The sequence below is a fragment of the Methanosphaerula palustris E1-9c genome (assembly GCF_000021965.1).
GTDB classification, from domain to species: Archaea; Halobacteriota; Methanomicrobia; order Methanomicrobiales; family Methanospirillaceae; genus Methanosphaerula; species Methanosphaerula palustris.
Window position 1 is genome coordinate 1,312,540 of record NC_011832.1, and the last position, 57,671, is coordinate 1,370,210.

The following is a 57,671-nucleotide window of genomic DNA, read 5'->3' on the forward strand; positions in this document are numbered from 1 at the left end:
TGATCGTCCATGTTTCAGCAGTGATTGGGGCATCGCTTCGCCCGAGATAACTCTCTCCTACCATCGTTCGTTCCTCCTAAATCTTCAGGGATCCTATGGTCTTCGGCTGTACTGGTGCGGGGGCTGGTGTTCCGGCAGGTACCGGTGGTGCTACCGCCGGGGCCGAAACAACGCCAGGAGTCCCGGCTGCCATCGCGTCGACCTCCGCTGCCCCGCGTGCCATATAGGTGTCCTCATCTCCCGCCAACAGCTGGATCAGATGGGAGAGTTCACCGACATGCACCCGTTCCTCGTTCGCGATATCGAGCAATACTTTCTTGGCAAGTGGATTATCGGTGGCCTCTGCATGGGCCATGTACAGGAAGGTGGCCTCCTCCTCTGCGGCGAGGTCCAGACGGAGAGCCCGTATCAGTTCCTCTGGAGTCAACATTCGATTCGGAATATTTCCACTGAATGGTTTTGAAAAATCTGGCATGATGTACCTCAAATTTTACTTCGGTCGTGAGATCCTGCAGAGCATCGGGATGGAATCATATCGGTGCAGGCCGGTGTCTTACCGGTCATCATCAGGTTCATACTCGATGCGGCTGCATGATCCCGGCGAACAGGAGAAAGGTAGGGATGATGCTATATAAACCTGGTGACCGGATACCTGGGTCCTTCCAGGAACTGTTCATCGATCCGGGTGTAATCTGATAAAAATGAGAGTGATCTGGTCACTGGACAATGAACGCTCCGTTCATGTTGGGGTGGATATCACATCTGAAGTAGTAGGTACCCGGTGTGGTCGGGGCATCGAAGGTGTACGTAATCTTCTTCGGCCCGGTGATAACCTCTCCTTTAAAGATCACGGTGCTGGCCGCCGCTGAGGTGTAGACTGCAACATTATGCGGGATCCCGGTGTCCTGGTTATCAAGGGTCAACTGTACATGTGACCCTGCTGGAACCGTAATACTCGTCTTATCAAACGCGTAATTCACCGAAACCAGGGTCACCTGCGTGGTCTGCCCGACAGCAGACGGCTGGGAGGTGGGTCCTGTCGTCGATCCAGTGATGGTGGTTTCACTCACTGGAACTCCACTCACTGGAGCACTGGTTGTCATGTTCAATGATGAGGACGTCGTGCTGGTACAGCCGGCTGTCATCAGCAGCACGATGCAGAGGATCACCAGCGTTGAAATCAAAAAGATTGGTCGCATGGTTCCCTGTTAGGGAACTTCATACATAAAAAAGTCTTCTCTTCTGGATAGGATGTTCTGACCAAAAAAAAGAGGAGGGTCGGTTCAGGGGGTTGTTGGGGTCTTCACAGCGGTCGGGGCTGTGATCTGGTAGATCTTACCGGTGGTCCCGGAAGGCCCGCTGGCCTGACTGGTCAGGAGATAGAGCTCGTGCTGGTCGTCCTCACCAAACCCTCGGACAAAACCGTTCACCCGTCCATTCTGGGAGGTCGAGATGTTCACGAGGCCAACCGACCACATCCCGTTCTGGGTGCCGGTCCCATTGATCGCGGGTGGGGTTCCAAGCAGCAGCGTCCCGTTTCCAATCGTAAAACTTTCACTCCAGTCACCAAAGAGATATTTCCCGGTGAGACCTGGGATCGCAGTCCCCCGGTACACATATCCACCGACGACCACCAGGCCGAGGTCATGGCCGAGTTCGATGATCGGATCGGTCAGTGATTCACCCCGGGAACCAACCGTGGGTACCGTGCTGTTCGGGGTTCCGGGTTGGCTGGGATTGAAGGAGTGGGTTCCCTCCTTGAGGTTCCAGCCATAGTTGCCGCCTTTCTTGATCTGATACACGGATTCAAAGAGTTGCTGTCCGGCATCTCCGATGAACAGAGTATGCCCGTCCCCACTGTCGAACGTGGCATAGGCCGGGTTGCGGAGGCCGTAGGCATAGATCTCCGGGAGTGCCCACCCCTTGTTGACGAAGGGGTTGTCCTTTGGAATTGCATACATCAATCCCTCGTCTCTCTGGTTTACGTCGATCCTGAGGACCTTCCCGAGCAAACTTTTCAGATCCTGAGCGTTCCCGGTTCCTGTCGTGTGACCGAGTCCGACATCATTGGCACCGCCGCCGTCCCCGGTCGTCAGGTACAGGTAGCCGTCGTCAGGGCCGAAGAGGATCGGACCGCCGTTGTGGTTCATCGACGGCTTATCGATCGTCAGCAGGATCCGCTCTGAACTCATATCCACCTGGTTTGGATCGGTTGAACTGACCTTGAACTCAGAGAGACGGTTGGTACAGTTCCAGCCGTCCGGACCCCCGTCACGAAGTGGGGCGCTATAGAATACGAAGATCCTGCCATTGTTCTTGTAATCTGGATGAAAAGCAATGCCCAGCAGTCCCCGCTCGTCATAGGTTTGGGAGAGCGTGACCATTCGGTCCCGAAGGTCGAGGAAAGGGGTCGGCAGCGTGACACCGTTCTTGTCGATGATCCGAACAACGCCTGTCTGGTCGACAGCGAAGAGTCGGCCGGTGTCATCATGGGATGAGACCAGCGCAATCGGGGCTGTAAGCCCGTCTGCAACCTGTTTCAGACCGACCGTTCCACTTGCGTTTCCTGAACTGAGCACCGAGTACGAAGACTGATCCTTCATATAGGCCGGTTGCCCGCCAGACTCCCCTGGCGTTACCGTGGTCTGGATATCCGTTCCATTTCCAGATCCTGGTGTGATAGTCTGTGTTCCTGTGGAGCTTCCAGTCTTCGAACAGCCCGCAGCAGCCATAAAAAGCAGAAGTACCACCAGTAGTGAGATCAGAAGGTAATGGGATCGTTGCATGATTGTATCACCATCATTGTAAACAAGTCAGTTCCAGCCATGTTTTTCACAGGGACGAACTGCTGTGTACTATGCTCCGATAGCGATGCAACGCTAGATATACTTTTCCTCAACTGCTTGGGAATATGCAGAAATCCTGCGGTGGAATGAAAGGATTCATAGAAAATATTCGTAAAATGACCGTGAATTGGAATAACTGCGGTGCGCTCTGGACCGATAAAAAAATCAGGCGCCGAGGGAGGCCAGGATCAGTTTCTTGCCAGCCTGCAGAGCAGGCTCGAGTTGAGACCGGTCCTCGCTGATCCCATGAGCCATCGTGGCGTTGCCACCGCCTTTTCCATCGATGAGCAGCGCGATCTGACCGAGGATCTTGCCTGCATCCACGGATCTACTCCCTGATGAGAGGACCAGGTGGAGCGTATCCGTGCTGGAGGCGAGCAGAGCAACTCCGTCGTTTTTGGACAGTTTCCGTGCCAGTGATGCCAGTTGTGATGGATCCACATCGATCTCTTTGATCACAAGGTTCACCCCTCTGACCGATTCGTACCTGACGTTCTGCAGTTCGAGGTCTACCAGCCGTGCCCTGAGCCGTTCGACCTCTTTCCCCCGCTCTTTCCATTCGGTGAAGAACCGCTGCACGCTGCTCGGCAGGTTCTCTGGCTGGATGCGGAGCGTCTGAGCTGACTCATCCAGCAACTGTTCGACATGCTGCATCGCCGTGATCGCTGCTCTGCCGGCTGAGAATTCGATCCGCTCGATCCCGTCCTGGATGTGCTCGACCCGGAGGATCTTGATCGCACCGACTTCGCCCGTAGACTTGCAGTGCGTCCCTGCACAGGCCTCGATATCGCCGTCGACCTTCACAATCCGAATCTCTTTACCCGGGGGAACCCCACCCTGGTACAGCCCGAAACCATACTTCTGTTCGGCTTTGGTCCGTTCCTCGATCTTGATCGAGATCGGCCTGTTCTTCATCACGATCTGGTTCGCCTTCACCTCGATCCTGCGCAGTTCTTCAGGCGTGATATGCTTGAAGTGCCTGATATCGATACGCGAGCTCTCACTTCCCTTCTGAGCGCCGGACTGATGAATATGGGCGCCGAGCACCTCTTTGCTGGCATGGAGCAGGATGTGCGTGGCCGTATGATGGCGCATCAGCGACCATCTCCGGTCTTCATCGACCATCCCTTTCACCCGTTCGCCGCGTTTCAGGCTCCCACCACTGATCTTATGCAGGATCACGCCGCCCATCTTGATGGTGTCCTCGACCCGGACCATAGACTCGGCCGTGACAAGGGTTCCGGTATCTGCAGGCTGGCCACCTCCTTCTGGATAGAAGAGGGTCTGGTCCAGGATTACATACCCGTCGAAGAAGTCCAGAACCATCCCCTCGAACTCCACCTCGGTGGGAAGTTCATAATAGAGGGGATGCGTGTCCGGCAACCCGCTGACCCGTTCTCGGTACGATTCAAGGGGATCGTCCACCTGCTCTTTCTGGCTCTCAGAATGCATATCGGCGATCAGGGAGTAGAAGTTATCCGGCAGGTCGACCACGGCTCCCTCTTTTGAGGCGACTTCCTTGATCAACTCGGGTGGCAGGCCATGCGAATCGTAGAGAGTGACCACCTCTTGGAGTGGTACCTTCTCACTCTTCTTCTTGTAGGTGGTGGCGACCTTCTGAATGATCCGGGTACCCCGTTCGATGGTTGCCGCATACTTCTCGACCTCGCGGTCCACGATCTCGTGGATGACATCCAGGTTCTGCTCGAACTGGCTGTTTCCGATCTTGTTGATCTGCATCTCTATCAGATCCCCGAGGTCGATGTCCATCTTGAGGTCGTTCATGACCCGCAGTGTCCGCCGTAGCACGAGCCGGGCCAGATACCCTTCCCTGACATTGGACGGGACGATCAAATCCCCAAGCATGTATGCCAGACATCGGGTGTGGTCGGCGATCGTGTAGACCTGTTCGATCGGGACGATCATCTTCTGGAGTTTCTCGATCGGAACATCGATTGTGGCGGCTACCTTCTTTCTGAGCTGGAAGAGGTTGGCACCGGAGATGTCCATAAGCCCGGCGAACTTGGCGTTCAGGGCCAGCATCTTCGTGCTTTCCGGGTTATCCAGGTGATGGTCGAGCCCGGCAGAGTGCATGATGGTGCTGACCATATCCGGGAAGACGGCATCATAGATGGTCGGCGAACCGGTCGAGGCCCAGACCATCCGTTCGAGCCCGTATCCGGTGTCGACGACCCTGGTCGACATCGGGTAATACTGGTTCCCTTCCAGTTCGACAGGGGGGTGATCGGTCTTCTGCCGCCCAAGGCTCATAAAGACCAGTGTGGCGATCTCAAGCCCACCGATCATCACTTCAACTGATGGACCGGCATTTCCTCCGCCGATCCAGGGGTGCTCCTTGTAGGTGATCGCATTCAGGTCGCCGCCGATGGAGTGTACAAACTCGTCGCAGAGTTCGACGGTGTGGTCCTTCCAGTAGATCTCTTCTTTGGGCGAATTGAAGGCATGATGAGCCATCATCTCAAAGAGGGTCAGGTGCCGGCCGGATCGTCCGACCGAGTCCAGATCGTTCAGACGGATGCAGGGCTGGGAGATCGTCAGCGGGTTTGCCGGCGGAGGTACGACACCGCTCGTCACATAGGGCTGAAAATCAGCAATCGAGGCGATCGTCAGGTAGATATCGTCCCGCCATCGAGCTGCGACGGGGTACCGGTCGATCCGGGTATGCCCGTGGCGCTCAAAGAATGAGAGATAAGCTTCCCGCATCTCATCGAGGGTATGCGGTCGAAAGACAGGATTTCCGATGAAATTGTAGGGCTCACAGGGTGCATCCCCGCAGACCTGACGCTCAGGATCGCGTGTCCAGAATGATGCCCCACAGGACGTGCAGGTCTTCCGAACCAGCCCCTCGGATTTGAAATAATCGAGCTCGTAATCTTCTTCGCTCATGGAAAACCACGTGTTATAACGATCTTCGTCTGGTGATCATAAATACTGTTGGTTGTTCATGCAGAATGGTCGCTCATCGAGGTACCAACGGGCGTATTCCTGAAAAATTCCAGTGAGTTGCGCGATTTTGACTGCCAGAATATGACAGCAACTGCCGCCACGATAGATGAAGTCGTTGCACGTACAGAAGTCCTCGTCAACAATATATCTGTCATTGGTACCGACCACGACCCAGAAGTCCAGGTACTTCTGTACCCTCTCCTCATCCAGAGCCTCCAGGGCCTTGATCCCCCGATTTTTATACTGCTCAATCACGGCAGCCCGAAGCGGTTCAGTCAGGGCTCCGGCCTCCTCGATATCAGCCCAGAGGTCACTCATAGCGAGGGAAAGATCGAGAGTTCTGGCTGGTCGGGTATATAGGTCCAGTTCATCCGTTCTGCCAGCGCCTGCATCCCGGGGGCTTCGAGCGCATAATGTGTGGATTCGATGCACGGCAGCGGTGCCGCTCTGGCCACAGAATGCTTCATCTCTGAGGAGAGGAACACATCGGCGCCCATCTTCTTTGCCTCAGCGAGCAGGCAGGGATCAAATCCGCCTCCACCGACCACGGCGAGCCGTTCGAGTCTGTCCAGAGTTCCATAGATCCTGACCGGTCCGGCGTTCAGGCGATCGACCATCTCGGAGAGGGAGAGCGTCACCGTGCCGACCAGACCCAGCGACATCGGTTCCGGGTCGGTCAGGGAGAGGAGTGATGCCAGTCCGGTGTTGATTCCATCCGGGGCGTGATCAAAGTTGGTATGCATCACATAGATATTCAATTCGGCAGAGAGCACCGCTCTGAGCAGTGATGCGGTAGGACCGTCGACGGTGGTGATCGGATTCCAGAGCGGCGTGTGATGAACGACCAACAGATCTGCCCCTGCCTGGACGGTTTCATCGATCACTTTTGGGGTCGCATCCAGGGCACAGCAGATCCTCCCGATCTCTTCCCTGCCTTCGATGATCAGGCCGATCCGCCCGGCGTCATACGGTTCGGCACCGTCTGGTGGGGCGATCTCTTCGAGTTGACCGATCAGGGCTTCCCGTTGCATACCTACAATTTGACATCCAGCTAATTAAAGGATATATTACCTGAGGGAATATCCCCAGATATAAATATTCTCAAGGGTAGTACTTTCTATGGAAAAGTCCATTGGCCTGATCAACCAGCGGATCGCTGACGGCAATGCCACTGTTGTTACAGCAGAGGAGATGCCTGCCCTGGTTGATGAACTCGGTGAAGAAGGGGCCCTTGAAACAGTGGATGTGGTCACGACCGGAACATTTGGAGCGATGTGCTCGACGGGAGCATTCCTGAACTTCGGTCACGCCGACCCGCCGATCCGAATGGAACGGGTCTGGCTGAACGATGTCGAGGCGTATGCCGGCCTCGCTGCGGTGGATGCTTATATCGGCGCCACCCAGCAGTCCACAACGCGTGGGGACCAGTACGGCGGCGCCCATGTGCTCGAGGACCTGGTATCCGGGAAGCAGATCGACCTCCGGGCCATCTCCCGCGGTACCGATTGCTATCCCCGGCGGACGATCAACACCGAGCTGATCCTTGAGGATCTGAACCAGGCCACCATGTGTAACCCCCGGAATGCATACCAGCGCTACAATGCCGCAACCAACACCACCGACCGGACCCTCCACACCTACATGGGGATGCTCCTCCCGAACAGTGGAAACATCACCTATTCTGGGGCAGGGCTGTTGAACCCGATCACCAACGACCCGAAGTTCCGGGTGATCGGAAGCGGGACGCCGATCCTGCTCGGTGGCGGTCAGGGGATGATCGTTGGGGAAGGGACGCAGCACTCGTCCGGTGCCGGATTCGGGACCCTGATGGTCACCGGGGACCTCAAGCAGATGTCACCGGAGTACCTGCGTGCAGCCACCATGCAGGGGTATGGGGTCACGATGTACATCGGGGTAGGGGTGCCGATCCCGGTGGTTGACCTCGAGGTTGTCCGGTCCACGGCAGTCAGAGACGAGGATATCCTGGTCGATCTGGTCGACTACGGGGTGCCGAGCAGGTCACGTCCGGTTCTACGGCAGGTCAGTTATGCCGACCTGAAGAGCGGAACGATCGATCTGAATGGGGAGGAGGTGACCGCCTCGTCGCTCTCGAGCTTCCGGATGGCCAGGCGGGTCGCGGCGGACCTGAAAGAGCGGATCCTTGCCGGAACGATGTCGATGACCCTGCCGACCCGGCAGATCGATCCGAACAAGCTCGCCCACCCGATGCATGAGACGGTGCATGCCCCGCGGGTCTGTGATATCATGGACCGGCACCAGGTGAGCATCACCGAGGACGAGGAGATCCGGACGGCGGCAAAGAAACTGTTGAAGGGTGAGACCAACCACCTGACGGTGCTGAATCTGGAGGGACGACTGGTCGGGATGGTCACCACCTATGACCTCTCCAAGGCCGTCGCCAACCCGGGGAAGGTCTCGCTGGTCAGGGAGATCATGACGAGAAAAGTGATCACGACCACACCCGATGAGGTGGTCGACGTTGCAGCCCAGAAACTGGAACAGTATAATATCAGTGCCCTGCCGGTGATCGATAAGGCCGGCCGGGTGCTCGGCATGCTGACGGCACTTGACTTAGGAAAACTGTTCGGCAGGAGGTGGACACGATGAAACTGGTGGTGACCTTCTCGCGGAAGAAGGGGAACGAGCCGATCATTGCAACGGTGGTCAAGGAGACCGGCGTGCTGATCAATGTCGAACGGGCTCGGATCGACTCCTCTGAAGGGGAGGTGCTGATCGATGTGCCGGAGGAGAGTTGTGCGCTGATCCGGGACCGGATGGAAGCGCTCGGGGCCTCGGCCCGACCGCTGGAGCGGACGATCCTCTTCGATGAGCACGAGTGTGTGGACTGCGGGGCCTGTATTGGGATCTGCTCGCAGAACGTCTTTTCCTTCGACCCGGATTGGCGTCTCATCGTGAAGGAGGAACGATGTGTGCTCTGCGGAAGGTGCCAGCAGGCCTGCCCGCACCATGCTCTTTCATTGCTGGTATGATCCGGGCTCATTTTCAGTTTAAGGAGACGATCACCACGATCCTGGCCGAGGAGCAGGCCTGGATCGAGGTGGCGAAGGAAGCGATGATCACCGCCCGGCAGGACCTGGAGCGGTACATCGCCAGGGATCCGTTCTTTCAGATGACGCTTGAGCCGTATACTCCGGATCATGGACCTTCGATCGCGGAACGGATGGCTGGTGCAGCCGGAGGTGCCGGGGTCGGACCGATGGCCGCGGTCGCCGGCACGATCGCCGCCATTGGGGTGGGTGCGATGGCCCGGGCAGGGGCCGCATTCGGGGTGATCGATAACGGCGGCGACATCGCCCTGATCACCGACCGGCCGCTCAGGATCGGGATCTATGCCGGCACGTCACCAATATCCGGAAAGGTCGCGTTTGTTCTCCCGCCGCAGCCGGCGGTCTATGGGGTCTGTACCTCATCGGCGACGGTCGGGCCGTCCCTCTCGTTCGGGGTCGCCGATGCGGTGACGGTCTTTGCATCCGACCCGTCGGTCGCCGACGCCTGGGCGACGGCGCTCTGCAACCAGGTTCGGCCTGGGGTGAGCACTGCCTTTGACAGCCTCGCAGGGAGTGGTGTCGACGGGGCTGTGGCAATCCTTGGTGGCGAGGTGCAGCGCTGGGGCTCGGTTCCGCCGATGGTCAGTGCAACGGTCGACGAGAATCTGATCACTGCCGGCGAACTATATTAAGTCGACAACCAGGTCATCGATATTTTTACCACTCTGGGGTGGTGACGGTGAACCCGGTTTAAATAATATCGGAAGGATTGTCCGGGATGAGTCCGCCGGAAGCAATGATTATTTATTGGCAATAGACGTTATCAGTCAACATACCCCATGTCGCAGCTGTATCACATTCTCTATGTCGATGACGAGCCCGCCCTGCTCGATATAACCAGGATATTTCTGGAGAACGGAGGGGTTTTTTCTGTCGACTGCGCCATGTCCGGAAGTGAAGCTCTCTCCCGGATCGCTGCCGGGAATTACGATGCAGTAGTCTCGGATTACCAGATGCCGGGGATGGACGGGATCACGCTCTTGAAGAAGGTGCGTGAAACCGATAAAACCCTCCCGTTCATCCTTTTTACCGGCAAGGGCAGGGAAGAGGTGGTGATCGAGGCCATCAACAGCGGTGTGGATTTTTACCTCCAGAAAGGGGGTGAACCGAAGTCACAGTATGCCGAACTTTCCCATAAGATCTGTACCGCGATAGCACGGCACACCTATGAGAATGCACTGAAAGAGAGCGAAGAGCAGTACCGGAACCTGGTTGAGACCACAGGAACCGGTTATGTTATCGTTGATAAAGACGGACGGGTCACGACGGCAAATGATGAATATCTCCGGTTGACCGGCCGGTCAAGCTTTGCTGAAATCGAAGGAAGGCCGGTTACCGACTGGACTGCCCCCTATGACCTTGAGAGGAATGCACGGGAAATTGAGCATATCTTCGGGACAGGACAGGTACGGGGTCTTGAGATCGATTACCAGAGACCGGACGGGACCTTTCAACCAGTAGAGATCAACGCCTCGGTAGTTCAGTCGGGTTCGGGGCAGATCGTTCTGACCCTGTGCCGGGATATTGCAGAACGCAAACGGACTGAACGGGAACTGGAAAAGAAAAGTGAGGAGTTGAATGCCTCCTACGATCAGCTGACCGCTTCCCATGCACTGCTCCGACAGACCATCGACGAATTAAGCAGGAGCGAAGAGGCCCTGAAGTCGAGCGAGGAACGGGTCCGGCAGAAACTCGAAAGGCTCCTCTCCCCCACGGCAGAAAGTGGGAACCTGGACCTCGAAGAGATCATCGATACGCAGGAGATCCAGTCGATGATGGATGACTTCTATGCTATCACGCATATCGGTATTGGGATTATTGATCGCAGGGGAAAGGTCCTGATCGGGACCGGGTGGCAGACTATCTGTACACACTTTCACCGGTCAAATCCGGAAACCTGTGAAAATTGTCTTGAAAGCGATATCTATCTCACGGAAGGGGTAGCACCAGGGACGATCCGGAGATACAAATGCAAAAATAATATGTGGGATCTTGTCACCCCGATCATCGTCGGTGGAAACCACGTGGGCAATCTCTTTCTTGGCCAGTTCCTGTATGATGATGAATCCCCTGATATTAAGCTCTTCCGTGCACAGGCAGTACGGTATGGATTTGATGAAGATGCCTACCTTGCCGCTCTCGATCTGGTTCCCCGGTGGAACAGGAAGACCGTCGACACGGTCATGGCATTTTATGCCAGGTTCGCCCGGATGATCTCCACGCTCAGTTTCAGCAACATCGCGCTGGCCCGGACAGTGAGCGAGCGGGACAGACTGCTTTATTCCCTGCAGGAGAGCGAGCGGAAGTACCGCAACCTGTACCGGTTTGCGCAGGTAGGATTGTTCGAGACAAGCCTCAAAGACGGTACAGTTGTTGCATGCAACGAGGTGTATGCCACCCTTGCAGGGTATTTATCGGTTGAAGATGCAATCGGAAAGGACATTGTCCACCTGTATGAGAATCCCGACGACCGCAAAGAGGTGATCCGTCTTCTCCGTGAGCAGGGATCTATCGACGATCATATCGTTCAGTTCAAAAACCATCTGACCGGGCGTCCGTTCTGGGCGCAGTTCTCCGCCCGGATCAACCGGGAAAAGGATGAAGCGGAAGGCACCATCGTCGACATCACTGAACAGAAAAGGATTGAATCGGAGCTGGAACGAAAGAACCAGGAACTGATGGAATCCTATGAACACCTGACCGTGTCAGAGGAGGAACTTAAAAGCCAGTTCGACGCCCTTGTTGATACTGAACGGACGCTCCGGATAAACGAAGAACGGTTGCTGATGGCGCAGGATATCAGTCACTCAGGCAGCTGGGAATATCACGTCGTGACCGATATAATCTGGGGGTCAGCTGAAGGGCTCCGCCTCTTTGGTTTCCCCCCGATAGCCGGCGATTTCCCCCTCGATGAGATCGAAGGATGCATTCCGGAGCGTGAACGGGTCCATCAGGCCCTCGTAGACCTGATCGATGCAGGGAGAGAGTATAATCTTGAATACGCCATCAACCCCGCAGACGGTTCCCCCCAAAGGTTCATTCATTCGATCGCCCGGCTCGAAAAGGATGCGCAGGGCAGGCCGCATCGGGTGATGGGTGTATTACAGGATATCACCGAACGCAAGCAGACCGAGCTCAAACTGAGAGATGCGCTCATCGAATCAGAGCGCTTTCGCGAGGCGCTGGATCATGTTTCCGCCTATATCTACATGAAGGACCTGCAGTCCCGATACGTGTATGCCAACCGGCCAACGCTGGAACTGTTTGGTTGTTCTGCCGGGGAACTGGCGGGGTGCGACGATACTTGCTATTTCCCGCCCGACACCGTCAAGCATCTGCAGGAAGTAGATTCCCACGTCTTCGCGGGTGAACCTGTGTCTGAAGAGATTGAGGTTGCCGATACCGGGTCCGGCCGGTGCGTCGTCTATTGGGAAGTCAAGACTCCTATCTTTGTGGACACCGAGCATACAATGGTTTCAGGTTTGCTGGGCATTTCAACAGACATCACCGAACGGAAGCGAGCCGAGGAGGCGTTTCGGGAGAGTGAAGAGCGGTTCAGGGCGATCTTCAACGCTTCGTTTCAGTTCATCGGATTGATGAAGACGGATGGCACCCTGATAGAAGCAAATCAGTCAGCATTGGACTTTACCGGGATAACATCCGATCAGATAATCAATAAACCGCTCTGGGAGTCTCACTGGTGGCAGGGAGATGAAGAGCAGGTACGTCACCTGAAGGATGCAATTGCCCGGGCTGCGGCAGGGCAGTTTGTGCGGTACGAGGTGGAATTACAGGGAGCCGGGGAGACCCGGGGGCTCTTTGACTTCTCGATCAAGCCGGTTTTTGCCCCGAATGGCACTGTTGTGCTGCTCGTCGCCGAAGGACGCGACATCTCTTCCCGCAAACAGGCGGAAGATGCTCTCGTGAAGGTGAACCGGAAACTGAACATTCTCAACGATCTGACAAGGAAGGATCTGACGAGTCGAATCTTTGTCATGAAGAGTTTTCTTGAACTTGCAGAACATTCTGCAGTCGGGCAGACTGGTGTTCTTCAGTACCTGCAAAAAATTGAACCGGTCATGCAGTCGATCAACGAGATAACGGAATTTACCAGGGATTACCAGAATATGGGGGAAACCCCCCCGACCTGGCAGAATGTCAAGCTGACGATGCTGTATGGGATCTCCCACATCTTCCTTGGTGATATAAGCCACAGCCTCGAAACTGAGAACCTTGAGATCTTTGCTGATCCCCTGCTTGAAAAAGCGTTCCAGGGCCTCTTCGAAAACACGATCGAACATGGGGGTCAGGTAGGCCATATCCGGGTCTGGTATAAGGAAACCAACAGAGGAGCGGTCATCTTCTTTGAAAACGATGGAGCCGGTATTCCGGAGGACCAAAAAGAGCGGATCTTTTTACGCGGTGAAGGAACACGTTCGCCGGTCCGGGGACTCTTCTTTGTCCGGGAGATCCTCGACCTCACCGGCATCACGATACAGGAGACAGGGGATCCGGTTGGAGGGGTTCGGTTTGAGATCACCGTGCCACAAGGGGCGTACCGGCTTGCCGGTATTTAATAACTGTTCGTCAGTCTCAAAATGGGAACTGGAATGATATGGACCTGGCAAAGAGATGGGGAGGCTGATGGGATCAGATCAGATCTTCCGCGTAGGCCCTTGCTCTGGTGTAGGCGTGGGGCCCCTCGAAGGTCTCAAGGAGGGCCTCCCCGTCGCTGACCGCCATCAGCGGCCCCCTCTGGTGCACGGTGAAGACCAGTTCATAGAGATCGATCTCCTCGACCAGCACCCCCTCACCCAGGGCAGAGGCCGGCTGCAGGATCAACCGTTCCTGGATCAATTCTTCAGGGATCTGTCGGAAGTAGTAGTAGAAGGTCTGATAGGCGTTCAGGTGATCTGATACGAGCAACTCGTCCCGCATCGCAGGGTCCAGGTCTTCAAGGGCCTCTGCAATACAGACCACGTCATCCTCGCAGTCTGCGAATATATCGTCAGCCGTCATCTCAAGCAGGGTCTCGTGGTCCACCATCTTTTCTTCTTCCGGTTGATCTTCATCCGTGTCTGGTTCGTTTGGGTTCATCAGCACCATCCATTCACACCTGGTAGTGGTAAGGATTAACTCTTCCTCCTGATCTGTATCCGCCTGGTTCTGGATTGTCCCCTTTTATCAGGTTGGATGTTCCACGTACCTCTGGGATTTGGATGACAGCAATCGATGTGAAGGGCTGGGTTGAAAAGGATGGTAACCGCCTCTCGATCAATGAGATAGAGGAACTGATCCGCACTGGCCCGGAACAGTTCTCAGAGTGCGGCGGAGAGTTTTTGGTTCGCTGGGACGACTGCGCCGCACGGGATCACTGGGGGATCATGCCGGGGGAGATCGATGCCGGGACGGTCACCTGCAAGGGGAATATCATGTGCAGGGTCGACCCCCCTGCCGACGCTTCTTCCCTGGAAGAGGCGATCGTCACCGCCGTCCGTCTCCGGAGCGATGAAGGAGTGACGGCCCTCTCCGGTGGCGTCGACTCGACCCTGGTTGCGGCCATCGCAGAGCGGCCGTGCGTCGCGGTTGGGGTCGAGGATTCGCATGACCTTGTCCGGGCCAGGCATGCAGCCGAGGCTCTGCACCTCTCCTGTGATTATGTTACGATCAAACCGGATGCGGTTGAAGAAGCGCTGGCAGCGGTGATCCCGGTGATCCCTGCCCGCGATCCGGTGAACATCTCGATCGCGGCCACGATGTACTTTGTCGCCTCCTATGCCCGGGAGAACGGGTATACCCGGATCCTGGCCGGGCAGGGGGCCGACGAACTCTTCGGCGGGTACTCCCGGTACCTGGTGAGCACCGACCTTGCGGCCACTTTCGCCGAGGATTTTAAGGGACTTGCCCTGCAGGGAGCCCGGGACCAGGCCGTTGCAGGCCTCTTCGGCGCCTACCTCTCGATGCCGTACCTGGATGTCCGGGTTGTGCGCGCTGCCGAGGCGATCAGTCCCTCTGACCGGGTCTCCGGCGGGATCCGGAAAAAACCGCTCAGAGAGGTTGCAGCACGGTATATTCCGGCAGAGATCGCAGATTACGATAAGAAGGCGATGCAGTATGGAACCGGGGTCTGGAAGGTGATCCAGCACCTCGCCCGTCACAATGGTTATAACAAGTCGGTACAAGGGTACTTAAATCACGTGGGGAGACTACACGATGGTGCTTGAAAGTGACGTAGAACAGATCGCTGCGCTGGCTGATCTGAGGATACCGGAGGACCGAATGGGCACTTTTACCACCCAGTTCAACAGGATCCTCGAATATTTCGATATACTGGACCAGGTCGACGGTGAGGGTGGATCGATGGACCGTGGGGTGAATGTGATGCGTGAGGATCTGATCGTGCCGTCCCTGACCTCAGAGGAGGTCCTCTCCAATGCAGGTGGACAGGAGGATGGATTCATCAGAGGACCGCGGGTGATGTGATGGCGGGTGAACAGGAGGACCAGTTCAACGCGTTCATCACCCGATGCACGACCGATAGGGATAAATCGGATCGGCAGAGGACCGGCCGGCTGGCCGGTCAGTACATCGCAGTCAAGGATAACATCACCACATCCGGGATCATGACCACCTGCGGTTCTGCGATCCTGAACGGATATATTCCCCCCTATGATGCGCATGTGATCACCAAAATAGTGAATGAAGGGGCGATCATCGCAGGGAAGACCAATATGGATGAGTTCGGGATGGGGACCACGACAGAGAACAGTGCTTTTGGGCCGACCAGGAATCCGGTGAACCCGGAACGGGTGCCCGGCGGTTCTTCCGGCGGCTCGGCAGCTGCGGTGGCGGCCGGTCTGGTGCCGATGGCGCTCGGGACCGATACCGGCGGCTCGATTCGATGTCCTGCTTCGTTCTGTGGAATCGTGGGGCTCAAACCCACCTATAGTCGGGTCTCCCGGTACGGGCTGATCGCCTATGCCAATTCGCTCGAACAGATCGGACCGATGGCACGGACCGTGACCGGGGTATCGGACCTGATGCAGGTGATCGCCGGGTATGATTCCCGGGACGCCACCTCCACCGATCATCCCTACCATCATACGCCCAGTGCAGATATCTCCGGAAAACGGATCGGGGTGCCGGAGGAGTTCTTCGGTACAGGGGTCGACGCCCACGTCGCCGAAACGGTCAGAAAGGCAATCGACCGGCTGGAGGCCGGCGGGGCTGAGATCGTCCCCTGCTCGATGAAGAGTATGGCCTATGCCCTGGCCGCCTATTATGTGATCTGTACCTCTGAGGCGAGTTCGAACCTGGCCAGGTATGACGGCGTCAGGTACGGCGTTCCGGTCGATACCACACCTCAGTGGCACGACGCCTTTCGGGCGGTGCGTGGCGAAAGGTTCGGTCCGGAAGTGCAGCGCCGGATCCTGCTCGGCACCTTCGCCCTCTCTGCAGGCTATTATGGAAAGTACTATGCCAAGGCGCAGATCGCCAGGCAGCAGGTCCGGGCAGACTTCGACCGGCTCTTTCAGGAGGTCGATCTCCTTGCCGGGCCGACGATGCCGACCGTGGCCTTCAGGCTCGGGGAGATGGCAGATCCGCTCTCGATGTACCTTGCGGACATCCTGACGGTGCCGGCGAACCTGGCCGGGGTGCCGGCGATCTCGGTGCCCTGCGGCACGGTCGACGGGATGCCGGTCGGTCTGCAGGTGATGGGGAGGCCGTTCGATGACGAAGGGGTCGTGGACGCTGCCTATGCCTACGAACAGGGGGCGATCTGATGGAGCAGGATACTCCGACCGGACAGGCCGTTTCGGCCTCTGAACGGGCGAAAGGGATGGTGATCATCGGGCTCGAGATCCACTGCCAGTTGAATACCGCCACCAAATTATTCTGCGGCTGTTCGACCGACTACCGTGACGACGGTCCGAACACGCACGTCTGCCCGGTCTGCCTCGGCCTTCCGGGGACGATGCCGGTGATCAATAAGAAAGCCGTGGAGTTCTCTCTGAAGGTTGCCAAGGCGTTCAACTGTGAGATCCCAGAAATCTGCGAGTTCTCACGGAAGAACTACTTCTATCCGGATCTCCCGAAGGGGTACCAGATCACCCAGTACGACAAACCTCTCGCCAACGGGGGATATGTCGAGATCGAGGGGGAAGACGGAGAGAAACGGGTCAGGCTGACCAGGATCCATATGGAAGAGGATCCAGGCCGGCTGGTCCACAAGGGCGGTGGCGATCGGGCCCGGTACACGCAGATCGACTACAATCGGTCCGGTGTACCGCTCATCGAGATCGTCACCGAACCGGATCTCCGCTCCCCCAAGGAGGCGCGGAGGCTGTTGAACAAACTCCGGGCCACCCTTGAATACCTGAACGTCTTCGACAGTGAGAAGGAGGGATCGCTCCGGGTGGATGCGAACATCTCGATCAAAGGGAGCGAGCGGGTCGAGGTGAAGAATATCACCTCATATAAGGGCGTCGAAAAGGCACTCACCTTTGAGATCACCAGGCAGCGGAATATCATCCGGCGCGGACAGCAGGTGGAGCGGGAGACCCGCCACTTTGTCGAGACCCGCGGGATCACCACGGCCGGCCGGACCAAGGTGCAGGAGAACGACTATCGTTACTTCCCAGAGCCCGACCTGACGCCGCTTGCGGTGCGGGGCTGGCTCAAGGAGATCGAACTCCCTGAGCTTCCCGATGCACGGCGTGAACGGTTCGTCCAGCAGTATGGGGTCTCGCTGAATCATGCACGGACCCTGACCGGCGACCTGAAACTCGCCGAATTCTATGAGCAGGTCGCCGGCCTTGATCCGGTCCTCTCCGCGACCTGGGTGGCCGACACGCTTCTTGGAGAACTGAACTATCGGAATGCTCTGATCGGGATCGTCGATCCGGGTCAGTTCATCGAACTGATCACACTGCTCAAGCAGGAGACGATCACCGAGAAGTCGTGTGTCGAGGTGCTCAGGACCATGCTCGACCAGCTGGTGGAGACGAAACAGTCCGAGTCTCCGAAGCAGATCGTCGAACGGCTGAACCTCGCCAAATCTGGCGGGGACGTCCTCTCGATCGCGATCAGCGAGGTGCTGGTCGAATGCCCGCAGGCGGTCCTCGACTATCAGAACGGGAAGAAAGGGGCCGGCAACTTCCTTGCCGGACAGGTGATGAAGAAGACACGGGGACGAGCAGATCCCAGGGAATTGAACAGGCTGCTTGCAGAAGCGATCGCTCTGCAGGAAGGGGTGACCGTTGCATCTGATAATCACTGAAAAGAACATTGCGGCTGACAGAATAGCCCATATCCTCGCAGGAAAGACCTACGTCGAGGTGAAGAAGGACGGGGGGGTCAGTACCTACTCGTTCAACGACACGGTCGTGGTCGGTCTTCGGGGGCACGTGGTGGAGGTGGACTTCGAGCCAGGATACACCAACTGGCGGAGCGAGGTGAACACTCCGAGATCCCTGATCTCGGCCAGGACCATCAAAGCGCCGACCGACAAGAAGATCGTCACGCTGATCCAGAAACTGACCAAAAAAGCCGACCATGTCACGATCGCGACTGATTTTGATACCGAGGGGGAACTGATCGGGAAGGAGACCTATGACCTCGTCAAGGCTGTCAAGCCGGATGTCAGGGTCGACCGGTCCCGGTTCAGTGCGATCACCGAGGAGGAGATCCAGACTGCGTTCGCTGCACCGGCCGAGCTTGATTTTGCTCTGGCTGCAGCCGGCGAGGCACGGCAACTGATCGATCTGATCTGGGGAGCCTCGCTCACCCGGTTCATCAGCCTGGCCGCCCACCGCGGCGGCAAGAACATCCTCTCTGTCGGCAGGGTTCAGAGCCCGACCCTTGCGATGATGGTCGACCGTGAGAAGGAGATCGAGGCGTTCGTGCCTGAACCCTACTGGGTGCTCACCGTCGATTCAAACAAGGACGGGGAGCCGGTGCTCGCCCGTCATACCACAGCACGGTTCACTGATGTGGCGATAGCAGAGGAGGCGAAAGAAGCCACCCGCGCCCCACTGATGGTGACCGAGGTGAAGGAGGGATCCAAGGTCGACCGTGCTCCGACTCCGTTCGATACCACAGGTTTCATCGTGGCCGCCGGCCGGCTCGGTTTCTCTGCCGCGAACGCGATGCGGATCGCAGAGGATCTGTACATGCACGGGTACATTTCGTATCCCCGTACAGACAACACCATCTATCCCAGGTCGCTCGATCTGAATGGCGTCCTCAAGACGCTGCAGAAGACCGAACTCTCGTCTGCTGTCATATGGGTTATGGCCAATCGGAGACCAGTGCCGACCCAGGGTAAGAAGTCCACCACCGACCACCCGCCAATCCACCCAAGTGGAGCGGCGACCAGGGCCGAACTCGGCGACGAGCGGTGGAAGATCTATGAACTGGTAGTCCGCCGGTTCCTCGCGACTCTCTCCCCTGATGCCCGCTGGATGACGATGAAGGTCCTCTTTACGGCTGGAAATGAGCCGTACACCACCACCGGAGCGACTCTGCTCGAGGCTGGATGGCGGACTGTCTACCCCTACAGCGATGCGACCGAACACCCGCTCCCGCGCTTTGCGGTCGGCGATAGCCTGCCGATCGAGCAGGTGAACCTCGACCGGAAGGAGACCCAGCCGCCGCCCCGGTACACCCAGAGCAGGCTGATCCAGCAGATGGAAGAACTCGGGCTCGGAACCAAGAGTACCCGGCACGAGGTGATCGGGAAACTGGTCGGCCGGAAATATATCGAAGGGAATCCGCTCAGGCCGACGCTGGTCGGACGGGCCGTGATCGAGTCGCTCGAAGACCATGCGGCTGCCATCACCCGACCGGACATGACCCAGACGATCGATGCACATATGCAGCAGATCAAAGAGCGGAAGCGGACACGCGATGATGTGGTGACCGAATCGCGGGCCATGCTGAACCGTGCGTTCGACGAACTGGAGGAGCACCAGAGTCAGATCGGTGAGGATATCATGGGGAGGACCGTCGAGGAGATGATCCTCGGCCCCTGTCCTGTCTGTGGGAGCGATCTCCGGATCCATCATATCCGGAACAGCAGCCAGTTCATCGGATGCACCCGGTATCCGGACTGCCGGTTCAACATCGGACTGCCCCTGACCCAGTGGGGATGGGCGATCAGGACCGATACGGTCTGCCCAACCCATCACCTGAACCATGTCAGGTTGATCGCCAAAGGGTCCAGGCCCTGGGATATCGGCTGCCCGCTCTGTCACCATATCGAATCCAATCAGGAGACGATGGTGCTGATCCCCTCGATGACCGAGGAGATACTCGGACGGTTGCAGCAGCATCACATCTATACCGTTCATGAAGTCGCCGATGCACCCCCTGAGGCGCTCGCCTCCGCGGCAGAGATTTCATCAACAGCGGCGGAACACCTGAAGTCTGAAGGAGAAGCGGTCCTTGGACTCCTCCGGCTCCGCTCAGAACTGCGAAAATTTGTCAGAAAGCAGGTTCCACCCCGGCGCGGCAGGAGTCATGCCAAGATCATGAAGCATCTCCATGCGAACGGTATCAATACGATCGCCGACCTCGCAAAGGCGGACCCGACCCTGCTTCGGACAGCAGGGGTCGGGGAGAAGGAGGTGACATCCCTCCTTATGCAGGCGAAGGAGTACTGCAACGACAAGACGTTGCGTGCCATCGGAGTGCCGGCGATCAGCCTCAAAAAGTACTATGCCGCAGGAATCCAGAGTCCCGAGGATTTCTGCAGGTATCATCCGGTCTATCTGAGTGTCAAGACCGGAATCAGTCCGGACACCACGTTCCGGCATGCAGAGATGGTCTGCATCGCCCAGAACAGACCGGTGCCCCGCAAAGTGACCAGGGCAATGCTCGAACGGGGGCGTGCCGAACTATTGACGATTCCCGGGCTTGGGGAGACGACGATCGAGAAGCTGTACAGCGGCGGCGTGATCGACGGCATGACCCTTGCCTCTGCAGATCCTGCGGCGCTGGCCAGCCATTCCGGGATCCCGCTCAAGAAGGTACAGGAATTTCAATCGCGGCTCCCTGGTTCCTCTCAGGCCAGTTGATCTGACAGGGTTTTGCCCACCCAGGACCGATCATTGAAAGTGGAAGTGGATCGAAGTATACAGTACCAGTGTGGATATCATGCAGAATCGATGGAAAGACTGGGTCCATGTGACCAAACTGGACCCTGACAAGTCCCTTCCCCCGGCGGTGATCGACGAGATCGCGACCAGCGGGACCGATGCGCTGATGCTATCGGGGACACTGAATGTGACGATAGAGAATCTCGGCCATCTCTTCAAACAGGTGGCCCAGTACGGCCTTCCGCTGGTCGTGGAGCCGGCGGGGCCTGAAGCGGTTCTCTGCGAAGGGATCGACCTGCTCTTCGTGCCGAGTGTGATGAACTCAAACAGTGTCCAGTGGATCGTTGGAAAACACCAGCAGTGGGCTCAACAAAGTTCGATCCGCTGGGATAAGGTCATACCTGAAGCGTATATCGTCCTGAATTCGTCCTCCTCGGTCGGAAAGGTGACCGGTGCCGACTGTGGACTGACTCCTGCAGAGGCGGCAGCGTACGCGTCGGTCGCCGACCATTACTTCCGCTTCCCGATTGTGTACGTCGAGTACAGCGGCATGTACGGCGACCCGAAGATGGTGAGGTCGATCGCCGAGGTCGTCGACCGCGCGATCCTGTATTATGGCGGCGGGATCTCGTCGGCAGATAAGGCCGCTGAGATGGGCAGATGGGCCGACACGATCGTGGTTGGAAATGCGGTCTATGACCTCGGTCCCGACGTGCTCCGGGCGACCGTCAAGGCAGTTCAGTAACCCATGCCAGAGGTACAGATCGTTCTGGTCGAGCCCCTGTATGAGGGGAATGTCGGTTCGGTCGCCAGGGTCATGAAGAACTTCGGGTTCTCGCGGCTGGTGCTGATCAACCCGTGCCCGCTCGGCAACGAGGCGAGGGCGAGGGCTTCCCATGCACAGGACCTGCTGGATTCGGCCAGGGTCTGTTCCCTTGAGGAGGTGTACGCAGAGAGTGCGCTCACCATCGCGACCACCGGAGAGTTGAGCAAGACCATCTGCAACCCGATGCGGATGCCGTACTATGAACCATCCGAGATCAGGTCAATGATCGCAGAGATCGACGGGACGATCTCGATCCTCTTCGGTCGCGAGAACTGGGGGCTGAACAACGGTGAGGTGGCGGCCAGCGACCTGATCTGCACCATCCCGACCTCGCCGGAGTACCCGATTCTGAACCTATCGCATGCGGTGGGGCTCGTCTGTTATGAACTCGCGCATCTCCCGCGCGGCATTTACCTGCTGGCGGATCGGTTCGAGATGACCTGCCTGTACGATCACATCTCGTCGTTCCTCGATCAGATCGATCATCCTCCCTATAAGCGCGAGGTGACGATGCTGACGATCCGGCGGCTGCTGGCCAGGACACAGATGACCCCCCGCGAGGTCTCGACCCTGCACGGGCTTCTTCGTAGGACCGAATGGTACCTGAACGGGGGCCAGCAGGTTTTTTCTGAAGAGGCACCGGCGGACTTCACCGACCCGGGAACAGAATAACTCTTCTACTCTTCTTCACCAATAACTAATTGAATGATTCTCGTCGACTGGCAGATTATGGACCGGATCAGCCGCGGGCAGATCAAGGTCGAACCGTTTGAACCCGGCCTTATCCAGCCGAATTCGCTCGATATCAGGCTTGGCGATCACTTTGTCTGGTATGTTCCGGGCGACCGCGTCATCGATCCGTATGATAAAGAGAGCGTGACCGCTGAGGTGGAGGAGATGAACGCGAACGAGGTGATCCTCTATCCGGGTCAGTTCATGCTCGCCGAGACCAAGGAGGTGCTCTCCCTCCCCGACAATGTCGTCGCAAGTATCGAAGGAAAGAGCAGCATCGCCCGGCTCGGGATTGAACTTCACCAGACCGGCGGCTGGATCGATGCAGGGTTCATCGGTTCGATCACCCTGGAGATGTGCAATGTCAATCAGCGGCCGGTGAAGATGTATGCCGGGATGCCGATCGGGCAGCTGGTCTTCTATACCACAGAGCGGGCAGAGCAGCCGTATAACCTGAAGCAGGATGCGAAGTACCAGGGGCAGCGACAGGCCACCCTCTCGCGGTACCATGAAAACCAGCGGTTCATTCAGTGAATATATACCGCATGAGTTCCCATATTATAACGATTATTTTTCCTGGTGAGAGTGAAATATGCGACTTCTCCTGATACATTCTGATTATATCGAATACGAGGCGCAGAAGAAGACCAAGATGGCAGAGGCCGACCCGGTTCCTAAGGACGGGATGACCGAGGCCCTGACTGTCTTCACTGCTGTCGAGGCGGTGGACGAGGAGGATATCGATGACGTGGTGGCACAGTCGGTGGCAGAGATCGAGAAGACTGCAACCCAGCTTGCGGTGAAGAATCTGCTGATCTATCCGTATGCTCATCTCTCTTCAGATCTCTCATCCCCGGAGGCGGCGGTGGCCGCGCTCAGCGCGATCGAGAGGAGACTGAATGAGACCGGTCGATATGAGGTGAAGAGGGCTCCATTCGGCTGGTACAAGAAGTTCAAACTCTCATGCAAGGGGCACCCGCTCTCCGAGCTCTCCAAGACGATCGTTCCGGGCGCCGGGGCTGCGGTCAAGGAGAAGAAGGAGGTCACCCACGAGTTCTTTGTGATGACCCCCGACGGCGAACGCCACGAGACCGGCGAGTTCCTCGAAGGCAGATTCGGTGCGCTGGTGAAGAAGGAGATCGGAATCGCCGAGCCTGTCGGCGGCGAACCGATCCATGTCGACCTGATGCGGTCAAAGGAACTGGTCGACTATGAGCCGGCCAGCGATGTCGGAAACCTCCGCTGGTTGCCCCGCGGGAAGATCGTCCGGGACCTGCTGGCAGATTATGTGCTGCATATGGTCCTCGAGTATGGTGGTTCTCCGGTGGAGACGCCGGTGATGTACGATCTCGGCGACAAGGCGATCTATGAGCATGCCGACAAGTTCGGGGAACGGCAGTACCGGTTCAAGAGCGGAAACCGGAACATGATGCTCCGGTTTGCAGCCTGTTTCGGGATGTTCTCGATCATGCGGGACATGCACATCTCCCCGAACACCCTTCCGATCAAGATGTACGAACTCTCCACCTACTCGTTCCGGCATGAACAGCGTGGCGAGGTGATCGGACTCAAACGGCTCCGTGCGTTTACGATGCCCGACATGCACAGCCTCTGCCTCGATATGGAGGGGGCGCTGCATTGCTTTGAGGAGCAGCTCCGGCTCGGCTGGAAGTCGGGAGAGGACTTCGAGACAGAACTGGTCGGGGTCTTCCGGTGTACCAGGGGGTTCTATGAGAAGTATGAAAACTGGGTGAAGAGTATCGTCGCCGAGTCACGGGTGCCGATGTTGATCGAGATCCTCAGCGACCGGGTCCATTACTGGATCGCCAAGGTCGACCTGGCTGCGATCGACGGGCAGGGACGGCCGATCGAGAACCCGACGGTTCAGATCGATGTCGAGTCCTCGACCCGGTTCGACATCAAGTATCACCTGGATGGAGAGGTCGTCCACCCTCCAATCCTCCACTGTTCGCCGACCGGTTCGATCGAGCGGGTGATTTGCGCCCTCCTTGAGAACACCGCCAACCAGTCGGTCCCTCAGCTTCCGGCCTGGCTTGCACCGACGCAGGTACGGCTGATCCCGGTTGCCGAGCGGCACACGTCATTCGCTGACGAACTCTGCACTCGTCTGAACAAGGCACAGATCCGGACAGACCTTGACGACCGCGAAGAGAGCGTCGGCAAGAAGGTCCGGGAGGCCGGCATGGACTGGGTCCCCTATGTGATCGTGATCGGGGATGCTGAGATGGAGACGGGAAAACTGACGGTCACCATCCGGAAGCTCTCTGAGCCGAGGGTTCCGCACAAGGAACAGCTGGACGTTGAGGAACTGATCACGCTGGTCAGGACCAGCACCGATGGGATGCCGTTCCGCCCGCTCTATACGACGCGCAACCTCTCCAAGAAGCCCCGGTATATCTGAATAAATCGGATATCATCCTTTTTTTACCACAGATATATTCCAGGAAGTGTACTGTTTAAGGCCAGGTTAAGTATGCAGTCGCCTCACTGGATATTTTGTGGAGTGGATCTTTTATTTCCGATGTATCAGGCGCATACTCTGGAAAAAATGAAGAGTCCTTTGATTTTTGGTGAGTTTTTACCCCTGGACTGTGCCGTTGACGAGTATAATCTTTCTGACTTGGTGGGTTCACGATTCCATCCTATGTCGATTCTTTTTAGTTTGGACAATGTATGCAAATTTTTGGACATTGGATTACTTTTGAAGAATGGATGTAAAAATTAAATAGCATTGGATAATAGTCGGGTATACCTGGATGAGTTCAGATTTCATTCATGATAAGATCTGAAACCATCTGGAAAAAAGATCGAATGAAAACGAAAAAATGGATGTAAGGATATGCGTGATCCGTCTGTGAATCTTCTTGTTGAATACCTGATTGAAGGAGACAGGAAGAGAAGTCTCAGTGAAGCAAAAAGACTCCTTGATGCCCATGTAGAACGGGAAAAAATCATCATAGACGGGGTAGAAATGGCGATGAAGCGGCTGGAGACCAAGTGTACCATCGAACAGTTCAATCTGCTTGAGATTATGATCGCCGGTCGCGCTGCCATGGAGGTGGTAAATTACCTGTACCCACCGGACAGTCCCCGGCACAATACAGAGGGAACAGTCGTCATCGGGACCCCGGAAGGTGATGTACATGACCTTGGGAAAAATATCCTCAAAATGGTTTTGACCGCAGAGGGATACCAGGTTGTCGATTGTGGCAAAGATTGTCCTCTCGATCTGATGGCTGATGCCGTTAAGCGAGAGGGCGCTCTTGCGATCTGTATAAGCGGCCTGATAACCCCTATGATTCCGCTTGTGAGGCAGATGAAAACCAAACTGGCCGAGCGGGGAATGATGAATGTCAAAGTTATTGCGGGGGGTGCAGCGTTACGGCAAGCCACTGCAAAAAGTTTAAATGTCGATTTTGTCGCCGATACGGCCTTCGATGTATCGGGGTATCTCAAAGAGACGGCTGGGGAGAATGATGAACAGCATTGAACGCATCGTGTCAACGCTGAATTTTGAAAAACCAGACCGGGTGCCGGTGATCGCACAGGTCTTCGGTCATGCGGCAACAGTAGCCGGCATGAATCTTGGTGAGTATATCAGGGATGGCGAACTGCTTGCACGGGGTCAGATCAGGGCCCTGGATCGGTACGGCTATGATGCAGTCTTTGCCCTGATGGACACGTCCGTGGAGACCGAAGCAGCTGGATCTGTCCTGACTTATTTTAAAAATAAATATCCTATCGTCAAATCGTATGCTCTCTCGCAGGACACTGATCCGGACAACCTATCAGTACCGGATCCGCACCAGGCCGGGCGTATGCCGGCTCTCTTAAACGCCGCAGGGATCCTGCGGGAGGAGATCGGTGACGAGGTGCTGGTTGTCGGCTGTGTGCTGGGGCCTCTAACCCTGGCAACCCAGCTGCTCGGTATTGAACAGGCTCTCTATCTGGCAATCGATGATCCTGAACAGTTTGGCCGTGTGCTGGATTTCGCGACAGACGTCGTTATCCGATTTGGTACAGCGCAGATCGAAGCGGGAGTGCATCTACCAGTGGTTTTTGATCCATCAGCTTCACCAGCTGTGATCCCCCCCATGTTCTTTTACGAGTTTGAGGTGCCACGGCTTACACGGTTATTCTCATCCTTAAAAGAACATGGCGCGGTAGCAAACTGGCTGCATATCGCCGGGTCTGTCGGCTCTATCCTTCCGTTTTACCCGGAAGCCGGCGTTGATATTGCAAATTTCGATTACTCTGTCAACCCGCTGGATGCTCAGGAAGCACTTCCCAGAACCGTTCTTGATGGTAACATCAGGCCATGGTCCTTTGTGGAGGCACCACCTGAAGAGATCACACGTGAATCGTCCCGACTCATGGACAGGTTCGCGCACCGTGGGGGTTTTATCCTGTCGTCAGGGTGTGAGATTCCCCTGGAGTCCCGACAGGAGAATGTGATGGCCCTGGTCATGGCTGCCCGCACGAGGGGCTAGTCGTGCCAGTGCTGACGGTTCGTCTCGAAGATCGGGTAGTAGATACCCATTTTGTCGCTGGCCAGTCTCTACGAGAAATTCTGGATTCAACTGATATACGGGTACGTGCCGGGTGTAATGGGAGCGGGGCATGCGGTTTATGCCGCATTCGGATCGAATCGGGAAACGTCCATAAGCCGACAGAAATAGAACGTTCTATCCTTGACAGTTCCCTGCGTGCACAGGGGGTTCGTCTCGCCTGCCAGGTAAAACCGGAAAAAAATCTACAGATCAGGATCCTTGATCGGGCCCCTCGATCAAATTGGAGAAATCTACCGGAGACGAAAGGGTGTTGTATCGCACAACAACCTTTCTTCCCCTTAAGAGATTTTTCCCGCAGAGAAACAACTCTGTATGGCGTGGCAGTGGACCTCGGCACCACGCACATCAACATCTCACTCTATAACCTTGTAGCAGGCAAACGGTTGGCAGGACGAGTTGGCCAAAATCCGCAGATGGATTCCGGTTCTGATATAATGACACGTCTCGTTGTCGCGTCCGGGTCGATCGAACAGGCTAACAGGTTGAGCAGGCAGGTAAGAGAGGCAATTGGTGAAGCACTGCAGGATATTGCATCCCGCGATGGAATCAATCTTTTACAGGTGGTCCGGTTTTCCCTCGTAGGAAATACAGCCATGCTGGCGTTACTCTCCGGACGAAATTATGATCTCCTCATTACGCCCGGCCACTGGGCAGGAGATATTGAGTGCTTGCCACAAGATCCCGGGGCCTGGGCGGCCGAATGGGAGATTGACCCTGATGCAGCGATAGAGATCCTGCCACCACTTGCCGGTTTTGTGGGTTCTGATCTGCTGGCAGGCGTGCTTGCAACGCACCTGACCGACAGCAGAGAGAAGAGCCTCTTCATTGATTTCGGTACCAATTCTGAAATGGGTGTTTGGGATGGAGAGGTGCTGTGGGTTACATCGGCTGCCGGAGGACCTGCATTTGAGAGCAATGGTTTTACGTGCGGGATGCCGGCTGAACCCGGGGCGGTCTACCGGGTACGCTTCAGGGATGAAACACTGTCTCTCTCTATTATTGCCGGGGATGATCTCCGGGGGCTGTGCGGTTCGGGAATCATCGATCTCATAGCAGGTCTTGTTGAACGGGGGATAGTAACAGAAAAAGGTCAGTTTGCACCTGAATATTCAGATGAGGGGTTTGTTGTTTCAAAACATGATCCACGGATCGTCCTGAAAAAATCAGATGTCGATCTATTTCAGCGTGCCAAGGCCGCAATAGGGACCGGTATCCAGGTTCTGCTGGAAAAAGGAGGTATGGATCCTTCAGATATAGAGCACATTTATATCGGCGGAATTTTTGGTCACTTTCTGGATATAAAAAATGCTCAGAAGATCGGGCTGTTGCCCATGATAGCTCCCGATAGGATCCATCTATGCGGAAACACCGCATTGAAAGGATGCGAGATGGCTCTCCTTTCATCTCAGGCTGTCGACAAACTGAAACATATACGCAGAATCGCACGTTTTATCAACCTTTCAGAGTGTCGTAATTTTGATGATATCTATTTAGAGAATCTCTACCTCCAGCCATTTTGGGGGATGAACCATGACTAAAAAACCATTTCGTAATACCCAGGAATATTTTCATGCCTTTATCAGGACTGCGCAATACATCCCTAACCTGACAACACGACAGGATATTCTGAGTGAAACCGGCAGTGTCTTAGTCAACTTCTTCGGTGCAGATCTTATTGGATTCTTTGAACCGGGAAAAGACGGCGAGATTGAAGGCCATCACTGGGTTTTACCGGAAGGTATGCCGGGTACTGCACTCCTGACCAGGGAAACAGAAATGATCGTTACTGGAGTCCTGGAAACAGGATTTCTTGCTGCACAACAGATAGATATAACGGAACCATATGCAACTGTTTTTTTACCGATCCTATGGGAGAATCAGACTGCAGCAGTCATGCTGATAGGCCACCGGACATCCGATCCCATTCCAAAAGAATTGCTCAATATCTATCTTGCAGTTGCAGGCCTCGTGACCAATGCACTTGCCGGTGCCTACAAGGGATTTAAAAATATCAAAGCGAGAAAACGTGCGGAGGAGAGTCTGGAGTATGAGAGAAAGCAACTGCTTTCGCTTTTTAACAGTATTGATGAGATCATCTATGTCTCCGACCTGTATACCTATGAAGTACTGTACATGAACGATGCATTCCTGCGATTACTCAAAAAGGATGCAGTTGGTGGACTCTGTTATCAGGAACTTCAGGGACTGGATCATCCCTGTGAATTCTGCACAAATGAGATCCTTTTAAAAAACAGGGATAAACCCTATCGGTGGGAATACCATAACCCCTTCATCAATAGGGATTTTGAGATCGTCGATCGGGTTATTACCTGGCCGGATGGGCGGGATGTACGATTTGAATTTGCCAAGGATATCACCGAGCGGAAAGTGGCGGAGGACGCACTCCTTGTTAAGAACCAGATCTTCGAGACCACTGTAGAAGGTGTATCTCTGATCCGGACCTGCGACGAGGTGATCGTTTATACCAATTCAAAATTTGAAAAGATGTTTGGTTATGAAAAAGGAGAGTTAATCGGGAACCATGTATCAGTGGTCAATGCTCCTAACGATGAAATGAGTCCCAGGAGTTCTGCAGAAGAGATCATGAAAGCCCTCGATGAAATGGGTAAATGGAGAGGGGAAGTAAAAAACATCAGAAAAGATGACACCATAGTCTGGTGTTCTGTCGTCGTCTCCACGTTTGAACATCCTGATTTTGGAAGTGTCTGGATTTCTGCTCATACTGACATCACCGAGCGTAAGCAGGCTGAAGAGGCTGTTCAGACTGCTGTAAAATTAAACCAGTTGATCGATACGATGTCGGTCAGTGAATGCATGAGTTTTACTCTCGATGAAGCAGAACGACTGACCTCAAGCAGGATCGGCTTTTTTCATTTCGTCGATCCGGATGAACAGATGCTCCACCTGGTCACCTGGTCGACAGAAACCCGAAAACACTGCTCTATCCCTGAGGAACACGAGCAGAACTATCCGGTTTCCAAAGCCGGCGTCTGGGTAGATTGTCTCCGTGAGCGTAAACCGGTTATCCACAATGATTACATCAGCCTCCCCCACAAAAAAGGCCTGTCTAAAGCCCATATTCCCGTGACCCGGGAACTGGTTGTTCCGATTTTCGATGAGGATACCATTGTCGCAATCATCGGTGTGGGCAACAAAACGACAGATTATGATGAGATGGACATCGACGTGCTGACCCTTCTTGCAAGCAACGTATGGACGTTGATCCAGCGCAAGCGGGCGGAAGAGGCCCTCAAAGAGAGCGAGCAGAAATTCCGCGAGATCTTCAATAATGTCAATGATGGAATTGAACTTTACGAGTTCAGGAGTGACGATCTTCCCGGGAACTACCTGGAAGTGAACGACGTCACCTGCCGGATGCTCCAGTATTCCCGGGAAGAACTCCTTCATCATAGCCCACTCGATTTTATTACAGATTCACACAAATCCTCTTTGAGCGATATCAGGAAAGAATTAGTCACCCTCGGACTTTCACAGTTTGAAACGGAATATCGGAGAAGAGACGGAACGATAGTTCCCGTTGAAATAAACGCTCATATCGTTGTCCTCCACGAAAAAAATATGCTCCTCTCCGTTGTCCGGGATATCACCGAACGGAAGAAAATCGAGGAAGAAGAACGGTTGACACGCGAGCGGTTCGAGATGCTATTGAAGGTTTCCGAGATGCAGGATGCCAGCGAAACGGACTTATCCGAATATGTCATGGAAGTTGCCTGCCGAATGACTGGCAGCACGTTCGCATTCATTGGGATTATGACATCTGACGAATCGGTGATGGATCTCATTTCGTGGTCGAGGTCAACCATGCTGGACTGCAAGGTTGCCGTATCGCCGATTCATTTCCCGGTACAAAGAGCCGGCATATGGGCGGATGCAATACGGACGCACAAGCCGAAGATCGTCAATCATTATTCTGCACCTCATCCGGGCAAAAAAGGGTTACCCGTGGGACATGTCAGGATCACGCGGTTCCTCTCGCTCCCGATACTTGTCAATGGGAAGGTCGTTTTGGTTGTAGCGGTTGCCAACAAACTGTCAGATTACGATGAAGCCGATGTCACCCGATTGACACTCATGATGCAGGGTGTGTGGGGCAATCTCCAAAAAAGGAGATCAGATGAAGCACTCAAGATGAGCGAGGAGAAGTTTCGTGACATATTCAACAATACCTCTGATGCGATGCATCTTCATCTGATCGGGGACGCCGGGTCACCCGGCAGATTCACCGATATCAACGATGTTGCCTGCCGGATGATTGGATATACCCGGGAAGAGATGCTTGCAAAAACCCCGCTCGAAATCGCAGTTGACTATTACAACCCTTCCCTGGAAAAAAATATTGAAGAACAACGAACCATTGAAAGTGCAAGATTTGAAACGGAGTATCGGACAAAGGATGGAATGCTCATCCCTGTCGAAGTCAACACCCATGTTGTCACCATTCTGGGAAAAAAATTGATGCTCGGGACTGCCCGGGATATCTCTGAGCGGAAACGGGTTGAAGAGGCCCTGCAACTGGTCAATAAGAAGCTGAACCTGCTCTCAAGCATCACCCGTCATGATATCAACAACCAGATCTTCGCCTTGAAGGCATTCCTTGAACTCTCAAAAGAATCTCTTGATGATTTCACCATGACTTCGGAGTGTCTCTGCAAGGCGGAGCGAGCTGCAAATGCCATTGAACGTCAGATAGCCTTCACGAAGGAGTATCAGGATCTGGGGGTACATGCACCGGTCTGGCAGAGTGTGGATGCAAGTATTACTAAAGCGCTGACTGTGTTGCCCATGCGGGACGTCCGGATTGCTTCGGAGGTCAACGATCTCGAAGTGTTTGCTGATCCGCTTTTTGAGAAGGTGTTTTATAATCTGATCGATAATGCCCTGAAATACGGCGGGCAGAGGATGACTGTGATTCGGGTCTCCTCACAAAAATCCAAAAGAGGACTGGTTATTTCTGTTGAGAATGATGGGGTAGGTATTTCAGCAGAGGATAAAAAACGCCTCTTCGAGCGGGGCTTCGGGCACAATACCGGCCTGGGTCTCTTCCTCTCCCGCGAGATCCTTGCAATTACTGGCATCACGATTACTGAAGCCGGTGAATCCGGTCAGTGTGCGAGGTTTGAGATGATCGTGCCGAAAGGAGGGTATCGATTTGTGTCCGAGGCATAAATATACCGACACCAGTGGAAGGTTGGTATTCCCCATTCCTTCATCATCGGCCAGGGGCTCATGCCGGTTCCGCCGGGCGCTCCGTCGATGGTGAGCAGGTCGATCTTCGCCTCAGAACCATACCGGAGGACCATCGCCAGTTCTCTGACAGAGTAGGCCCCGGTCTTGAGGGTGACCCGTTATCTGGACAAGGATCTCGCCGAGGCCCTTGTGGAACTTCCTGTAGATCTCGATCCGGCGGTCCATCTCCGGGGATCTCTGGACCTTGCCGTTGTTATCCCGGACCAGGCCGGGGTCGATACCGCAGACGTTCTCTCCACAGACGAGGGTGATGACGGAGATGGCAGCCCCGATGGCACCGTGCTCCCAGTTGGCCCGTGCGATCTCGGTCGATCCGAGGGCGCCGGTCGACCTGCTTTTGCATTTCTGATGATCCCCTCTAAGGAATCCTTTAATCATTCAGTTCATTGAAGGCAAAAATGGGTGAATTGGATTAAACTGGTCGTTCCCCATCGTTCTCTCTTCTCTTGATGATGAACCGCTGGATCAGCCAGACTATGACCCCGGCGAGGAAACCGATCGTCACTGACGTGGCCGCCGATACGATTCCGGTGACAAGGGTCGTCGGGAGGGCATTGGTCTTCAGACCGGATCGACCGAGATCGATCGCAACGAAGAAGAGGAGCGAGCCGAGGAGGCCGACCGGGAAGAGGGTGACGACTCCATGATCGGCAGAGAAGATCGCGATGACGATCAATACCCCCCCGGCAATGTAGTTGGCGATGGAGGTACTGGCCCCGAACCGGTACAGGGCCGCGACCCCTCCTGCCCCGTGGCAGACCGGGATCCCACCGAGCGGGGCTGATATCAGGTTCATGATCCCAAGAGAGGTGGAGACCCGGGCGGGGGAGACCCTGGTCTTGAAGAGATCCCCGGTGATGAGGACGACGGCTGCTATCGAGTTGGTCAGGGTCTGGATCATCTGGGGGACCACCATGGATCCGGCTGCAGCGGGCCAGTCCCCAATTCCGGGTATCGTCAACCCCTGGGGGAACGGAAATCCCCAGGCCGGCAGCCCGTGCAGGCTGATTCCCAGCGCTACCCCGATGACGAGGACTGCAATCGCTGACAGGTCAGGGAGGCGGCTGAACCGGTGTGCCATGATGAAGAAGAGGATGATCCCCACTCCGATGATCGCAAGGTAGGGGTCCGGGATTGCGTACTGGAATCCGGAACGGACGAGCAGGAGTGCAAGTCCGAGCTGGATCCCCCGGGTTACCGGTTCTGGAATGCGTTCGACGATGACAGAGATCCAGCCGGATATACCGAGTGAGAGGAAGAGGAACCCGAGGATCAGGCCGGCAGCGGCCATCGTTCCCCTGTCGGCCTGGCCGGCGATGACGAGCACGGCGATGACCTTCATCGGTTCGACCGGGATGGGGGTCTTGTAGACGACGCCGGCGAAGAGATGCCAGAGGCCGAGGAGGAGGAGAACCGGACCGGCAGGTGCTCCGGTGGCGAGAATCATGCCGAACGTGAGCGGAAGGATGGTCCCGAAGTCGCCGAGGGATCCTGAGATCTCGGAGAGGGCATGATGAAAGGTGATGGAACGAGTCATGTTTATCGCGGCGACCCGGAGGTCACTCCATACAGGCGATCGCCGCCCCCAGCGCTCCGGTTATCTGGGGTTCCGGCGGCACCACCAGGTCAAGCCTGAGTTCCTTCTCCAGCGCTGCCTTCACTCCGCTGTTCTTCGCCACCCCTCCGACGAAGACCACCCGGCCGTTCAGGTGTACCTGCCGTGCCATCACCGCCACTCGTTCTGCTATCCCCCTGATCAGGCCGGCAGCGATATCCTCCCGGGTACTGCCCTGGGCCCGGAGCGAGATCACTTCGGACTCGGCAAAGACGGTGCAAGTACTGCTGATCGCGACAGGGCTGGTGGACGCCCGGGCCAGGTCACCCAGGTCCTGGAGCGGTACCTCGAGCGCCCGGGCCGTATATTCGAGGAACTTTCCAGTCCCTGCAGCACATCGGTCGTTCATCAGAAAGTCCAGGACCTTGCCGGCCCTCACCTGGATCACCTTGCTGTCCTGGCCGCCGATATCGATGATCCCGTCTGCATCCGGCATCAGGGCCGCGACCCCCCGCGCATGTGCAGTGATCTCGCTGACGGTCCTATCAGCACAGGTCACGGTCTTTCTGCCGTACCCGGTGGCACAGATCCGCTCCACCGCCCTTTCCTGCAGATTTACCTCAGCAAGGATGCCGCCGAGGACTGCCCGGATCGCTTCCCGAAAATCAAATCCTGTCGGTCCAACCCGATAGGCCAGCAGGTCGCCGTCATCCAAAAGTACCACCTTGGTGGTCGCGGCCCCGGCGTCGATGCCGGCGACGATCACTGGATCATCTCCAGAAATGCTTCCACTCTGACCCCGATCTGCTCCTTATCTGCGTCTCCATAGTCTGTCTCGATGGCGAGCATCGGCACTCCCACCTCTTTGAGGGCCTGCTGCACCCGGTGCCGTTCGGTGTTGTACCCCTGGCAGTTCTGGAGCGTGGCATAGACCACCCCGTCAACCGAGTACTGCCGGACGAGGTCGAGGATATGCTCGATCCGTCTGTCATTGGGGGTCATGCAGGCGCAGGGGATCTGCAGGTAGCGTTCGGCCAGCGCCACCAGTGGATCTCGCTCCTCGTTCTCATCGACCAGGTGCCAGAACGCCCGGGTCCCGGTACAGCTCTCCTCAACGACGATCACCCCGCCCCGTTCCTCAACGATCTCAGGTACTTTCTGGTTCCCTGCGGTCACCGGACAGCCCGAGAAGAGGATCCTGGGTCGTTTCACCGTCCTCTCCTGATTGGTCCCCTGCAGCGCCTCCAGCCTGGTGACGAGGGTTTCAAGCCGGCGTCTGAACTCCGTAGGATGGAGTTGAAACTGTCGCTGCATCATCCGGATCACTGCCACTCCCCCTATCGGTGGGGGATTCTGCTGGCGGAGGGTAAAGAGGCGCATCAGCAGGCGTCGTGTTCGGTTGGCATTCCGGATCTCCCTCCACAATGCTTCATCCGTCACCTGGTTGCCGGTCAGTTCCTCCATCACCCTGCGGAATTTCTGCAGTTCGCTGGTGAAGTAGAGGAGGGCCCCCGGGGTGTCGGGCTTCTGGGGCAGGTCGATCATATGAGTTGGTACCAGGTCGGCCAGCAGTTCGAACATCTTCTTCTTGCCGTCGCAGGTCGTCTCTCCGATCACCAGATCGATGAGGGCGACGTGCGGGCAGGCCGCTGTTTGGGGGTCATCCCTGGTGATGATGGATCCGAACGAGGACCTGATCAGCGGGCAGAGGGAGCGAGGGAGAAATTCATCTGCCGCTGGGATGAGGGCATTGCTGCCGCCACAGAGGATCATCCGATCGGCGCCTGCAGCATAGATGATCTCGTCGGGGACATACAGGCAGAACGTTCCGACGATCTTCGTCCCGGCCTTCCTCTCCCTGGTGAGGGCGGTGATGCGGGCCGGATACGCATCAGTGAAGCGATCCGGATCTGATGCTGACGAAAGCATGGTGCCAGTATTTCTACACCTGTGGTTTTATTCCCTTGCTTCCATCAGTTCCAACCCTGAGGAAAAAAGATCGGAATGCTGAAATAATTACGCGCTGCAACCAAGAGCGTATGAACTGGAAGATAATCGCAATCCTGCTCCTTTCACTGGCTGTCATGATGATGGGTGCCGGATGTACAACGACCCCAACGGTAAATAATACGACAACAACGACGACCGTCCCGGCCACAACCGCCGGGCTGGCTTCTGCCACCGGGTTATCTGCAGCGGCCACCACGGTGGCGGCAGCCACCGGTGGCGACAACTCACTGACTCCAGGGCCAACCCAGGCGATGCCGAAGGGGAATGATGTCTTTGTGCAGGTGAATCAGAAAGATCCGATCGATCACTCGATCACGGTGATCTATAACGGTGGTGCCGGCATGAACTCGGTCACCGGATGTACCGTCCATCTGATCCGCTCGGACGGGACTGACGAGACCAAATCGCTGACCACGCAGACTGGCTCTGAATTGACCTTCAAGGGGACTAAAAACCCTGACAGGATTGTCGTCACGGTCACTACCAACTCCGGGCAGACCTATACGATCATCGATCAGATGTCTGCCCTGGCTCCCCGATAATCTTCTTTTTTGTGATACTCATCATTCTTGACGAGTGGTTTGGAATCATTCGGTTTTTCCCAATAATCTCTTCTTGCAGATCAGAACAGGAAGAGATCAGAGAATCGAACGCTGCTGATGGCGGACCTTCCAGGTGAGGAGGATTCCCTCCTCCATCCTGAGGACATCTGCCAGATCGAGTCCGACAAAGTCCTGGGCCGCGAGAAAACCCTCGCCGTCTGCGAGAGTCGGGGCATCCTTTCCGCCGATCACCATATTCCCAATGAAGGTCTGGATCTCGTCGACCAGGTCTTCTTTGATGAGTGACCAGATCAGGGTGCCTCCTCCTTCAACCATCAGCCGGCGCACACCCCTGGCATGCAGCGCATCGAGGAGGGCGGGGAGATCGACCGATTCAGTACCGGTCGTGATCACATCGGCCTTTTCACGAAGCAGTTCCCGGTTCTTCTCATCTGCCTCTCCTGCGACCGCGACGATCCGCTGTCCAGACCCTTTATTCAGGATCGCAGCCTCTATAGGGGTTCTCCCCCGGCTGTCGACGACCACCCTGATCGGATTCTCGTCTTCACCCCGCGCGGCCCGGCCGGCCTTCAACTCAGGATCCTTGACGGTCAGGGAGGGATCATCGGCGAGGACTGTGCCGATGCCGACCATGATTGCATCGCTCCCTGCTTTGATCTGGTCGACCCGCCGAAAGTCGATGGATCCTGAGATCTTCACCTGTCGACGTTCACGGGTGGAGAGTTTGCCATCTGCACTCATCGCCACATTCACAAAGACATAGGGGCGCATAAAGTAGTGTTGGAAGTGGGTGGTTATCAGATCTCTGGCTATCCAGTGGTGATAAAAAAAGTATCTGGGCAATTATTGCCGAAACCCTGTCCTTTTTTTCTCATTAGTGAATACAGGATACCATATCAGATATTCACAATTGTGATTAATACGTGCCCGGGTGGCAGAGAGGCTATGCGTCTGACCGCAGATCGGAGAAGGTGAGTTCAATTCTCATCCCGGGCTTTCTTTCACTTTATGTTATATCCTCCCTTTGGAAGACGATAAGGAGCAAGTATATGGATATAGCAGTATTCACTACAATTATGGGGAAGCAGCAGTGACGCTCAGCACAGATGAACGATCCCGATATGGTCGGCAGATGCTGATCTTCGATGAAGACGGGCAGGAGCGACTGAAGCAGGCGACGATCGTAATCGCAGGCGCTGGAGGTCTCGGTTCACCGGTGGCAGTGTACTGTGCGGCTGCAGGTATTGGCAGGATCGTGTTGATCGATAAGGATACTGTCGACCTCTCCAATCTGAACCGGCAGATTCTCCATTCGACTCCGGATATCGGGAGGAGGAAGGTCATCTCTGCAGAGGAGAAACTGCAGGCCCTGAATCCGGATATTGAGGTTGTGGCGATCCACGAGACGATCGATGCCGGGAACATCGGGGATCTGGTCGGGGATGCCGATGGGATCGTCGACGCGATGGATAACTACCCGATCCGGTTCCTGCTGAATCAGACCGCCCTGAGCAAAGGGATCCCCCTTTTTCATGGTGCGATCAGAGGATTCCATGGCCAGGCAACCACGATCGTTCCCGGGGAGACCCCCTGCCTCTCCTGTATCTTTCCCCATGCCCCTCCAAAGGAGGTCTTTCCGGTGGTCGGCGTGACTCCCGGGATCATCGGAATGATCCAGGCAGGCGAGGTGATCAAGTACCTGACCGGGACCGGAACTCTGCTCGCCGGAAGGTTGCTGCTCTGGGACGGTCTCAATAGCCGGACCGAGGAGATCACCGTCGCGGCAAACCCACACTGCGAGGTCTGCGGTTCACCGCAGAAGGAGTAACCAGGATGACAGCGATAACTATCAGATTCTTCGCCCAGTTCCGTGAACTGCTCGGCGAGCGGATTCAACTCGTGGTACCTGAGGGGACCACGATCACAGAGGCGGTACAGATCGTCTGCAGAGAGCGGAATGAAGCAGCAACGGCACTCTTTGGTGAGGACGGGACCTTTCGGGAGTATGTGATCCTCATGCAGAACGGCATCCGGGTGAACCGGACAGAGGCAGCGACAACGGTCGTTGCAGACGAAGACGAAGTGGCGGTTTTTCCCCCGGTTGCAGGAGGATGAATACCATGGCTGAAGAGGACAGGATCCGGATTGCAATCCAGCATGAGGATTTTGACATCGGTGTATTGATCGGAGAGGCCAGGGAGCAGAGCAGTGGTGCGATCGTTACGTTTGTTGGAATCGTCAGGGATGATGGTATCGAGACACTGGAGCTGGAGGCCTATGAGGAGGTTGCTGTCAGGGAATTGCGAAAGATCGTGGAAAAGGCTGTCAGCCAGCACAACCTTCATTCCGTGACCGTCGTCCACCGGGTTGGACCCCTGAAGGTCGGCGAGAACATTGTGGCTATCGTCGTCAGCGCCGGCCACCGGCGTGAGGCATTTCTCGGGTGCGAAGTTATCATCGATTGGCTCAAGACGGAGGTGCCGATCTGGAAGAAGGAACACCGGAACGATGGTGCAACCTGGGTGAAGGGAGAATCCCCTGAGGCAGAGCACCTCTGATAGTATAATTCCGTCTTTTTTTGCCGGTAACCTGTGGTGAGGGATACCAGTATTTCAGATTAGTGCCGGCAGGGTTTTATCCAGTTGTACTTCTCCCGGGGTCAGATTGTAATGACTGAAATGTGTTTTTTGGTTTTTAGTGTAAATCCGGTCAGTATTGGGGGTAGATTTGGTAAAGTGCGGTAGTACCGGACTCGTTTGAAAATATTTCCAGGACTTCGGCCATCTCATATTTTAATATGCATCATTATCCTAACAGTACCAGACGATACATGGGGAACTGTTTGTATGACCCAGGGAGACTGAGACCTCACTATGCACAGGTTATCATCTGTGCAGTGCTCTGTCTTCTCCTCTCAATGGCAATCCCTTCTCTGGCATCAGCTGCTGACCCGCTGCTGCCCAATGAGACAACTCCAACGGTGGTACCGGTAACGCCCACCACAGTCCCGACGGTGAGCACAACGACTACCACCGCCACACCGTCGCCGACCCTGACCACAATTCCAACGACAACAATAACAACAACTATTCCGACATCGACCATTCCCACCACGACCCAGATCCCGACGGTGACGACGACAGTCTCAACACCGATGACGACGGTCTCAACACCGACAACCACGATCCCAACGCTCACCACGATAACGACCACACCGATCACGACCCTGACGACGATCTGGACTCAATCGACCGCCACGACCACATCCACCTCACATACCCCGCCGGCCCTCCTGATCAATCCGCCGAGCATCGACCAGTTGAAGGTTACTGTCGACGGGACCTCGACGCCTGGGGAGTATGGTCAGACGATCAGCAGGATCTCATGGAACTGGGGTGATGGTAGGATTGAGGACCAGCCCTTCCCTGCCTCGCACACCTATGCACGGGCAGGTAAATATGTGGTTGCGGTCACCAGTTACCAGAGTGACGGAACCTACAACACCCGCACCCTTGATGTGGAGTTGACGACCCCAACAATCACCACGACAGCAGTCACGACGACCATGCCTCCGCCGGGCGCGCCCCGTCTGATCCTGAACGCCCCCGAGATCAACAACAGCACGGTCATGGTGAATGGTATTCCGCAGGCGGGAAGCCCGTCGATGTCCATCCAGAAGTTAATGGTAGATTGGGGAGACCAGAAGAAGGACGAATATGTGGCTTTCCCATTTCAGCATACCTACGATAGTCCCGGGCAGTACCAGATCTGGATCACTGGTGTCCAGAGCGATGGACAGTCAACCCTCCAGAACCTGACCGTTGAGATCAGTTCCCAGGTTCCCAGCACCCTCCCAACCTCCGGTTCACCCACGGCCGTCCCCTTCTGGGCCAAGCCCGGAATCATCCCCGGGTTGCTGGTCGTGCTGATCGCAGCAATAGTTGGTGGTGGGGCGATGCTCTGGCGGCGGCGCGAGCTGGGGTCCGTGGTGATCCCGACCTCAGAACCACTCGAAGAGGCCGTGGCCGCTTATACCCGGGCCCGTGAGCATGGTGATCTGGTGCAGGCCCGGAAGAGCGCCCTTGAATGTGCCCAGTTGCTGGTGATCCTTGCTGAGGCAGAACCTCAGTACAGCTCGGCGTACCTTGAGAAGGCGGACGACTGGAAGGCGATCGCTCGTTCACTGACCCAGCATCTGGAGGACGAGCCAGAACAGGCAGACCCAGGCCCGACGCTCTCCCTCGAAAAGAACGGAGCATGGGGGGACGCCGAGAAGGGGGAGGATGTAACCCTCGATGAGATGTCGACCGAGGTTCTTGAGGGAACCGACATCGATCCGGTGGTCTTTGAAGCAGTGCTGACGATTGCCCTTGAGATCGCTCGGGAAGGCAGAGAAGGGCAGTCTGTCGGGACCGCGTTCATCGTTGGTGATGCCGAACAGGTGATGAACGCCTCGACCCAGTTCATCCTGAACCCGTTCAAGGGACATCTGGTCGAGGAACGGTTGATCACGGATCCGAATCTGCATGAGAACATCAAGGAGTTCTCACTCCTCGATGGTGCTTTTGTCATCGCGAGCAACGGTGTGGTCGAGGCGGCAGGTCGGTACATCACGGTTGACACCAGTGGTGTCTCCCTGCCGGCAGGTCTCGGTTCGCGCCATGCTTCGGCAGCAGGGATCACCAGGGTCACCAACTCGGTTGGTGTTGTTGTCTCACAGAGCGGAGGATTGATCAAGGTGATCAAGGGTGGAAAGATCCTCTGGACGATCACGCCATAATCTTTTTTTTTTATTAAAAAAGTTTCAAAATTGTGTTTTTAAGCGCTTCACTCTTTCTGTCGATCTCCGGTCGGGAGTGGATCGGTCAATTTATGATACAGTTCCTCGCCGACGCATTCCCTGGCATATTTGCACCAGTGGACGCAGGATTCGATATCGTTATACACCGGGGTGCCGCAGACTGAGCAGTGAACGACACGATCATTTGAGAAGACCTCGACCTCGACCCCGCACTGGGGGCAGTGCTTGATCGTCAGGGTCGGTGTTCGAAGGTTGGCAGTTCCGGGGCAGTGGTCGAACATAGCAGGGCTCATCTGATGCTAACTGAATTTCATCTGGAAATATTTCTCCTTTTCTGAGAGGCTCTGCAGATTGTGAGGTCATCATCAATCGGATCCTTCTGGGGACCTGTGTACAACATCACCCTACCATCATCTTTTTTTTCGGAGAGATTGTCGACAACTGCCGAAGACCACCACATTAAATATATATGATCATTATTAATAATGTAGAATAAGATGCCTGAAGACTTTGATGTGAAACTGGACAACAAGTACCACCTGCCTGATCCGGCGTTTATCCAGAACTCGTCGATAATGGACTACGAGAAGGTCTATCAGGAGTCACTCTCTGACCCGGAGGGCTTCTGGGAGAAGATTGCAGAGGATCTCCACTGGTATCGGCGCTGGGACAAGGTGCTCGAGTGGGAACACCCCTATGCCCGCTGGTTCGTCAACGGCAAGACCAATATCACCTACAACTGCCTGGACCGTCATGTGTTCGGTGGCAGGAGGAACAAGGTCGCCCTGATCTGGAAAGGGGAGGGGGATGACGATGAACGGATCTTCACGTACCGCCACCTGTACCATGCGGTGAACCGGTTCGCCAATGGACTTCGGAAACTCGGGGTTTTGAAGGGCGATCGTGTCTGCATCTACATGCCGATGGTTCCAGAACAGATCATCGCGATGCTCGGATGCGCACGGATCGGTGCGGTCCATACCGTGGTCTTCGGTGGGTTCGGATCGGCCGCCCTGAATGCGAGGATCGTCGGGGCAGAAGCCAAGATCGTTGTCACTGCAGATTATGCTGTCAGGCGTGGGAAGTCGATCCCGCTCAAGCACCTGATCGAGGAGGCGATCATCAATGCTCCGTCGGTCGAGCATGTGATCGTCCTTCGGCGGAAGCAGGACCAGCCGATAGAGATCCATTCTGAGATGGAGATCGATTATGATGAACTGATGGCCAGTGTGGATCGAAAGTGTGAGATCGAAGTGATGGATGCTGAAGACCCGCTCTTTATCCTGTACACCTCAGGCACCACCGGGGCACCGAAAGGGATCGTGCACACCTGTGGGGGGTACATGGTTGGCACCTACTACACGACCAAACATGTCTTTGATGTCAAGGAGAACGACGTCTACTGGTGCACGGCCGATCCCGGCTGGATCACCGGCCACTCGTACGTGGTCTACGGACCCCTGATGCAGGGGACCACCGTCGTGATTGCAGAGTGTACGCCTGACTATCCCGACCCGGGTTCCTGGTGGTCGATCATGGAGGAGTACGGGGTTAACATCCTCTATACAGCCCCGACTGCCATCCGGATGTTCATGAAGATGGGCGAACTGTGGCCCGATAGGTATGATCTCTCGTACCTCCGGGTGCTCGGATCGGTCGGGGAACCCCTGAATCCTGAGGCGTTCGAGTGGTTCTATAAAACGATCGGAAAGGAGAAGTGTCCGATCGTCGACACCTGGTGGCAGACCGAGACCGGGATGCACATGCTGACCACGATGGTCGGTCAACCGATGCGACCCGGGTTTACCGGGAAGTCCATTCCCGGCGTGGTTGTGGATGTGGTCGATAAGGACGGCGAATCGGTCCCCCCCGGAACCGGCGGGTTCCTGGTCGTGAAGAAACCCTGGCCGGCGATGATGCGGACGGTGGTGAACAACGACCCGATCTACAGGAAGTACTGGTCCACCATCAAGGATTACTACACCGCCGGGGACCTGGCCGTGAAGGGCGATGACGGGTATATCATGGTGATCGGTCGGTCGGATGACCTGATCATCGTATCAGGTCACAACATCGGGACAGCCGAGGTGGAGAGCGCCCTGGTCTCCCATAAAGCAGTGGCTGAGGCTGCAGTGATCGGTAAACCAGACCCGATGAAGGGGAATATCATCAAAGCCTTCGTTACGCTTCGGGTCGGTCACCAGCCGACCGATCGGCTCAGGAACGAACTGATCTACCATGTTCGGATCACGCTCGGCCCGATTGCGATGCCTTCAGAGATCGAGTTCGTCGACTCGCTGCCTAAGACGCGATCAGGAAAGATCATGCGCAGGGTCTTAAAGGCTCAGGAGATGGGACTCGATCCCGGGGATACCTCAACCCTGGACGAGTAATACCACATTTTTTATATACTGCTCTGTGGCATTTAATTAACCATGGACAAGAGGCCAGAGGATTCACTCAAGATTGAGAACATTGTTGCTTCTGCAAAGGTGACCGATCATCTGGACCTCCCGGCCATCGCCTCTCAGTTGGAGGGTGCAGAGTACGACAAGAAGCGTTTCCCTGGAGTCGTGATCCGAATCAAGGATCCAAAGATTGCAGCTCTGGTTTTCAACTCAGGCAAGGTGGTGCTGACGGGGGCTAAGAGTATCGACATTCTTGACCGGGGGATTGCTCTCCTCTCAGATATGCTCAGGGCAATCGGGGTTGAGATCGATGGAACGCCAACCTACACGGTCCAGAACATCGTGACCTCTGCAGACCTGGGTTCGACGATCAACCTGAATAAGATCGCAGTTGGATTCAACCTCAACAAGATCGAGTACGAGCCAGAACAATTCCCTGGCCTGGTCTATCGGCTCGACGATCCCAAGGTCGTGCTCCTCCTCTTCGGTTCGGGAAAAATGATCATCACCGGCGGGAAACATACGGTGGACGCAGAGCGAGCCGTGCAGAGGATTATGAGCGACCTGACCGGTCTTGGGCTGATCTGAACCTTTCACCGTAGGTACGATCGATAGTCATCAAAAAAAACGAGTAGTTATCGGCCATAGACGACCGATGTCGTGCCGAACTGGATCACATGCCCCTGCATCGCTTTGACCAGGTCTTCCTGTTCTGAACCGGGCGCCAGTTCAAGTCTGGTGTCGAGCCCATAGACCTTGATCTCATACCGGTGTGCCTGCCCGTTCGGTGGACAGGGTCCGCTGTATCCGATCTCACCTTTTGCGTTCTTTCCCTGCACAGCACTGATTGGGAACGAGACGGTCAGATCCTTTGGGATGTTCTCTGGGACGATCGAGACCACGTCCATATTCCAGATCAGCCAGTGGGGAAATGTGCCGCCACCCGGGGCATCGGCGTCAGTCATCATGAGGGCAAGGGACGCAATGCCGTTCTCTTCGATTCCATCGACCTCAAGCGCTGGTGAGACATTGTTACCATCGCAGGTATACTGGGGTGGCAGGTTCTTTACAGAGATTCGCACCGTCAGGGGTTTCATAGGTATCAAAATCGGATTGATCCTATAAATAATCTTTGAATCAGAGATCAGCGCCTGTACATCGCGATGGTGTTCCCGAACTGAATCACATGCCCCTGCATTGCAGCGTTCAACTCGTCTTTGGTGAACCCGCCGGGAAGGTCCAGCTGGCTGTCAAGCCCATAGACCTTGAAGGTGATCTGATGGGTCTCCCCCTCCTTTGGGCAGGGTCCCCGATACCCGATCGTTCCAAAGTCGTTCATCCCCTGAATGGCGGAGAAGGGAAGATCGATCACCTTTTCTTTGGGAATTCTGGGTGGGACCACGACAACCGGCGGAATGTTGCAGATCAGCCAGGTGGTGAAGGTACAGCCCGGTTCAAACGGATTGATGGCCACGACGGCGAGTGACTTCACCGCTGGATCGAGGGGACCGTAGACGATTCGCGGTGAAACATTCTCTCCATAACAGGTGAAGATCTCGGGCAACTCACCATAGTCCAGACGCACGGTTAGATCTTTCATGATTTATCACAACAATAAGTTACGATAGCGCTCCTTGGTAATAAATCATACAGAACCGATCTGGTCATCCCTTTATCCGGTTTTGCGCAGATACTCTGGGGAAGAGCGATGCAGGTACATTGGCGGCGGATCCAGGCGGCACGTAACACCTATGCGATACTGGCAGCGGCCTGCGAACAGGCCGGGTTCACCATGGACCTGGTGGATCGGCCGATCCCGGATGTGACCTGCTACAGCCTGAACTCCCTCTCTGCGCCGGCTCTGAAAGAAGAGATCCGGACGGCCCCCTGCATCACCATCGCCGGCGGGCCCTATGCAACGGCCTGCTATCAGGAGGCGGCGACCTGGGCTGATTACGTGGTGGTGGGCGAGGGGGAACATACCCTGCCTTCCCTCCTTGCTGCCATCGAGGAAGGGGACGGGAGGATCCCGTCGGGGGTCGCAACCAGCGATGAGTATACGCCGGCCCGGTCCAGTGTGGTGCTGGACGCATTCCCACCGTTCTCGCAGGTGAAGGGATATATCGAGATCAGCCGTGGATGTCCGCATCGGTGCGGATACTGTCAGACCCCCCAGATCTTCGGCCACTGCATGCGTCATCGTTCGATCGAGGCGGTGGTCCGGGCGGCCGAGCGGTGCCGGGATGTGCGGTGTGTCACCCCGAACGCCCTGGCCTACGGTTCAGACGGCATCCATCCCCGGCTTGATAAGGTCGAGCACCTGCTTAGAAGGCTCTCCGGAGCGGTCTACATCGGGACGTTCCCCAGCGAGGTCAGGCCGGAGTTCATCACCCCAGAGGCTCTCGACCTGATCTGTACCTACTGCAGCAATACCCGCCTCCACTTCGGAGCACAGTCCGGGAGCGACCGTGTGCTGACCGCACTCGGACGGGGGCACACGGTGTCGGCCGTCGAGGAGGCGGTCGACCTCTGCAGGGAGGCAGGGATCACCCCGGTGGTGGACATGATCGTGGGGTTGCCCTGCGACGATGACGAGAGTGAGCGGGCGACTGGAAAACTCATTCGCTGGGTTGCAGATAGGGGAATCGTCCATGCTCATCAGTTTATGCCGCTTCCGGCCACTCGGCTTGCAAATTCGGCTCCCCGGCCGTTATTGCCCGAGACCGTCCACATGCTCGGCCACCTCTCTTTGACCGGAAAACTGACTGGATCTTGGCGGATCCGACATTAAGGTTTTTTACCAATCGGTCGAATGATGTACTATGATGGATGTGCTATTGATAGCAGATCTGCATGGACAATTCGGAAAACTTGAATCCTTTCTCGAAATTGGAGCCGATGCGATGATCATAGCCGGGGACATAACCAACTTTGGACCTCTTGACCCGGTAGATGCCCTGTTCTCTCGAATAGATGTACCCAGCTTTGCCGTTCCTGGCAACTGCGACCCACGGGAGATCATAGACGTGATCGAGCATTCCGATGGAGTCAATCTCCACGGCTCGCGCCTCTCCTTAGGAAAGGTGACTCTTGCAGGTATCGGTGGATCCAATCCCACCCCATTCAGTACACCCTTTGAATTAAAGGAAGAAGAGATCGATCAGATACTGACCCAGGTAATCTCCACCATGGAGCGGTCTATCCATAATGTATTGGTCTCCCACGCCCCACCAAAAGGAGTGCTTGACCTTGTCGGCGAAGATCACGTCGGCAGTGAGAGTGTCAGGAACCACATGAAAGACTTCGACCTCGTCTGCTGTGCCCATGTGCACGAGCAGCGGGGTGTCGCAGATGTCGATGGTGTCAAGGTCGTCAATCCAGGACCTGCATCAGACGGCTACTGCGCCCTTATCCACCTCGGCGACGAGGCAAAAGACATCAAGATTGAACTGCTCCAGGTCTGAAGTGACCCGAGGCCGGCGGGATCTCTTCTGATCCCGTTCACCACTTTTTTTACTTATCCTGATCGGATACGGGACGGACCGACTGGGCGGGGACGATCAACCCTTTGTTCTACTCTAGGACGCTGGTCATACAGGGGCTGGGACTGGTGGAGGTTCGGGCCACCGGCGTCCGGACCGAGATGGGGAAGATTGGGAGCGTCCTCTGGTTCGAGGTCTATCAATTCTGGAGAGGAAGAGCGGGGATACGATCGTCTCACTGATGTCGATCCGATGCCGTTCCTCACAACTCTTTTTAGTCCAGCCTTCGAATGGGATCTGTTAGGCCCCGGTGGATCTGATGAAGAGGGATTGGCAGGATGAGAGATGCGGAGCAGCAATGCCGGTGGCGGAAACGAACCGTGAGATGATCCTCTTCGACCTCGATGGGCAGAGGTTCGGAATCGAACTCAGGCAGGTTCAGCGGGTGGTCAGGGCGGTGGCGATCACGCCAGTCCCGGGTGCACCCGCGACTGTGCTGGGCCTCCTCAATATCGGAGGTACGGTCATCCCGGTGATGAATATGCGCAGGATCCTGCACCGGCCTGAACGGGAACTCCAGTTATCAGATCAGTTGTTGATTGTGCACACGGCAGATCGGGTTGTCGCTCTACTCGTCGATGGGGTTTTGGGTGTCTATGGACCCCGGGTGGGGGGCGAGGTCCCCCTCGATACCATCCTCCCTGGCAATGGATTGATCAGAGGTGTGCTCAGGGATCAGGGGGATCTGATCTTCATCCAGGATGTCGATGCGTTCCTCTCCGCTTCAGAGATTGAGATTTTTGATTCTGCCAGCGAGCAACACCCCGGGGTTCCGCGGGTATGATCCCCTTTTCAGAGATCCAGTTGAGGGTGATCAGCAATCGGGTCACCGCGATGCTTGGCCTCTTCTATCCAGAGGGCCGGTGGGGGGATCTGACCAGAGGGATCACCGCGGCCGCCGGGGAACTCGGTATTTCCTCCCCTGAAGCATTCGTCGAATGGTTGATAGATGCACCCCCTGAGAGCAGGGAGATCGAGGTGCTTGCACGGTATCTGACCATAGGAGAGACCTACTTCTTCCGGGAGAACCAGGTCTTTTCGATCCTGAAAGAGACGATCTTCCCGACGTTGATACAGAGCCGGAGGGGAACCGACCAGCAGATCAGGATCTGGTGTGCCGGGTGTTCAAGCGGGGAGGAGCCGTACTCGGTGGCTATCCTCCTCCACCGGCTCATCCCAGATATCGAGGATTGGAGGGTCACCATCCATGCCACCGACATCAACCCTGATGTTCTGAAGAAGGCCAGCCAGGGGATCTATACCGAGTGGTCATTTCGGGAGACTGAACCCTGGCTGAAGAGAACATACTTCACCGAGGTAGGAAGAGGGACGTATGAGGTGATCCCGGCAGTAAAAAGGATGGTGACCTTCTCCAGGTATAACCTGGTCAATCCCCCTCCCAGTTCTCCGTTGGATTTCAGTGCGTTCGATATCATCCTCTGCAGGAACGTGCTGATGTATTTCTCGCCTGGGCAGGCCCGAAGCGTCGTCAGTCACTTCTTTGAGCACCTCAATCAGGATGGCTGGCTGATCGTGAGCGTTACCGAGGTCTCGGCCCATCTCTTCCCTCAATTCAAAGGAATCATTTTCCCCCAGGCGATGCTCTATCAGAAGAAGGTAGGGAGCTTCCAGCAGGAGAGGACCGGGCCAGTGGTCGCACCACCGGCAGTCCAGCCCTCCCGGGTGAAGAACTTGCCACGCGCTCTTCTGCCGGCGACATCGGGGGCGCCTGACCAGATCAGGCCGGTACCGGCACCAGAACCGGCCGACCTGGCGATCTTCCGGAACGAAGCCAAAACTCTCTTTACCCGGCGGAGGTATCGTGACGCGATGGAGCGGGGGCAGAAGGTGCTGGAGATCAGGCCGGGCGATGCTGACATGATGGCACTTCTCTCCCGTTGCTCTGCCAACCAGGGAGACCTGACCGAGGCGAAGGAGTGGTGCGAGCAGGCGATCCTGGCCAGACGGACAGAACCGGTGTTCCATTATCTGATGTCCAGCATCCTCCAGGAACTGGACGAGGAGGGGGAAGCCATACGGTCACTGCAGCGGGTTCTGTACCTCGATCAGAATGCCGTCCTCGCACACTATGACCTCGGGAACCTCGCCCTTCGCAGGGGGGAGATCGATGAGGCGGTCAGGCAGTTCGGCATCACCCAGCGGATCCTCGCCACCAGGGGAGAGAACGAGGAGATCCCTGACTCGGGGGGCCTGAACTCCGCGAGCCTGGCCCGAATCGTCAAGGCCACGATGGAGAGGTTGGGTGAGCAGGTATGAATCAGGAAGAGTACGGGATGGTCGGTGGGTCGGCGGATGCTGAGACGGTGAGACGTATACTTGCAGAGCGAGCCAGGGCTCTGGCTCAGGTGGAGGGGGAAGGGGCGATCCCCCTCGATACCTGCGAGATCCTCGAATTTGAGATGGGAACAGAGCGGTATGGTATCGAGGTCTCGGAGATCCGCGAGGTGCTCCCCCTTCAACAGTATACTCCTCTCCCCTGCACGCCCCCGTTCGTCTTTGGAATCATCAATGTCAGGGGAGAGATTTTCTCGATCGTCGACCTGAAGAAGTTCTTTGGATTACCGGATCAGGGAATCACCAACCAGAACAAGGTGATCATCCTGGACAACGGCAGCATGGCATTCGGGATCCTTGCTGACCTGATCGTCGGGGTCCGACATGTGGATACCGAGAGCCTGATCCCTCTTCCCCTCACCATCTCCTCCATCGGGGAGGAGCACCTCCGGGGGATGACGGCCGATGGACTGATTGTGTTGGATGGTGAAAAACTGCTGGGAGATCCCAGGATCCCTGTCCATGAAGAGGTTGATGCCGGGATCTGAACTGGAAGGAATTATGAGTATGGTGCGTGAGATCATTATCAGGAATTTCGAGGGGAGCAGATGAACTATTTCAATAATAAGAAGATTCGGACCAAACTGATCATTGCGTTCGTGATCTTCATGCTGGCCCTGGTCGTCGTGGGTATCGTGGGATTCGTCAATATGAAGAATATTAACGATGGCATGACGACGCTCTATGCCGATCACACCGTGACCATCGAGCATGTCGGGGTCGCCGACAGCACCCTCTTCAAACTCCGGGGGGACCTCTTCAAGTATATCATCATCCCTGATGAACGGACGCAGCTTGAACTGGATATCAATACGGATATCGCCACCATCAACACCGAGATGCAGGTCGTTCGATCATCCCCGTTGAGTGCAGAGCAACAGACCACCCTTGCAGAATTTGATAAAAACTGGACAACCTACCAGGATGGCATAAAAGAGACGCTCAACGAGGTCAAAACGGCTAAAAGTTCAGAGATTAGCGATGCTGTCAAGGATGGCAGCCCGCTGATGAATACGAGGGCTGCCGTGGATACTGCGCTCGAGACACTCTCTGAACAGGTGAACGCCGATGCAGGGAAGATCAGCAGACAGGGTGATACCACCTTTGCCAATGCAGTCCTGCTGATCATCGGTACGGTGGTCTTTGCCGGTGTAATTGCAATCCTGCTGATCTCTGTGCTCACCACAAGTGTGGCGACCCCGCTCGAACGGTTGGCCGATGTCACCCGGAAGGTGGCGTCGGGTGATCTGAGGATCGAGATCCCCCGCGAAGAGCGGAACGACGAGGTGGGAGTCCTGGTCGATTCCACACGCATGATGCTGGAGAACCTGCGTACCCTGGACCGGGAGATCCTGGAGGGGGTGAACATCCTTGCCTCATCAGTCAGCGAACTGATGACGACGATGGCTCAGACCGCTTCTGGTGCCCAGGAGACTGCGACCTCGATCTCAGAGACGACAGCCGCCGTTGAAGAGGTGAAACAGACCACCGAGGTGGCCAGTCAGAAGGCGAAGAACGTCGCTGACAATGCAGCGAGCGCTTCGTCGATGGTGGAGACCGGGAGGGTCTCGGTCGAGGAGACGATCGCTGGTATGAACCGGATTCAGCAGCAGATGGACTCGATCGGGGAGAGTATTGGACGGCTGAACGAGCAGAGTCTGGCGATCAGTGAGATCATCGGGGTGGTGAACGATGTAGCCGAGCAGGTGAATATCCTCTCGGTGAATGCTTCCATCGAGGCGGCCAAGGCCGGGGACCAGGGGAAAGGGTTCGCTGTTGTGGCGCAGGAGATCCGTATCCTGGCAGATGAGTCCAAGCGAGCGACCGGTCAGATCCGAAAACTCCTCAAGGATACCCAGAAGGCAGTGAGCTCGGCGGTGATGGCTGTCGAGCAGGGGAGCAGGGTGGTCGAGGCCGGCGTCCGGCAGTCGACCGAGACGGGAAATTCGATCCGGGTCCTGGAGGAGTTCAATGAGCAGTCTGCGCAGTCTGCGACCCAGATCGCTATCTCGAGCAAGGAGCAGTTGGTGGGGATGGAACAGGTCGCGATCTCCATGGAGAATATCAAGACGGCGAGCGTGCAGAATCTGCAGGGGGCCAGGGAGGCTGAGAAGGTCGCCAGAAATCTCCAGGATCTGGGATTGAAACTGAAAGAGATGATGAACCGATATCAGACCTGATCGCCGGCCCAGGATCACCATGGACAGTCACGAGATCGAATTTTTAAAGAGGCTGCTGGTCACCTACCGCACCGAGGCTCAGGAGCATCTCGCCACCCTCTCTTCCCAGCTGGTCGAACTGGAGGCCAGCAGGGATGACCAGGTGAAGTCTCGGGAGATCCTGGAACTGGTCTTCCGGGAGGCGCACAGTCTGAAGGGCGCCTCCAGGGCGGTGAACCTGGTCCAGGTCGAGAGGGTCTGCCAGGCGATCGAGAGCGTCTTCTCGGTCCTCAAACAGCAGAGCGCCTCCCCGTCAAAGGAGCTCTTCGATCTCTTCTCTGAAGTCATCGACACCGTCAGGACGATGGTGGCGGCCGCCGATCCCCAGGTCCCCCAGCCCGAGAGTCCGCAGACGAAGCGGTTGATCGCCCGTCTCGAACACCTGGCCAGAAACGTTGCAGCCACTCAGGCAGGGCCTGCAGCGAATGTCGCGACCGGGATAGAACCCCTGGAGGGAACGGCCGGCGGCGGCACCCCGGGGACCCTCGAGGGGATCGGGCCTGTCAGAAAGGCAAAGGACGAGGTGGTGCCGGAGACGACCGTCAGGATCTCCGTCGATAAACTCGAACGGATCCTCCACCAGGTTGAGGAGTTCCTCCTCCTGAAGCTGGCGGTAAACGACCAGTTCAGTGAACTGCAGAGGATCCAGGCCCTGGTTGAGTCCTGGAGCGACGAATGGACGCGCGTTTCCTCCGACCTCGTCACCCTCCGCCAGGTCACCGGTGCTGCGTCATCTGAACGACTTGAACGGGTCCAGCCTTTCATCGAGCGCCAGCTGACCTTCCTTGACTGGAACCACCAGTTCATGCGGTCCCTGGACGGGGGTTTGAACGGATCGATCCGTTGCATGGATCGGGGCCGGCGATCCCTCGAGACCCTGGTCGACACTCTCCTCGATGACATGCGGGATGTCCTGATGCTTCCTGCTTCTTCCCTGTTTGATTCATTCCCGCGGTTGGTTCGGGACCTTGCACAGGCCCTGGGCAAGGAGGTGCGGCTCGAGATCCGGGGGAGCAGCATTGCGATCGATCGCAGGGTTCTGGACGAGATGCACGACCCGCTGATCCACCTGCTGCGAAACGCGATCGATCATGGGATCGAACCCCTCACAATACGGAAGGAGCAGAAGAAGACCCGGTACGGACAGATTACGATCGAGATCGAGCTTCGGAGCGGGAGACAGGTGGGGATCACGATCGCTGATGACGGGGCCGGCGTCGATCTCCCCCAGGTAAAGCGGGCGGCGGTGAAGGGGGGTCTCATCTCCGAACGGGAGGCCGAGCGGATGAACGATCAGGAGGTGACCAACCTCCTCTTTCGGTCAGGGATATCGACCAGCCCGATCATCACCGATCTCTCCGGTCACGGTCTCGGCCTGGCCATCGTGCTTGAGAAGGTCGAAAAACTGGGCGGGAGCGTGACCGTCGAGAGCACCCCTGGTGCGGGCACATCCTTCCACCTGCTCCTGCCGCTCACCCTGGTGAAATTCAAGGGGGTGCTGGTCACTCAGGATAACCGGTCGTTCGTCTTCCCGATGGCCTATGTCGAGCGGACGCTCCAGGTGTCGGTAGAATCGATCGCAGCGGTCCAGAACCACAAGACCCTGCTGTACGAAGGGGAGTTCATTCCAGTGGTGAGGCTCGGCAGCGTCCTGGAACTCCCGGATCCCCCTATGAGGGAGGCACAGACGAAGGTCTCGATCGTCGTGGCACGGGCCTCGAAGACCAGGATCGGGTTCTCGGTCGACGAAGTCCGCAATGAACAGGATGTGCTCGTCAAGAGCCTTGGAAAACAGCTCTCGCGGGTGCGGAACATCTCTGGAACCACGGTGATCGGCAATGGGACACTGGTACCGATCCTGCATGTACCGGACCTGATCAAGTCGGTGTTGAAGCCCGGGGCCGGGGCGAGGTATGGCCGCGAGGTCGTCGTCGCCGGAAGGCTCCCCTCTTCCATCCTGGTGGCCGAGGATTCGATCACCTCACGGACCCTTCTGAAGAACATCCTCGAGTCGGCAGGTTATCGGGTGACGACAGCGGTCGACGGCCAGGATGCATGGAACGTCCTGATCTCCGGGGCCTTCGACCTGGTCGTCTCGGATGTCGACATGCCCCGGATGAGCGGATTCGACCTCACCAGAAAGATCCGGAGCGATCAGCGGCATGCTGACCTGCCGGTGGTCCTGGTCACCTCCCTCGACTCTGCAGGTGACCGGGAACAGGGGATCGAGGTGGGCGCCAATGCCTATATCGTGAAGAGCAGCTTCGATCAATCGAACCTGATCGAGATCATCGATCGGCTGGCAGGACCATGACCTCCCAGAAGATCCGGGTGCTGGTGGTGGACGACTCCGCGGTCTCCAGGCAGATCCTCTCTGCGATCCTCAACGCCGATCCGTCCATCCATGTTGCAGGGGAGGCCCCGGACGGGGAGACGGCGATCCGGCTGGCCAGGTCCCTGCGACCGGATGTGATCGTCATGGACATCGTGATGCCGGGTCTGAACGGGTTCCTGACGACCCAGCAGATCATGGAGACCACGCCGGTGCCGATCATCATCGTCAGCGGGATCGAGGACCCCGATGAGGTCGGGATCATCTTTTCTGCCATGCAGGCCGGTGCCCTCCTCAGTCTCAGAAAACCGGCCGGCCCCGGCCACCCAAATCATCTGAAGGAGGCCCGGGACCTGGTCTGGAATGTTAAGATGGTCTCGGAGATCAGGGTGGTCAAACGCCGGCCAACGGTAGTTTCGTCGCCACCCCGCCCGTTTTCTCATCATAACCGGGGTACTGGGCGGGGTGCACCGGTCCGGGTGATCGCCATCGGCGTCTCGACGGGGGGACCGATCGTCCTTCAGGAGATTCTTTCTCACCTGCCGGCGGGCTTTCCGATCCCTATCCTGATCGTCCAGCATATCGCGGCCGGGTTCTCTGAGGGGTTTGCCGACTGGCTCTCCCAGGTGTCAGGGTTCCCTGTCCGCCTCGCCACCGATCGGGCATCCCTCAAACCCGGGGTGGCCCTTGTCGCCCCGGATGGGTTTCAGATGGGAATCGACAGCGACCACGGTATTCATCTCGTCGACGCCCCGCCCGAGAATGGTCTCAGACCGTCGGTCTCTTTTCTTTTCCGTTCCCTCGCCCAGGTCTGCAGCGAGAAGACGGCGGCTGTTCTGCTGACCGGGATGGGGACCGACGGGGCAGCTGAGTTGAAACACCTCCGAGACCTGGGGGCGGTGACTGTTGTGCAGGATCAGAAGAGTGCGCTGGTCTACGGTATGCCCGGGGAGGCGGTCAGGCTGAATGCTGCAGGATATATCCTCACACCGGCGGAGATCGCCGACCTGATGGTAGATCTTTCACAGAAATAGTGGTGGACTGATGTGGTGTGGGCAGGGTTTTCCGTGGATGCCATCGATGGATTCGAGCTGGTGCTTTCAACACAATAAAATGGATGGACGGTCAAATGGGTTCTTCATACGGTCAGGCGTGTTAATGAGGCGAACGTAGCGTGGAGTATGAAAATCTGGAGAGAGAGCAATCGATTAAAGTAGTGATCGTCGAGGACAGCCCAACCCAGCAGGAGTATCTCCGGTACATCCTGGAGAAGCACGGGTACACCGTTTTTGCTGCAACCAATGGGCAGCAGGCCCTCGATCTGATTGGAGAGGTCAGACCGGATCTATTAATCAGCGATGTGATCATGCCGGTGATGAATGGGTATGATCTCTGCAGGGCGATCAAATCGGATCCGGCATCCCAGGAGATACCAGTCATATTGCTCACGGCCCTTTCGGACACCAAGGATGTAGCCCTTGCCCTCCAGTCTGGCGCCGACAACTTCATCACGAAGCCCTATAACGAAGAGTACCTGATCCTCCGCATCCGGCAGATCCTGGCTCCGGAGCGGGCGCTTCGGATGAAGGACTGGATGCAATCCCCGGTTCCGGTCTCCTTCGATGGGGAGGTATACCAGATCTCATCGGACAGGGGCCAGATCTTCGAGTTCCTGCTGACGGCCTACCAGGTGGCGATCATGAAGAACCAGGAGGCGATCAGGGCCGAGGAGCGGTTGAAGGTCTCCTATGAGAATCTCGCGGTGCTCAACCAGATCATCAGCCTCTGCAACACAACCCTCTCTCTGGACGAGTTGCTGGAGTTGACCATACAGAAGATCCTCAACCTCTTCGGCTTTGAATTTGGAGCCCTCTACCTGATCAACGAGGAGAGGACCTGTGCTCATCTCCGGCATCACGTCGAGACGATCCCGGTGGAGGAGTCCTATCTGGACCTGATCCAGACCCTCGATATGGGTCTGCTACCGAACCGGGGGGTGCTGCTCAACGGGATTCCTGCTTTCTTCACCATCGATCAGACGACCTTCTACGAGGAACGGGAGAAGATCATCTTCAAGGAGCTGGGTGCGAAGGCGTACGCCATGGTCCCGGTGAAGTTTGGATCTGAGGTGCTTGGCGTGCTCGCCCTGACCAGTAAGAACGAGCACGAGTTCTCTGATGTGGAGATAGGGATGTTCGAGTCGGTCGGGCGCGAGGTCGGGAGTGCGGTGCAGAAGGCGCTCCTCCAGGAGCGGGTCACGACGGCCAACGACGAGATGAGTCTGTACCTGGACATCATGACCCACGATATCAATAACGTGATCACCAGTTCCATGGGTTATGCCAACCTGCTGGAGGATGAGTTGACCGGGCCTCAGTATGAGTTTGTCCAGAAGATCCGGACCAGCCTCGATCAGACCATCGAGATCATCAGGAATGTCTCCACCATCCGCCGGCTTCATGAAAAGCAGGCACGGCTGGTGCCGATGGATCTGGATGCCGTGATCAGAAACCAGATCTCACGCTTCTCTGAGATCCCGTTCACCTATCCTGGGACCGGGGTGATGGTCTATGCCGACGACCTGATCGGCCAGGTCTTCACCAACCTTATTGGGAACAGCAGAAAATTCGCCGGCGATGAGGTCTCAATCACCATCGGCGTCGAGGAGGATGAGGGTGTTGTCGAGGTGACGGTGGCTGACAACGGGCCCGGGATCCCTGATGATCAGAAGGCCCAGATCTTCGATAGGTTCCAGAAGGGGACCACCAGCAAGAGTGGCAAGGGGCTCGGACTCTTCATCACCTGGATGCTGGTGGAGGGGTATGGCGGAACGATCCGGGCTGATGACCGGAAGGACGGCCGGCCCGGTACTGCGATCCACTTCACGCTCAAGAAATTTCTATGACCAGGACCAGGTGAAAGGGTTTCACCCGGCCCGTCTATATCTTAACATTGAGAGGGGTACGTATGGGTGTCTTCCGCTATGATTCAAAGTACGCTGCACCGACGAAGGAGCAGCGCGAACGGTATATGAAGGGGGAGAGTAAGGAGATCCACTTCGGGGAGGAGGGGGAGATCATGGTGATCGAGTACGACGAGGCCGCGTACCTGAAGGACGAGGTCGACGGGGTCAGGATCCTCTTCACTGGTGTCGAGGACAAGGGAAGGATCTACGACGAGGTGAAACTGCTGCTCGATCAACATCAGCAGAAGGTCGACCCGCGGGAGTCGTTTAAGAACGCTGGCGATCTGTGATCGGTGGGGTGGGATCCGCCCCCGGTTATTCAGAGATGGATCCTTTTTTTCCAACGGAGTGAAATCAAAGAATGTAAGTTCAATGGAATTATATTACATCTCTTATATTGTCCTTCTTCCTGAGTCCCGTAAATCATCATCACCACGTCACGAGAATTTTTATCCCCAGCCTGATTGAAGGAGAGGTTGACG

At 56.3% G+C, this 57,671-nt stretch carries 51 protein-coding genes, 1 tRNA gene and 1 pseudogene (1 of these 53 running past the window's edge); 36 read left to right on the plus strand and 17 right to left on the minus strand.

All coding sequences use genetic code 11. The features are described 5' to 3' along the window. The 7 genes from MPAL_RS06435 to MPAL_RS06465 form a co-directional block, all read right to left on the minus strand. Positions 1 to 64: the start of a family 1 encapsulin nanocompartment shell protein gene (locus tag MPAL_RS06435; RefSeq protein ID WP_012617936.1), read on the minus strand. 728 nt of this gene lie to the left of the window's left edge; only the first 64 of its 792 coding nucleotides appear in the window; its start codon is at positions 62 to 64; the stop codon falls past the left edge of the window. 12 nt (positions 65 to 76) lie between these two features. After that, a complete protein-coding gene (locus tag MPAL_RS06440) occupies positions 77 to 475 on the minus strand; it encodes a ferritin family protein (RefSeq protein WP_012617937.1) in 399 nt (132 codons plus the stop codon). 241 nt (positions 476 to 716) lie between these two features. Then, positions 717 to 1,199, minus strand: coding sequence for a cupredoxin domain-containing protein (locus tag MPAL_RS06445; protein ID WP_012617938.1), 483 nt, complete (start codon positions 1,197 to 1,199; stop codon positions 717 to 719). 84 nt (positions 1,200 to 1,283) lie between these two features. Next, a complete protein-coding gene (locus MPAL_RS06450; RefSeq protein WP_236610449.1) occupies positions 1,284 to 2,750 on the minus strand; it encodes a PQQ-dependent sugar dehydrogenase in 1,467 nt (488 codons plus the stop codon). 261 nt (positions 2,751 to 3,011) lie between these two features. Beyond that, positions 3,012 to 5,753, minus strand: coding sequence for an alanine--tRNA ligase (gene alaS, locus MPAL_RS06455; protein ID WP_012617940.1), 2,742 nt, complete (start codon positions 5,751 to 5,753; stop codon positions 3,012 to 3,014). A gap of 36 nt (positions 5,754 to 5,789) precedes the next feature. After that, complete coding sequence (locus MPAL_RS06460; protein ID WP_012617941.1) at positions 5,790 to 6,131, minus strand: SWIM zinc finger family protein; 342 nt, start codon at positions 6,129 to 6,131, stop codon at positions 5,790 to 5,792. Continuing rightward, the gene (locus MPAL_RS06465; RefSeq protein WP_012617942.1) at positions 6,128 to 6,844 is read right to left on the minus strand and encodes a Nif3-like dinuclear metal center hexameric protein; all 717 of its coding nucleotides are present in this window, start codon (positions 6,842 to 6,844) and stop codon (positions 6,128 to 6,130) included. Before MPAL_RS06465 ends, MPAL_RS06460 begins: the two co-directional genes overlap by 4 nt. Positions 6,845 to 6,932: 88 nt before the next feature. On the opposite strand from MPAL_RS06465, the gene MPAL_RS06470 reads away from it, so the two are divergent. From MPAL_RS06470 to MPAL_RS06485, 4 genes are all read left to right on the plus strand, one after another. Then, entirely contained in the window at positions 6,933 to 8,441 is a 1,509-nt protein-coding gene (locus tag MPAL_RS06470; protein WP_012617943.1) for a homocysteine biosynthesis protein, read from the plus strand. Further along, on the plus strand, positions 8,438 to 8,824 hold the full coding sequence (locus MPAL_RS06475) for a 4Fe-4S binding protein (protein WP_012617944.1): 387 nt from the start codon (positions 8,438 to 8,440) through the stop codon (positions 8,822 to 8,824). The genes MPAL_RS06470 and MPAL_RS06475 overlap by 4 nt, the downstream gene beginning before the upstream one ends. Beyond that, positions 8,821 to 9,534 (plus strand): UPF0280 family protein, encoded by a 714-nt coding sequence (locus MPAL_RS06480; RefSeq protein WP_012617945.1) that lies wholly within the window; start codon positions 8,821 to 8,823, stop codon positions 9,532 to 9,534. The genes MPAL_RS06475 and MPAL_RS06480 overlap by 4 nt, the downstream gene beginning before the upstream one ends. A gap of 147 nt (positions 9,535 to 9,681) precedes the next feature. Beyond that, the gene (locus tag MPAL_RS06485; protein ID WP_012617946.1) at positions 9,682 to 13,479 is read left to right on the plus strand and encodes a PAS domain S-box protein; all 3,798 of its coding nucleotides are present in this window, start codon (positions 9,682 to 9,684) and stop codon (positions 13,477 to 13,479) included. Between the two features lie 73 nt (positions 13,480 to 13,552). On the opposite strand, the gene MPAL_RS06490 is transcribed toward MPAL_RS06485, so the two are convergent. Continuing rightward, positions 13,553 to 13,948, minus strand: coding sequence for a hypothetical protein (locus tag MPAL_RS06490; protein WP_048145768.1), 396 nt, complete (start codon positions 13,946 to 13,948; stop codon positions 13,553 to 13,555). Between the two features lie 173 nt (positions 13,949 to 14,121). On the opposite strand from MPAL_RS06490, the gene MPAL_RS06495 reads away from it, so the two are divergent. The 14 genes and pseudogenes from MPAL_RS06495 to MPAL_RS14385 all read left to right on the plus strand — a co-directional run bounded on the left by MPAL_RS06495 (position 14,122) and on the right by MPAL_RS14385 (position 32,358). Next, positions 14,122 to 15,126, plus strand: coding sequence for an asparagine synthase C-terminal domain-containing protein (locus MPAL_RS06495; protein ID WP_012617948.1), 1,005 nt, complete (start codon positions 14,122 to 14,124; stop codon positions 15,124 to 15,126). Further along, positions 15,116 to 15,385 (plus strand): Asp-tRNA(Asn)/Glu-tRNA(Gln) amidotransferase subunit GatC, encoded by a 270-nt coding sequence (gene gatC / locus MPAL_RS06500; protein ID WP_012617949.1) that lies wholly within the window; start codon positions 15,116 to 15,118, stop codon positions 15,383 to 15,385. Before MPAL_RS06495 ends, gatC begins: the two co-directional genes overlap by 11 nt. Continuing rightward, positions 15,385 to 16,686 (plus strand): Asp-tRNA(Asn)/Glu-tRNA(Gln) amidotransferase subunit GatA, encoded by a 1,302-nt coding sequence (gene gatA / locus MPAL_RS06505; RefSeq protein WP_012617950.1) that lies wholly within the window; start codon positions 15,385 to 15,387, stop codon positions 16,684 to 16,686. Before gatC ends, gatA begins: the two co-directional genes overlap by 1 nt. Continuing rightward, a complete protein-coding gene (gene gatB / locus MPAL_RS06510; RefSeq protein ID WP_012617951.1) occupies positions 16,686 to 18,182 on the plus strand; it encodes an Asp-tRNA(Asn)/Glu-tRNA(Gln) amidotransferase subunit GatB in 1,497 nt (498 codons plus the stop codon). The genes gatA and gatB overlap by 1 nt, the downstream gene beginning before the upstream one ends. Then, positions 18,163 to 20,979 (plus strand): DNA topoisomerase I, encoded by a 2,817-nt coding sequence (locus MPAL_RS06515; protein WP_012617952.1) that lies wholly within the window; start codon positions 18,163 to 18,165, stop codon positions 20,977 to 20,979. The genes gatB and MPAL_RS06515 overlap by 20 nt, the downstream gene beginning before the upstream one ends. Positions 20,980 to 21,058: 79 nt before the next feature. Further along, a complete protein-coding gene (locus MPAL_RS06520; protein WP_012617953.1) occupies positions 21,059 to 21,745 on the plus strand; it encodes a phosphoglycerol geranylgeranyltransferase in 687 nt (228 codons plus the stop codon). A gap of 3 nt (positions 21,746 to 21,748) precedes the next feature. Beyond that, a complete protein-coding gene (locus tag MPAL_RS06525) occupies positions 21,749 to 22,498 on the plus strand; it encodes an RNA methyltransferase (RefSeq protein WP_012617954.1) in 750 nt (249 codons plus the stop codon). A gap of 33 nt (positions 22,499 to 22,531) precedes the next feature. Then, the gene (dcd, locus tag MPAL_RS06530) at positions 22,532 to 23,092 is read left to right on the plus strand and encodes a dCTP deaminase (RefSeq protein WP_012617955.1); all 561 of its coding nucleotides are present in this window, start codon (positions 22,532 to 22,534) and stop codon (positions 23,090 to 23,092) included. A 58-nt stretch (positions 23,093 to 23,150) separates the two neighbouring features. After that, positions 23,151 to 24,980 (plus strand): threonine--tRNA ligase, encoded by a 1,830-nt coding sequence (locus MPAL_RS06535; protein WP_012617956.1) that lies wholly within the window; start codon positions 23,151 to 23,153, stop codon positions 24,978 to 24,980. A 438-nt stretch (positions 24,981 to 25,418) separates the two neighbouring features. After that, a complete protein-coding gene (locus MPAL_RS06545; RefSeq protein WP_012617957.1) occupies positions 25,419 to 26,069 on the plus strand; it encodes a cobalamin B12-binding domain-containing protein in 651 nt (216 codons plus the stop codon). Next, complete coding sequence (locus MPAL_RS06550) at positions 26,053 to 27,069, plus strand: uroporphyrinogen decarboxylase family protein (protein ID WP_201763867.1); 1,017 nt, start codon at positions 26,053 to 26,055, stop codon at positions 27,067 to 27,069. Before MPAL_RS06545 ends, MPAL_RS06550 begins: the two co-directional genes overlap by 17 nt. Before the next feature lie 8 nt (positions 27,070 to 27,077). Next, positions 27,078 to 27,311: pseudogene (locus tag MPAL_RS17505) on the plus strand (2Fe-2S iron-sulfur cluster-binding protein); the annotation flags it as partial. Positions 27,312 to 27,467: 156 nt separating this feature from the next. Next, the gene (locus MPAL_RS06555) at positions 27,468 to 28,688 is read left to right on the plus strand and encodes an ASKHA domain-containing protein (RefSeq protein WP_236610450.1); all 1,221 of its coding nucleotides are present in this window, start codon (positions 27,468 to 27,470) and stop codon (positions 28,686 to 28,688) included. Positions 28,689 to 29,043: 355 nt separating this feature from the next. After that, positions 29,044 to 32,358, plus strand: a complete 3,315-nt coding sequence (locus MPAL_RS14385) for a PAS domain S-box protein (RefSeq protein WP_158303640.1) — start codon at positions 29,044 to 29,046, stop codon at positions 32,356 to 32,358. Here the strand turns inward: MPAL_RS14385 and MPAL_RS17510 are convergent. From MPAL_RS17510 to MPAL_RS06580, 5 genes are read right to left on the minus strand one after another with little or no spacing between them, the layout of a single operon-like run. After that, positions 32,295 to 32,492 carry a glutamate synthase-related protein gene (locus MPAL_RS17510; protein WP_394295842.1) on the minus strand — a complete coding sequence of 66 codons (198 nt, stop codon included), beginning with the start codon at positions 32,490 to 32,492 and terminating at the stop codon, positions 32,295 to 32,297. The two genes, MPAL_RS14385 and MPAL_RS17510, sit on opposite strands and share 64 nt — an antisense overlap. Then, positions 32,470 to 32,817, minus strand: coding sequence for a hypothetical protein (locus MPAL_RS06565; RefSeq protein ID WP_048145233.1), 348 nt, complete (start codon positions 32,815 to 32,817; stop codon positions 32,470 to 32,472). The genes MPAL_RS17510 and MPAL_RS06565 overlap by 23 nt, the downstream gene beginning before the upstream one ends. Positions 32,818 to 32,851: 34 nt before the next feature. Beyond that, positions 32,852 to 33,976 (minus strand): putative sulfate/molybdate transporter, encoded by a 1,125-nt coding sequence (locus tag MPAL_RS06570; protein WP_012617961.1) that lies wholly within the window; start codon positions 33,974 to 33,976, stop codon positions 32,852 to 32,854. Between the two features lie 22 nt (positions 33,977 to 33,998). Further along, positions 33,999 to 34,760, minus strand: coding sequence for an acyl-CoA dehydratase activase (locus MPAL_RS06575; RefSeq protein WP_012617962.1), 762 nt, complete (start codon positions 34,758 to 34,760; stop codon positions 33,999 to 34,001). Then, on the minus strand, positions 34,757 to 35,923 hold the full coding sequence (locus MPAL_RS06580; protein ID WP_012617963.1) for a double-cubane-cluster-containing anaerobic reductase: 1,167 nt from the start codon (positions 35,921 to 35,923) through the stop codon (positions 34,757 to 34,759). The genes MPAL_RS06575 and MPAL_RS06580 overlap by 4 nt, the downstream gene beginning before the upstream one ends. Positions 35,924 to 36,033: 110 nt before the next feature. Here MPAL_RS06580 and MPAL_RS14390 point away from each other — a divergent pair, with 110 nt between their 5' ends. Next, entirely contained in the window at positions 36,034 to 36,546 is a 513-nt protein-coding gene (locus MPAL_RS14390; RefSeq protein WP_012617964.1) for a hypothetical protein, read from the plus strand. 96 nt (positions 36,547 to 36,642) lie between these two features. On the opposite strand, the gene MPAL_RS06590 is transcribed toward MPAL_RS14390, so the two are convergent. Continuing rightward, entirely contained in the window at positions 36,643 to 37,338 is a 696-nt protein-coding gene (locus MPAL_RS06590) for a 2,5-diamino-6-(ribosylamino)-4(3H)-pyrimidinone 5'-phosphate reductase (protein WP_012617965.1), read from the minus strand. A gap of 154 nt (positions 37,339 to 37,492) precedes the next feature. On the opposite strand from MPAL_RS06590, the gene MPAL_RS06595 reads away from it, so the two are divergent. The 5 genes from MPAL_RS06595 (at position 37,493) to MPAL_RS14395 (ending at position 41,347) form a co-directional block, all read left to right on the plus strand. Next, a tRNA-Cys gene (locus tag MPAL_RS06595) sits at positions 37,493 to 37,563 on the plus strand. 136 nt (positions 37,564 to 37,699) lie between these two features. After that, entirely contained in the window at positions 37,700 to 38,395 is a 696-nt protein-coding gene (locus tag MPAL_RS06600) for a HesA/MoeB/ThiF family protein (protein ID WP_012617966.1), read from the plus strand. 5 nt (positions 38,396 to 38,400) lie between these two features. Continuing rightward, positions 38,401 to 38,682, plus strand: coding sequence for a ubiquitin-like small modifier protein 1 (locus MPAL_RS06605; RefSeq protein ID WP_012617967.1), 282 nt, complete (start codon positions 38,401 to 38,403; stop codon positions 38,680 to 38,682). A 5-nt stretch (positions 38,683 to 38,687) separates the two neighbouring features. Continuing rightward, the gene (locus MPAL_RS06610) at positions 38,688 to 39,125 is read left to right on the plus strand and encodes a molybdenum cofactor biosynthesis protein MoaE (protein WP_012617968.1); all 438 of its coding nucleotides are present in this window, start codon (positions 38,688 to 38,690) and stop codon (positions 39,123 to 39,125) included. A gap of 359 nt (positions 39,126 to 39,484) precedes the next feature. After that, the gene (locus tag MPAL_RS14395; RefSeq protein ID WP_148208165.1) at positions 39,485 to 41,347 is read left to right on the plus strand and encodes a diadenylate cyclase; all 1,863 of its coding nucleotides are present in this window, start codon (positions 39,485 to 39,487) and stop codon (positions 41,345 to 41,347) included. A 47-nt stretch (positions 41,348 to 41,394) separates the two neighbouring features. Here MPAL_RS14395 and MPAL_RS06625 read toward each other — a convergent pair whose 3' ends face one another. Continuing rightward, positions 41,395 to 41,661 carry a hypothetical protein gene (locus MPAL_RS06625; protein ID WP_236610451.1) on the minus strand — a complete coding sequence of 89 codons (267 nt, stop codon included), beginning with the start codon at positions 41,659 to 41,661 and terminating at the stop codon, positions 41,395 to 41,397. Between the two features lie 204 nt (positions 41,662 to 41,865). Here MPAL_RS06625 and acs point away from each other — a divergent pair, with 204 nt between their 5' ends. Both acs and MPAL_RS06635 read left to right on the plus strand, forming a co-directional pair. Continuing rightward, positions 41,866 to 43,761, plus strand: coding sequence for an acetate--CoA ligase (gene acs / locus MPAL_RS06630; RefSeq protein ID WP_012617971.1), 1,896 nt, complete (start codon positions 41,866 to 41,868; stop codon positions 43,759 to 43,761). 42 nt (positions 43,762 to 43,803) lie between these two features. Beyond that, on the plus strand, positions 43,804 to 44,364 hold the full coding sequence (locus MPAL_RS06635) for a TATA-box-binding protein (protein ID WP_012617972.1): 561 nt from the start codon (positions 43,804 to 43,806) through the stop codon (positions 44,362 to 44,364). Between the two features lie 47 nt (positions 44,365 to 44,411). On the opposite strand, the gene MPAL_RS06640 is transcribed toward MPAL_RS06635, so the two are convergent. Both MPAL_RS06640 and MPAL_RS06645 read right to left on the minus strand, forming a co-directional pair. Continuing rightward, positions 44,412 to 44,873 carry a YbhB/YbcL family Raf kinase inhibitor-like protein gene (locus MPAL_RS06640; RefSeq protein WP_012617973.1) on the minus strand — a complete coding sequence of 154 codons (462 nt, stop codon included), beginning with the start codon at positions 44,871 to 44,873 and terminating at the stop codon, positions 44,412 to 44,414. Positions 44,874 to 44,920: 47 nt separating this feature from the next. Beyond that, on the minus strand, positions 44,921 to 45,376 hold the full coding sequence (locus MPAL_RS06645; protein ID WP_012617974.1) for a YbhB/YbcL family Raf kinase inhibitor-like protein: 456 nt from the start codon (positions 45,374 to 45,376) through the stop codon (positions 44,921 to 44,923). Positions 45,377 to 45,484: 108 nt separating this feature from the next. Here MPAL_RS06645 and MPAL_RS06650 point away from each other — a divergent pair, with 108 nt between their 5' ends. The 10 genes from MPAL_RS06650 (at position 45,485) to MPAL_RS06695 (ending at position 57,479) form a co-directional block, all read left to right on the plus strand. Beyond that, positions 45,485 to 46,567 carry a TIGR04013 family B12-binding domain/radical SAM domain-containing protein gene (locus tag MPAL_RS06650; protein WP_012617975.1) on the plus strand — a complete coding sequence of 361 codons (1,083 nt, stop codon included), beginning with the start codon at positions 45,485 to 45,487 and terminating at the stop codon, positions 46,565 to 46,567. 31 nt (positions 46,568 to 46,598) lie between these two features. Next, on the plus strand, positions 46,599 to 47,240 hold the full coding sequence (locus tag MPAL_RS06655) for a metallophosphoesterase family protein (protein WP_012617976.1): 642 nt from the start codon (positions 46,599 to 46,601) through the stop codon (positions 47,238 to 47,240). 337 nt (positions 47,241 to 47,577) lie between these two features. Next, positions 47,578 to 48,102, plus strand: a complete 525-nt coding sequence (locus MPAL_RS06660) for a chemotaxis protein CheW (RefSeq protein WP_083767010.1) — start codon at positions 47,578 to 47,580, stop codon at positions 48,100 to 48,102. Next, the gene (locus tag MPAL_RS06665; RefSeq protein WP_012617978.1) at positions 48,099 to 49,595 is read left to right on the plus strand and encodes a CheR family methyltransferase; all 1,497 of its coding nucleotides are present in this window, start codon (positions 48,099 to 48,101) and stop codon (positions 49,593 to 49,595) included. The genes MPAL_RS06660 and MPAL_RS06665 overlap by 4 nt, the downstream gene beginning before the upstream one ends. Beyond that, positions 49,592 to 50,161 carry a chemotaxis protein CheW gene (locus MPAL_RS06670; RefSeq protein ID WP_012617979.1) on the plus strand — a complete coding sequence of 190 codons (570 nt, stop codon included), beginning with the start codon at positions 49,592 to 49,594 and terminating at the stop codon, positions 50,159 to 50,161. The genes MPAL_RS06665 and MPAL_RS06670 overlap by 4 nt, the downstream gene beginning before the upstream one ends. Positions 50,162 to 50,221: 60 nt before the next feature. Further along, positions 50,222 to 51,853 (plus strand): methyl-accepting chemotaxis protein, encoded by a 1,632-nt coding sequence (locus MPAL_RS14400; RefSeq protein ID WP_012617980.1) that lies wholly within the window; start codon positions 50,222 to 50,224, stop codon positions 51,851 to 51,853. Positions 51,854 to 51,872: 19 nt separating this feature from the next. Next, a complete protein-coding gene (locus tag MPAL_RS06680; RefSeq protein ID WP_012617981.1) occupies positions 51,873 to 54,206 on the plus strand; it encodes a hybrid sensor histidine kinase/response regulator in 2,334 nt (777 codons plus the stop codon). After that, positions 54,203 to 55,258, plus strand: coding sequence for a chemotaxis-specific protein-glutamate methyltransferase CheB (gene cheB, locus MPAL_RS06685; RefSeq protein WP_012617982.1), 1,056 nt, complete (start codon positions 54,203 to 54,205; stop codon positions 55,256 to 55,258). The genes MPAL_RS06680 and cheB overlap by 4 nt, the downstream gene beginning before the upstream one ends. Positions 55,259 to 55,398: 140 nt before the next feature. After that, positions 55,399 to 57,129 carry a response regulator gene (locus MPAL_RS14405; protein ID WP_012617983.1) on the plus strand — a complete coding sequence of 577 codons (1,731 nt, stop codon included), beginning with the start codon at positions 55,399 to 55,401 and terminating at the stop codon, positions 57,127 to 57,129. A gap of 62 nt (positions 57,130 to 57,191) precedes the next feature. Then, a complete protein-coding gene (locus tag MPAL_RS06695) occupies positions 57,192 to 57,479 on the plus strand; it encodes a hypothetical protein (protein WP_012617984.1) in 288 nt (95 codons plus the stop codon). Positions 57,480 to 57,671: the final 192 nt, after the last annotated feature.

Coding starts and splice junctions, on each gene's coding strand:
- MPAL_RS06465 (WP_012617942.1), bottom strand. CDS start 6,844: ATGCAACGGGAAGCCCTGATCGGTCAACTCGAAGAGATCGCCCCACCA.
- MPAL_RS06635 (WP_012617972.1), top strand. CDS start 43,804: ATGGACAAGAGGCCAGAGGATTCACTCAAGATTGAGAACATTGTTGCT.
- gatA (WP_012617950.1), top strand. CDS start 15,385: ATGGCGGGTGAACAGGAGGACCAGTTCAACGCGTTCATCACCCGATGC.
- MPAL_RS06440 (WP_012617937.1), bottom strand. CDS start 475: ATGCCAGATTTTTCAAAACCATTCAGTGGAAATATTCCGAATCGAATG.
- MPAL_RS06565 (WP_048145233.1), bottom strand. CDS start 32,817: ATGATTAAAGGATTCCTTAGAGGGGATCATCAGAAATGCAAAAGCAGG.
- MPAL_RS06680 (WP_012617981.1), top strand. CDS start 51,873: ATGGACAGTCACGAGATCGAATTTTTAAAGAGGCTGCTGGTCACCTAC.
- MPAL_RS06605 (WP_012617967.1), top strand. CDS start 38,401: ATGACAGCGATAACTATCAGATTCTTCGCCCAGTTCCGTGAACTGCTC.
- MPAL_RS06445 (WP_012617938.1), bottom strand. CDS start 1,199: ATGCGACCAATCTTTTTGATTTCAACGCTGGTGATCCTCTGCATCGTG.
- MPAL_RS06665 (WP_012617978.1), top strand. CDS start 48,099: ATGATCCCCTTTTCAGAGATCCAGTTGAGGGTGATCAGCAATCGGGTC.
- MPAL_RS06480 (WP_012617945.1), top strand. CDS start 8,821: ATGATCCGGGCTCATTTTCAGTTTAAGGAGACGATCACCACGATCCTG.
- MPAL_RS06475 (WP_012617944.1), top strand. CDS start 8,438: ATGAAACTGGTGGTGACCTTCTCGCGGAAGAAGGGGAACGAGCCGATC.
- MPAL_RS06570 (WP_012617961.1), bottom strand. CDS start 33,976: ATGACTCGTTCCATCACCTTTCATCATGCCCTCTCCGAGATCTCAGGA.
- MPAL_RS06535 (WP_012617956.1), top strand. CDS start 23,151: ATGCGACTTCTCCTGATACATTCTGATTATATCGAATACGAGGCGCAG.
- MPAL_RS06640 (WP_012617973.1), bottom strand. CDS start 44,873: ATGAAACCCCTGACGGTGCGAATCTCTGTAAAGAACCTGCCACCCCAG.
- MPAL_RS06520 (WP_012617953.1), top strand. CDS start 21,059: ATGCAGAATCGATGGAAAGACTGGGTCCATGTGACCAAACTGGACCCT.
- MPAL_RS06650 (WP_012617975.1), top strand. CDS start 45,485: ATGCAGGTACATTGGCGGCGGATCCAGGCGGCACGTAACACCTATGCG.
- MPAL_RS06590 (WP_012617965.1), bottom strand. CDS start 37,338: ATGCGCCCCTATGTCTTTGTGAATGTGGCGATGAGTGCAGATGGCAAA.
- MPAL_RS17510 (WP_394295842.1), bottom strand. CDS start 32,492: ATGGTCCTCCGGTATGGTTCTGAGGCGAAGATCGACCTGCTCACCATC.
- MPAL_RS14385 (WP_158303640.1), top strand. CDS start 29,044: ATGCTGATAGGCCACCGGACATCCGATCCCATTCCAAAAGAATTGCTC.
- MPAL_RS14400 (WP_012617980.1), top strand. CDS start 50,222: ATGAACTATTTCAATAATAAGAAGATTCGGACCAAACTGATCATTGCG.
- MPAL_RS06460 (WP_012617941.1), bottom strand. CDS start 6,131: ATGAGTGACCTCTGGGCTGATATCGAGGAGGCCGGAGCCCTGACTGAA.
- MPAL_RS06695 (WP_012617984.1), top strand. CDS start 57,192: ATGGGTGTCTTCCGCTATGATTCAAAGTACGCTGCACCGACGAAGGAG.
- MPAL_RS06580 (WP_012617963.1), bottom strand. CDS start 35,923: ATGCTTTCGTCAGCATCAGATCCGGATCGCTTCACTGATGCGTATCCG.
- MPAL_RS06470 (WP_012617943.1), top strand. CDS start 6,933: ATGGAAAAGTCCATTGGCCTGATCAACCAGCGGATCGCTGACGGCAAT.
- gatC (WP_012617949.1), top strand. CDS start 15,116: ATGGTGCTTGAAAGTGACGTAGAACAGATCGCTGCGCTGGCTGATCTG.
- MPAL_RS06485 (WP_012617946.1), top strand. CDS start 9,682: ATGTCGCAGCTGTATCACATTCTCTATGTCGATGACGAGCCCGCCCTG.
- MPAL_RS06490 (WP_048145768.1), bottom strand. CDS start 13,948: ATGGTGGACCACGAGACCCTGCTTGAGATGACGGCTGACGATATATTC.
- MPAL_RS06655 (WP_012617976.1), top strand. CDS start 46,599: ATGATGGATGTGCTATTGATAGCAGATCTGCATGGACAATTCGGAAAA.
- gatB (WP_012617951.1), top strand. CDS start 16,686: ATGGAGCAGGATACTCCGACCGGACAGGCCGTTTCGGCCTCTGAACGG.
- MPAL_RS06625 (WP_236610451.1), bottom strand. CDS start 41,661: ATGAGCCCTGCTATGTTCGACCACTGCCCCGGAACTGCCAACCTTCGA.
- MPAL_RS06660 (WP_083767010.1), top strand. CDS start 47,578: ATGAAGAGGGATTGGCAGGATGAGAGATGCGGAGCAGCAATGCCGGTG.
- MPAL_RS06610 (WP_012617968.1), top strand. CDS start 38,688: ATGGCTGAAGAGGACAGGATCCGGATTGCAATCCAGCATGAGGATTTT.
- MPAL_RS06670 (WP_012617979.1), top strand. CDS start 49,592: ATGAATCAGGAAGAGTACGGGATGGTCGGTGGGTCGGCGGATGCTGAG.
- MPAL_RS14390 (WP_012617964.1), top strand. CDS start 36,034: ATGAACTGGAAGATAATCGCAATCCTGCTCCTTTCACTGGCTGTCATG.
- MPAL_RS06495 (WP_012617948.1), top strand. CDS start 14,122: ATGACAGCAATCGATGTGAAGGGCTGGGTTGAAAAGGATGGTAACCGC.
- cheB (WP_012617982.1), top strand. CDS start 54,203: ATGACCTCCCAGAAGATCCGGGTGCTGGTGGTGGACGACTCCGCGGTC.
- MPAL_RS06545 (WP_012617957.1), top strand. CDS start 25,419: ATGCGTGATCCGTCTGTGAATCTTCTTGTTGAATACCTGATTGAAGGA.
- alaS (WP_012617940.1), bottom strand. CDS start 5,753: ATGAGCGAAGAAGATTACGAGCTCGATTATTTCAAATCCGAGGGGCTG.
- MPAL_RS14395 (WP_148208165.1), top strand. CDS start 39,485: ATGGCAATCCCTTCTCTGGCATCAGCTGCTGACCCGCTGCTGCCCAAT.
- MPAL_RS06600 (WP_012617966.1), top strand. CDS start 37,700: ATGCTGATCTTCGATGAAGACGGGCAGGAGCGACTGAAGCAGGCGACG.
- acs (WP_012617971.1), top strand. CDS start 41,866: ATGCCTGAAGACTTTGATGTGAAACTGGACAACAAGTACCACCTGCCT.
- MPAL_RS06645 (WP_012617974.1), bottom strand. CDS start 45,376: ATGAAAGATCTAACCGTGCGTCTGGACTATGGTGAGTTGCCCGAGATC.
- MPAL_RS06525 (WP_012617954.1), top strand. CDS start 21,749: ATGCCAGAGGTACAGATCGTTCTGGTCGAGCCCCTGTATGAGGGGAAT.
- MPAL_RS06550 (WP_201763867.1), top strand. CDS start 26,053: ATGATGAACAGCATTGAACGCATCGTGTCAACGCTGAATTTTGAAAAA.
- dcd (WP_012617955.1), top strand. CDS start 22,532: ATGATTCTCGTCGACTGGCAGATTATGGACCGGATCAGCCGCGGGCAG.